Raw genomic sequence first — 55,042 nt, 5'->3', positions numbered from 1 at the left:
GAGGATCGATCATGCATTTCGCTGGTCTGCGGCGCGCCCTGATGGACGATTCCCGCTGCCCGGGAAAGTCGTCATGAGCGGTTTCGCGCCAACCGTGGGCGTGGCATCGACACACCCCGCCAACATGCCGAAGGAACACGCCGACCTTCCCGTCTGGAACGCGGAGAACTGGTTCTACGAAGACTGGCCGGTCGGCCAGAAGATCCGTTCGCTGCGCCGGACCATTGCCGAGGGCGACAGCCATCTCTTCAATACGCTGGTGCTCGACATCCATCCATACGTGCAGGACCAGATGTTCGCCGAAACGGAAGGCATCTTCGGCAAGCGGCTGGTCGCCGGCGCCTTCGTGTTCTCGGCCGGGCTCGGGCTCGTCGCCACCAATTGCATCAACGCCTTTTCGTATGGCTACGACAAATTGCGCTTCATCAAGCCGGTGTTCATCGGCGACACGATTTATTCGATCCGCTCCAACCTCGACAAGAAGCCGAAATACAAGGAAATGGGGCTGATCCGCGCCAGCTATGAAGTCTTCAAGGGCGAAGGCGAGCTCGTGCTTTATTGCGAGCACCTGCAGACGGTGAAGTACCGCAATCCGGCCGATTTCGCCGGCAAGACGGAGAGATAGGCAATGGCTGCCATTGCCGAACTGCCGCTGACCGGGCTCATCGTCGTCGATATGAGCCAGTTCCTGTCCGGGCCTTACTGTTCACTCAGACTGCTCGACCTCGGCGCCCGCGTCATCAAGATAGAACGGCCGGATGGCGGCGACCTGTCGCGCCGGCTTTATCTCAGCGACACCGAGATCGGTGGCGATTCCACCATTTTTCATGCCATCAACCGCGCCAAGGAAAGCCTTGCCATCGACTTGAAGGACGAGGCCGATCTTGCGGCGCTGCGCGGCCTGCTGGCCAAGGCCGACGTGCTGATCCAGAATTTCAGGCCCGGCGTCATCGAACGCCTGGGCTTCGATTACGAGGCGGTGCGCAAGATTAATCCGCGCCTGGTCTATGCCTCGATCAGCGGCTATGGCGAGGAAGGCCCCTGGGTCAAGCGGCCCGGGCAGGATCTGCTGGCGCAGGCCCGCTCCGGCGTGATGTGGCTGAACGGCGACGAGGACCAGGGGCCGGTGCCCTTCGGGCTGGCCATCGCCGACATGCTGGCCGGCTCCGCCGCCGCGCAAGGCATCCTTGCCGCACTGGTGCGGCGCGGCGTGACCGGCAAGGGCAGCCATGTCGAGACCAGCCTGCTCGAAGCACTGGTCGACTTCCAGTTCGAGGTGCTGACGACGCATCTCAATGACGGACGCCGGCTGCCGCGGCGGTCATCTTTCCGCAGCGCCCATGCCTATCTGTCGGCGCCCTACGGCGTCTATCCGGCCAAGGACGGTTATCTGGCGATCGCCATGACGCCGATATCGAAGCTGGCCGATCTTCTGGGCCTCGAAGAGCTTGCGCCCTACCGCGACCAGCCGTCGACCTGGTTCACCGCCCGCGACGAGATCAAGGCGATCATCGCGCAAAAGATCGGAACCAAGACGGTCGACGAATGGCTTGCCATCCTCGAGCCCGCCGACATTTGGTGCGCCAAGGTTTTGACCTGGCCGGAAATGATGGCCAGCGAAGGCTTCAAGGTTCTCGACATGCTGCAGACGGTGACGCGCGAGGATGACGTTTCGATCCTCACCACGCGCTCGCCGCTCAGGGTCGACGGCATCCGCGCCAAGGTCGAGCGGGCCGCGCCACGCATCGGCGAGCACAGCGCAAAGATCCGCGAGGAGTTCGGGCTGTGAGCGACGTGACGCTCAAAGGCATGACCTGGAGCCATCCGCGCGGCTATGATCCGATGGTCGCCTGTTCGGCGCTGTGGACGGAACGCACCGGCGTCGCCATCGAATGGGACAAGCGCTCGCTGCAGGATTTCGAATCCTTCCCGGTCGAAGAACTGGCCCGTGCCTATGATCTGATCGTCATCGACCATCCGCATGTCGGCCAGATCACCGCCGAGAATTGTTTGACGCCGCTCGATGTGGCCGGCCGGGACGCCGAACGTGCAGCACTTGCGACGGGCAGCGTCGGCCGGTCCTATCCGAGCTACAACTGGCAAGGCAGGCAGTGGGCGTTTCCGATCGACGCGGCCAGCCAGGTGGAGGCCTGGCGGCCGGACATGCTTTCGGCTGCACCGGCGAACTGGGCCGATGCGCTCGATCTGGCCCGGCAAGGCCACGTGCTGTTGCCGCTCAGGCCGCCGCATGCGCTGATGGTGTTCTACACGCTTGCCGGCAATCTCGGCCGGCCCGCCGGCGAAGGCCCCGGCGACCATGTGGATCCGGCAACGGGCAAGCAGGTTTTCGAGATGATGCGCGAGATCGCGGCCCTCGTCGATCCGGCATGCCTTGGCATGGATCCGATCGCGGTTCTGGAGCAAATGGCCGGATCGGGATCACGGATCGCCTGTGCACCGCTGATCTATGGCTATGTCTCCTATGCCATCGCCGGGTTTCGACCCAACCGCCTGGCTTTCGCGGATATCCCGGCCGCGGGCAATGCCGGCCCCAAAGGCTCGGCGCTCGGCGGGACCGGCATTGCGGTGTCAGCTTTTTCGAAGGCCAGGCAGGCGGCCATCGACTTCGCCTACTGGATCGCCAGCGGTGACGTGCAGCGCGGCCCTTACGCCTCGGCCGGCGGCCAGCCCGGCCATGCGGCAGCCTGGGAGGATGCCGCCGTCAACGCTGCCACCGGCAATTTCTACAAGGACACCCGAGCCACGCTCGAAGGTGCCTGGGTCAGGCCGCGGCACGACGGCTACATGTCCTTCCAGCAGGCGGCGTCAGATCGCATCAATCTCGGCCTGAGCGAAAGGCACAATGCCGCTCGCGTCGTTGCCGATCTCAATCGCCTGTTTCGGGAAAGCCTTTCGACGCAGGTGTCCGGCGTTGCCGGCGGAGGAGCCTGAAAACAACCGAACGGAGGAGAACATGAACAGCCTGATCCGCGGCCTTATGGCCGCAACCGCACTTGCATCGGTCACGACCATAGCCTGCGCACAGGACGTGTCCTGATCGGCCTCGGCTTCCGGCCCTCGACCGTGCAGGCGGCACTTGGCCTGGTCATCGTGCTCCTGGTTTCGCTCTACGGCCGCGAGCGGCACGTGTCGGCGACGATCTGAAGCTGCTTACAAACTCCACAGCCGCTTGGCGTTGCCGGAGAGCAGCTTTTGCCGTTCATCGATGCTGGTGCCGGCAAGCAGCGCGTGCGTTGCCGCAATCCAGGTCGCAAGCCCGCCGCCAAGCGTGCAGACCGGCCAGTCGCTGCCCCAGACGACGCGTTCCCAGCCGAAGCATGCGATGGTGTGCTCGACATAGGAACGCAGCGTATCGACCGTCCAGGATCCGGCATCCGCATAGGCGACCACACCGGAAATTTTGCCGACGACGTTCGGGCGCCGCGCGATCTCCGCCATGTGCTCGCGCCAGGGGTGCTCGGCACCGCCCTTGATGTCGGGCACGCCGCAATGGTCGAGCACGAACTGCACATCCGGCGCGAGATCGGCGAGTGCGATCGCCTTGGGGATCTGGTGCGGCAGAACGACCAGGTCGAAGGTCAGGCCGGTGCCGGCTAGCCGCTTGATGTTTTCGCGGAACAGCGCGCCTTCCGACAGTTCATCCGGCACGACGTGCAGCACGCGGCGAAAGCCTTTGACGAAAGGATCTGCGCGCTGCGTTTCCAGATAAGCGGCAAAGCCGGGCTCTTCCGGACGGCAGGAGGCAATCGCTCCCCTCAACAAACTGCCCTTTTGCTGCGAGAGCGCTTTGACATGGCCGGTTTCGGCCTCGATGTCGGCTGGATCGACATCGACTTCCATGTGCAGCGCCGCCCCGATGCCGGCGCGACGGGCCTGGACTGCATATTCGTCGTAGGGGAAATCGCGGTTGAGCGCCGGCACGCCGGCCAGCCATGGATAGCGCAGGGCGGACTGGTCGATCAGGTGCAGATGGGTGTCGAAGATCATGGCGGCGCGCTCCTCCTTGGCGACTTCGAGATCATCTCACGGAGAAATTCTTCATTCAAATAAGAATTCATCGCGATTGCTTGACAGTCGATCCCGCCAGTTGCGACAGCTTTTCGGTCGCTGCCAGCAGCAGCTCTATCGTCCTGGTGACGTCGGGCGCCTTGGGTGCGTTGACCAGGGTTATGTAGGGGATCGACAGTGCGGCGATTGCCCTGCCGTCCGAGCCGAGAACGGGTGTCGACAGGTTGAACACGCCGGCCGTCTGCATCGACGCCATCATCTCGTAGCCGCGTTCCCGGATCTGATCGAGGCGAGCGAAAAACTCTGGCGATTGCGGTGGCTTGTCGGTGCTGCGCAGATGTTCGGAAATCATCATCTGCCGCTCTTCCGGCGGGCGGAACGCCAGCAGCACATGGCCGGACCCGGTGTCGAACAGGCTGATATGCGAGCCGACGCGGATGGAGATGCCCCAGTAATCCGGCGCTTCCTGCTGGGCAATGACCACGGCGGAGCCGCGATCGAAGACGACGAGCTGGTTTGCCTGCTGTGTGGTTTCGGCCAGTTCGCGCATCAGCGGCGTCGCATAGGAAACCAGCCGGCGCACCGGCGCGTGCAGCTGCGCCAGGCCAAACAGCTTGAGCGTCAGCGAATAACGGTCGCCATCCGGCCGCGTGACGTAGCCGCGACGCACCAGCCGATCCAGCATGCGGTAGAACTCATTCGGGCTGCGGTCGAGTTTCTTGGCGATTTCCGCCTGCGTCAGGCCGCCGTCGACGCCGGCCAGCAGCTCGAGGATGTCGAGCCCCTTGTCCAGCGCCGGGGCTCGATACCGGTCGTCTTCCTCGTCCTCTGCCATTGCGCCTCTCCAGTGAATTTCACTTTTCATATACGCAACAGCCTTGCTTCCGAAAGAACTTTCGGCTTGACGATCCTATAAATGTTTTGTTTGTATATGAATGAAGCTGCCGATCGACCTCGCTACGCGATCGATGCAGGCTCTTTGGGAGGATACCAATGACGAAACTGTTTTGCGGCCTGTCGGCCGGCGTAACGCTACTCGCGTTTGGTGCTAGTGCTGCCCTTGCTGCCGAACTGCCCGGCAAATTCGACGGCGTCACCATCGACGCCAAGCTGATCGGCGGCCAGCAATATGAAGGGCTCTACGCGCGGATCGGCGAATGGGAAAAACTGACCGGCGCCAAGGTCAACGTGATCTCGAAGAAGAACCACTTCGAGCTCGACAAGGAGATCAAGTCGGACATCGCCTCCGGCAGCATCAACTGGTGCGTCGGCTCGAACCACTCGTCCTTCGCGCCGCAATATCCTGATATCTACACCGACCTGAACAAGCTGCTGCCGAAGGAGGAGATCGACGCCTTCGTGCCGTCGACGATCAAGGCCTCGACGCTCGACGGCAAGCTGGTAATGCTGCCGCGCGCGCAGTTCGATGTCTCGGCGCTCTATTACCAGAAGAGCCTCTATCAGGATGAAGCCAAGAAGGCCGCCTACAAGGCCAAGTACGGCAAGGAACTGACACCGCCCGACACCTGGGACGAGGTCGCCCAGCAGGCGGAATTCTTCGCCAGCCCGCCCGATTTCTATGGCACCCAGTTCGCCGGCAAGGAAGAGGCGATCAACGGCCGTTTTTACGAGATGCTCATCGCCGACGGTGGCGAGTACCTCGACAAGGACGGCAAGCCCGCATTCAATTCGGAGGCCGGCGTGCACGCGCTCGACTGGTTCGTCAATCTTTACAAGGCCAAGGCAGTGCCGGCCGGCACCACCAACTATCTGTGGGACGATCTCGGCCAGGGCTTTGCCTCGGGCACCGTCGCCATCAACCTCGATTGGCCTGGCTGGGCAGGCTTCTTCAACGATCCAAAGTCGTCGAAGGTCGCCGGCAATGTCGGCGTGAAGGTGGCGCCGAAGGGATCGGCCGGCATTCGCACCGGCTGGTCGGGGCACCACGGGTTTTCGGTCACCGAAAACTGCGCCAGCAAGGAAGCGGCCGCGTCGCTGGTCTGGTTCCTGACCAATGAGGACAGCCAGAAGCTCGAGGCAGCAGGCGGACCTCTGCCGACCCGCACGGCGGTGTGGGACTGGGACATCCAGCAGGCAGCAAACGATCCTTACAAGAAGGAAGTGCTGGCGGCTTTCCAGGAAGAGGCAAAGCACGCTTTCGCCGTGCCGCAGACACCTGAATGGATCGAAATCTCCAACGCCGTCTATCCCGAATTGCAGGCCGCCATCCTTGGCGACAAGACATCCAAGCAGGCGCTGGACGACGCTGCCGCCAAGGCCACCCAGATCCTCGAGGACGCCGGCAAGCTTTGACCATTCTCCCAAGGGGGCGCCGCGCTCATTGAAGAGCGGCGCCCCCGAACTTTTTTCGAACCATGCGCAACCCGCTTTGTCTTGATCCCAGCTCGCCGATGGCGGGCTTCGGTGTCCGGGCACCAACCAGAACCGGATCGCCATGAAAGGCTGGAGACCCTCGCCACCATTGCTGCTCCTGCTGCCGGCGGTGATCGTGCTGGCGGCCGTGGTGGTGGTGCCGTTGCTGCTGTCGCTCTACTCCAGCTTCACGCCGTTCCGGCTGACCAGGCCTGAGACGTTCTGGGTCTTCATCGGCGCCCGCAACTACGTCACCATCCTGACCAGCCGCGATTTCTGGATCGCCTTTGCCCGTACTGTGGTGCTGCTGACGGTGGCGCTCAACCTGGAAATGCTGATCGGGCTCGGGCTGGCCCTGCTGGTGGAAAAAGCCTCGCGCGGCCAGCGGGTCCTGCGCACCATCATGATGTTTCCGATGATGTTTTCGCCGATCCTCGTCGGCTTCCAGTTCAAATTCATGTTCAACGACAATATCGGCCTGGTGAACAACGCCCTGCAGGCGCTCGGCCTGACCGATCGCGCCATCCCGTGGCTGATCGACGGCAATCTCGCCTTCATCGCCATCCTGACCGCCGAGATCTGGTCGTCGACTTCGGTGTTCGCGATCCTCATCCTAGCCGGGCTGCTGGCGATGCCGCGCGAACCGGTCGAGGCGGCCCGCGTCGACGGCTGCACGCCATGGCAGACATTCCGCTATGTCACCTGGCCGTTCATCATGCCGTTTGCCTTCATCGCCATGACCATCCGCTCGCTCGACGTCGCGCGCGCCTACGACATCGTCAAGATCATGACCGACGGCGGCCCTGCCGGCCGCACCGAGCTGGTCTGGACGCTGGTCGCCCGCACCGCCTATGGCGATGCCAGAATGGGCATGGCCAATGCCATGGCCTATTTCTCGATCCTGCTGTCGATCCTGTTCACCGTCTATTTCTACCGCAAGCTCGCCGCGGCGCGCACGCAGATCGCGGCGGAGTGGTGAGGATGGACCAGAACAGCCTGCATCGCGCCGGCAACAAAGCGCTCCGGATCGTCCATGGCATCGGGCTGTTCCTGGCCATGCTGGTCATCTGCCTGCCCGGCATCTGGATCGTGCTGTCGTCGCTGCGGCCGACTGTCGAGATCATGGCCAAGCCGCCGGTGTGGATTCCGCAGCAACTCTCGCTCGATGCCTACGTCGCCATGTTCAGCGGCGTCGGCAAGGGCGGCATTCCGGTGCTCGACTATTTCCGCAATTCGCTGATCATCTCGGTGACCTCGACGCTGATCGCCATCGCCATCGGCATGGCGGGCGGCTATGCCTTTGCGCGCTATCGCTTCCAAGCCAAGTCGGCGATGTTTCTCGGCCTGATGCTGACGCGCACGGTGCCCGGCATCGCACTGTCCCTGCCGCTGTTCTTCGTCTTTGCGCGGCTCGGCATCATCGACACGCATTTCGGGCTGATCCTGGTCTATGTCGCGCTCAATGTGCCCTTCACCATCTGGCTGATCGACGGCTTTTTCCGCCAGGTACCGAAAGACCTTGCCGAGGCGGCGCAGATCGACGGCTGCACGCGCTGGCAGGCCTTCTGGCAGGTCGAGTTTCCGCTCGCCGGGCCCGGCATCGCCTCGGCCGGAATCTTTGCCTTCCTCACCTCGTGGAACGAGTTCGCGCTGGCCTCGCAGCTGACACGCTCGATTAACTCCAAGACCCTGCCGGTTGGCCTGCTCGACTATACGGCCGAATTCACCATCGACTGGCGCGGCATGTGCGCGCTCGCCGTGGTCATGGTCATACCGGCGCTCACGCTTACCTTCATCGTCCAGAAACACCTCGTCGGCGGCCTCACTTCCGGCGCGGTGAAAGGCTGACATGGCAACCGTATCGCTCAAGAATCTCACCAAAAGCTACGGCCCGGTGGCGGTGGTGCACGGCATCGATCTCGAGGTCGCCGACCGCGAGTTCATCGCGCTGGTCGGGCCGTCCGGTTGCGGCAAGTCGACAACCCTGCGCATGATCGCCGGCCTCGAGGCGATCAGCGACGGCGTCATCGAGATCGGCGGCCGCATGGTCAACGACCTGCCGCCGCGCTCGCGCAACATCTCGATGGTGTTCCAGTCCTACGCGCTCTATCCGCATATGACGGTGCGCGAAAACCTCGGCTTCTCGCTCAAGATCGCCGGCGCCGCGAAAGAAGAAATGGACCGTCGCGTCGCCGAAGCGTCCGGCATTCTCGGCCTCGACCAGTTGCTCGACCGCCGGCCGTCGCAGCTGTCCGGCGGACAGCGCCAGCGCGTGGCCATGGGCCGCGCCATCGTGCGCGATCCCGATGTCTTCCTGTTCGACGAGCCACTTTCCAATCTCGACGCCAAGCTTCGGACGCAGATGCGCACCGAGATCAAGAAGCTGCACGCCAAGGTCAAGTCGACGGTGATCTACGTCACCCATGACCAGGTCGAAGCGATGACATTGGCGGACCGCATCGTCATCATGCGTGACGGTTTTATCGAGCAGGTCGGCACACCCGACGAGGTCTTCCGCCGGCCGCAGACACGCTTCGTCGCGGGCTTCATCGGCTCGCCACCGATGAACCTGCATGAGGCGGTTGTCGACGACGGACAGCTGCTGTTCGCCAGCGGCGAGAAGCTGCCTCTGCCCAGCCAGTTCAAAGCCAATGTCGAAACCGGCGACAAGGTCGTGTTCGGCCTCAGGCCCGACGACATCTATCCGACCGGACACGGCATCAGCTCCGGCGAAGATGTCGACGTCCACCAGGTCGAGTTGCCGGTGACCGTCACCGAGCCGCTCGGCAATGAGACGCTGGTGTTCGCCGAATTCAACGGCAGCGACTGGGTATCACGGATGCTCAATCCAAAGCCGCTCAAAGCCGGCGACCGGGTCAAGATGAGCCTGGACCTGTCGCAGGCCCATCTGTTTTCTGCTGAAACGGGCAAGACATTGCGAGGTTAAAATCATGGCAAAGATCGAGAAAGTCGAACTGCGCATGGTCGACTTGGTGCCTAAGGTCAAGCGCACCGATGCCATCCAGAGTTTTGTCAGCCAGGAAACACCGATCGTCACCATCACCGATGCCGACGGCGCGGTCGGCTCCGGCTACAGCTACACGATCGGCACCGGCGGCTCGTCGGTGATGCGACTGCTGGCCGACCGCCTTGCGCCGCGGCTGATCGGCCGCGACGCCGACATGATCGAGGCGATCTGGCGCGAGTTGGAGTTCGCCACCCATGCCACGACGATCGGCGCGATCACGGCAATCGCGCTGGCGGCCATCGACACTGCTCTTTGGGACCTGCGGGCGAAGAAACAGAGACTGCCGCTGTGGAAGCTGGCCGGCGGCGCCAAGGACCGCTGCCCGCTCTACACGACCGAAGGCGGCTGGCTGCATATCGAGACCGAGGCGCTGGTCGCGGATGCGCTGGCCGCCAAGGCCAAGGGTTTTCGCGGCTCGAAAGTCAAGATCGGCAAGCCGCACGGTTCCGAGGATCTTGCTCGGCTGACGGCGGTGCGCCGGGCGGTCGGAGACTCCTACGAGATCATGACCGACTGCAACCAGGGCTTTTCGGTCGACGAGGCAATCCGCCGGGCCGAGCGCCTGCGTGAGCTCGACCTCGCCTGGATCGAGGAGCCGCTGCCGGCCGACGACATTGACGGCCATGTGCGGCTGTCGAGTGCCACATCGACGCCGATCGCCATCGGCGAGTCGCTCTATTCGATCCGGCATTTCCGCGAATATATGCAAAAGGGCGCTTGCTCGATCGTGCAGGTCGATGTCGGCCGCATCGGCGGCATTACGCCGTGGCTGAAGGTCGCGCACGCGGCCGAGGCGTTCGACATACCGGTCTGCCCGCATTTCCTGATGGAACTGCATGTCAGCCTGACATGCGCCGTTCAGAACGGCAGATATGTCGAGTATATTCCCCAGCTCGACGAGCTGACCGGCAAGAAAATGCGTATCGAGGACGGGCACGCGTTGGCGCCGGACGAGCCAGGCATCGGCATCGACTGGGACTGGGATGCGATCAAGGCGAAGAGCATCGCGGAATTCACCACGACGATAGCGAAATAGGAGGCGGACATGCAGCGAATCGGAATGGTGCTCGGCCTCAAGCCGGAGAAAGTCGCCGAATATGTGCGGCTTCACGCTGCTGTGTGGCCGGACGTCCTCAAGATGATTTCCGCCTGCAACATCAAGAATTATTCGATCTATCTGAGGGAGCCGGAGCACCTTTTGTTCAGCACCTTCGAGTACCATGGCACCGATTTCGCCGCCGACATGGCCAAGATGGCCGCCGATCCCACGACGCAGGAATGGTGGGCGCTGTGCATGCCGTGCCAGGAGCCGCTGCCGACCCGCAAGGAGGGCGAGTGGTGGGCGTCGATGGACGAAGTTTTCCATTATGACTGATGACATTTTCGATCCTGCCTCGCTTTCCCAGGCCTGGGCACAACCGTCAAAGCCCAGGCCGATCGTGATTTTCGGCGCCGGCTCGATCGTCGGCGATGCGCATTTCCCGGCCTATGGGAAAGCCGGTTTCCCGGTTGCCGGGCTGTTCGACCCCGAGCTGGCCAAGGCCGAAAAACTGGCGCAGAAATGGGGCGTCACCGCTTACCGGTCGGTCGAAGAAGCTGCGTCAATAAAGGACGCCGTCTTCGATCTGGCGACACCGCCGGCCTATCATGCCGGCGTGCTCAGGGCGCTGCCCGATGGTGCGGTGGCGCTGATCCAGAAGCCTATGGGGAGCAATCTCAGCGAGGCGACTGACATCCTCGAAATCTGCCGCTCCAAAGACCTCAAGGCCGCGGTGAATTTCCAGCTGCGGTTCGCGCCGATGATGCTGGCGCTCAAGGATGCGATCGCCAAGGGCTGGTTGGGCGACGTGGTCGATTTCGACGCATGGCTGGCGCTTGCGACACCCTGGCAGCTCTGGGAATTCCTGTTGCAGGCGCCGCGCGTCGAGATCGCCATGCATTCGATCCATTATCTCGACCTGATCCGGCAATTGCTCGGCGACCCCAAGGGGGTTCACGCCAAGACGCTCGGCCATCCCGGCCATAAGGTTGCGCAAACGCGCACCAGCGCGATCCTCGACTATGGCGACACCGTGCGCTGTGCACTGTCGATCAACCACGATCACAAATTCGGTCGAAAACACCAGGCCTGCGAATTCCGCATCTGCGGCACCGAAGGCGCCGCCTACCTCAAATTGGGCGTCAACCTCGACTATCCGCGCGGCGAGCCGGACATCCTCGAAATCTACCCCAAAGGCGGCAAGGACTGGATTGCGGTTCCACTCGTCGGCGCATGGTTTCCGGACGCCTTTGCCGGCCGCATGGCCAATGTCCAGCGCTACGCGTCGGGCGAGGACGCCGAGCTTGTCAGTTCCGTCGAGGACGGCTGGAACACCATGGCGCTGGTCGAAGCCGCCTACCAATCGAGCGCGGCGCCGGCAACACCGATCGCGGCGAGGCCCTGACTTGGAGCAGACTGTCTATTTCGAGGACTACCAGATCGGCTCGTCGCGCATGACCAGCGGGCGCACCATCACCGAGACCGATTTCGTCGTCCATGCCGGCCATACCGGTGATTTCTTTCCCCATCACATGGACGCCGAGTTCATGAAGACGACGCCGTTCGGCCAGCGCATCGCGCACGGCACGCTGGTCTTTTCGGTCGGCGTCGGGCTGACAGCAAGCGTCGTCAACCCGGTCGCCTTCTCCTATGGCTACGACCGGCTGCGCTTCATCAAGCCGGTGTTCATCGGCGATACGATCAGGACCCGCACCACCATCTCGGCCAAGGAAGACGACCCGAAGCGACCCGATTCAGGCCGGGTCGTGGAACGCTGCGAGGTGATCAACCAGCATGGCAACGTGGTGCTGGTCGCCGACCACATCTACATCGTCGAGCGCCGCAACAAGCCGAGCAGGGCCTCGACGGACGGCGCTGAAACCTGAAACAAAAAAAACCGCCTTGCGGCGGGTCCTCGGTGCGAATCAGCACCATACGTAAATTAGTAGCATAGCTGCCGGCACAAAGCAAGAACAAAATGTGGCGCTGTCGGCAAAAAATGCGAATTCACTTCACCCGTTCCCGTCTTTATCCGCTTGCCGAGGTCGCGCTCAAGGCTGCCTGCCCCGGAACGTTAAGGTGGAACTGTCGGCAGGCAGCGGATGGTGCCGGCATCGGGAATTGGTCACACCCGGTTGACCGGATATACCGCCTTGCCGCCGCGCAGGACCGCTGCGACGTCGGCAAACACCTTGTTGCGAACCTCCGCGTAAGACTGCGTCGAGTAGTGCGCCGCGTGTGGACTGACCAGGACGGTGTCCAGCGCCAGCAGCGGATTGTCGGGCGAAGGCGGCTCCTGCTCGAACGTGTCGATGCCCGCGCCTGCCAGATGGCGACGCCGGATCAGATCCGCCAACGCGACCTCGTCGACGAGGCCGCCGCGGGACACGTTAATGAATATCGCTCCTTCCTTCATCCGCGACAGGGCATCCGCCGACATGATGTTTCTGGTCTCCGGTGTCGCTGGAACGTGCAGCGAGACGATGTCGGCCCTGGCTAGCAGCTCGTCGAAGCCGACCGGTTCGGCACCGCCGGCCGTGATGCGCTCTGCCGGCATATGCGGGTCGTAGGCGATGATATGATAGCCGAAGACCCGCGCCCGCTCGGCAGTCAGGCGCCCGATCTGGCCGAAGCCGATCAGCCCGAGAATCTGCCTGTCCGGCCGCGTGATGCCGGCACCGTCGGTCATCGCCGCCCAGCGGCCGGCGCGCACCGCGCTGTCGAACTGCTTCAGCCTGCGCGCCAAGGCCAGGATCAGGGCCATGGCGTGGGTGCTGACTTCCACCAGATTGGCGTCCGGCACGTAGGTTACCTGAACACCGGCACGGCTAGCGGCCTCGACGTCGATCGAGTCGAGCCCTACGCCGAACCGCCCGATGACCTTGAGGTTCTTCAGTTCCGCCAAAACGCGAGCCGTGATCGGCTCCCGCAATACCATCAATGCGTCGGCGTCGCGGCAGTGTTCGATCAGGGCATCTTCTGTGAGCAGCGTCTTTTCGACAAACTCGGCGCTCAAGCCGTCGAGGTAGCGCAGCTGCTCCTCCTCGACTGACAGCACACCGTCGGTCTTGATGATCTTCATGGCAAACTCTTGCTACGAGGCGCTGCGCGCCGAGGCGACGCCGGCGGCAAGGCCGGCGCCGAGAAACATCGTGTCGCTGGCCAGCATGTAGAAGCTGATGCCGTGCCGCGACCATTTGCCGACATCATCCGCCGAAGGGCGAAAGATGCCGACGGCCTTGCCGGCCGCGCGCGCTACGGCCGCAATCCTGGTAATCGCGGCATTGAGCTTGTCCTGGCCGGCCGGCCCCATGGCGTCGATCGAGACCGACAGGTCGCCGGGGCCAATGAAGACCACGTCGACGCCGTCGACCTGGACGATGTCGTCGATGTTGGCGAGGCCCTCGGCCGTCTCGACCTGGATGGCGACCGTCAGGACCTCGTTGGCCGATTTGAGGTAGTCCGGAATCCTGTAGCCATAACCGGCGGCGCGGCCCGGGCCGACACCACGTGCGCCGACCGGCGGGTAACGGCAGGCCATGACCACCATGCGGGCTTGCTCGGCCGTCGAGACGCGGGGTACCAGGACGCCCGACGCGCCGGCGTCGAGCGCGGCCGCCATCCATTCCGGCGTGTGGCCGGGAACGCGCACCATCGCGGGAACCTTGTGGACATCGGCGGCGCGAACCAGATCCTCGAGCCGTTCGCGGCCGATCTGCGAATGCTCCCAGTCGATGCACAGGAAATCGACCCCGCTGGCGGCCGCCACTTCGACCGCCACCGGGTGCGGGATGGCGCAGAACGTGCCGATGAGGCGATCGAGAGAGACACATTTCTTGCGAAAGTCGTACATGAAATCTCCAGAGGTTTTTCGGCGTCGGCAAAACCTGTTTGCGCTATGTGGCCCGCGGCAAAGGATGCACGGCTTCCGTCGACATCGGGAAATGCCGGCTGCCGCCTGAAAACGGCGGGAAAGTCTTGTAGTCGGCGCGCATCTCCAGCCGCGCCGGCGACTGCAGGGCGTGCGTCAATGCCGCGGGGCTGTCGAACATGACCCGGTTGCGCTGCATATGGTCGATGCGCGGCCAGGGCAGCGAACCGCACCAATCCAGTCGCGACAGAACCTCGATGTGGCGAATGCCGGGGAAGCCCCGCATCAATTGCGGATGATGCGTCACATAGTGGAAGAGCCAGACATTCATGTCTTCGGCCGGCCCGGGATAGTGGACAAGATAGCTGCAGGGGAGCCCCGACGTCTGGACGCCAGCGTCGTCGACGGGAAACGGACGCACGCACATAGCCTGTTGCGTCGGCCTCGAACCGGCGACGCTCGACAGCATACCCGGTGCGGCAAGCGCCTGCAGATGGCCGGACGGCGCCAGCGCCGCCTCCATGTCCGCCAATTCGTCGAAATAGAGCTGGAAGCCAAAGACCGGCGGTGGGCCATCCTTGTTGAACATGTCCGTCGCCACTTCGGGCAGATAGATGTTTGCAAGCGCAAGGCCCGGCGTCGATGCAATCACCCGCCGCACGGCATCAACGTCTTCACCGGCGATGGCCAAATTTGCCTCGCGGTCATCATGGAAGAAAGCAAGATAGGCAAAGCGCATTTGGACACCTGCTGGATCGAGTTCGACTAGATCAAATTCGGAAGAAAGAGAGCGATCTGCGGAAAGAGGACAATCAGCAGGATCAGCAAAAGCGTCAGCGCGATGTAGGGTGCCGCTGACATGGCAACCGTCTTGAGCGATGTGCCTTTCGGCGCAACACCGATCATGATGAACAGCAGCAGACCAAACGGCGGCGTGGTGAAGCCGACCTCGTAGGCGAGCAGCAGGATCAGCCCGAACCATACCGGCTCGTAGCCGAATTGCTGGGCGATCGGCAGGAAGATCGGCAGCGTGATCAGCATCATCGAGACCTGATCCATGAACATGCCGAGCAGCAGGATGACGAGCACCATCATGAGCAGCATGGGATACGGTCCAAGATCGTAGCCGACGATGAACTGGATAAAGCCGTTGGAGGCGCCGGAGAAGGCGAATATCTGCGAGAACGTCGTCGAAGCCGAGATGATCAGGAAGGTCATGCCGGTGACCTTCATCGCATCGTCCAGCGACTTCCAGACAACCGACCAGCTGAACCGTCGGTAGACAAACAACAAGGCGAAAACGGCGGCACAGCCGAGTCCCGCCGATTCCGTCGGCGTCGCTATCCCAAGGATGATCGTGCCGACCACCATGAACACGATGACGCTCATCGGAATGATGTTGACGGCGACCGCCCTCACCTTCTCGGCCGCAGGAACGGCGGGCACCGGATAGTGCGGAGCGGCGTCCGGATCGATCTTCGTCTGTGCGAAGATCAGCGCCGCGTACATGACAACGAGGAGCAGCCCGGGCAAAGCCCCCGCTATGAGCAGCGCGCCTACGTCGATCTGGGCCAGCGAGCCGAGCAAGACGGCCAGCGAGGATGGCGGGATGATGACGGCAAGGCTTCCGGCGCCAAGCACCGGGCCGTAGGCCATATGCGGCTTGTAGCCCCGCTTCAGCATCTCCGGCACCATCAGCGAACCCATCATGCCGGTATTGGCGAGGCTCGAGCCCGACAGCGCGGAAAAGATGGTGCCGGCGGCGAGAACGACATAAGCGAGGCGTCCGCGCAGATTGCCGATGCACAGGTCGAGCGCGTAGATGACCTTCTCGCCGAGGCCGGAGCGGAAGAACAGGCTGCCCATGACAAGAAACATCGGCAGCGGAGCGAGCGCATAGGTCGAGACGGCGTCGGAGAAGTTGGCGACCATCTGCGTCACGCCGATCGAACCGCCGAAGAACAGGTACAGCCCGATCACATTGGTGACGAAGAAAGCGAAGGCGACCGGCAGCCCAAGCCCCATCAACACGAGGATGGTGCCAACAAGCACGGCGAATGGAAACAGCCAGGCCACCGGTCAGAGCCCTTCCATTTCCAGCGGATCGAGCGTGTACAGCGTGTCACGGCCGAGGAGATATCTGAGCCATTCCAGCGCAGAGAGGTAGAAGGCGAGCATGATGGGCAGAAAGACCAGCCATTTCGGCATGTCGAAACTGCGCGTTTCATATTCGCCGCCCGCCACGGCGCTTGTCAGGGAAAACAAGGCGACGCTGCCAAGGTAGAGGCTGACGCCGATGCAGGCGAGATAGACCAGTTTTTCAAGCACCGCCCGAGCCCGCATCGGCAGCGCCTGGCGCAGGAACTCGACGAAGACATGGCCCTTGCTGTGGACCAGCCAGGGCATCGGCAGGAATGCCGCGTAAAGCAGGCCGTATTCCGTCGCCGATACTGCCCAGGCAAGCGGCCTCAGGCCCAGATTGCGGACGCATACATCAGCAACCACCGCGACGATGATGAGGCCAAGCACCACTTTTGCCGTCGCCGCCAACGCAAGGCTCAGCTTCGCAATCGCTGCAAACAATCTGTCCATGTCCGACGACCCTCATGTCCACCGTTGCCCCGCTTTTGCCCAGCTTTGATGGAGCGCTTACAAGGCAGCCTCCGCTCGGCTACTGGAAGAATTTCTTCAACTGATCGATGTTGGTGGGATCGCGTTTGGCCATTCTCGCCCAGCTCGCCTGCGTGGCAGCCGCCAGGAATTTGTCGCGGCCGGCACCGGTCAAGCTGATCACCTTCTGCCCGCCGTCGATCATCGCCTGTGCCTGCTTTTCCGACTCGGCAAGATTGGCGTCATAGCTCGCGCGCTCGTATTCGACGGCCGTGTCGGCAAGCAGCTTCTGCGCCTCGGGCGACAGCGTGTCCCATTTGGCCTTGTTGATCGAGATCAGCACGTCGGTTTTGAAGAATTGCGGGTCGACACGGTATTTGGTGAACTTGTCCCAGCCGAACGACGCATAGCCAAACACGGTATAGGCGTTGGCATTGACGACGCCGCGCTCGAGCGAGGTGTAGACGTCCCCTGGCGCTTGCACGATCACCGTTGCGCCCAGGGATTCAAGGAAATCGCGATAGAGCGGCGACGAGCGGATCTTCAGGCTGCTCCAGTCAAGGCTGCCTTCGCTGTTGAGCTTGGGTTCGTCGATGGTGAAGACGTTGAAGCCCGAGCCCGCGTCGACATGCGCCAGCAGATGGGCATTGGCCTTCTTCTCGAAAATTCCGCTGATGAAGTCCCAGCCGCCATTCTCGCGAACCTCCCACGGCGTCTTTGTCGATGCGGAGAACACCTCGCCTTCGGGCACGAGCTCGAGGAACTGCCCTGCCGGCGTGTCGATCACGTCGATCAGGCCGCTCCTGAGCGCCGCGCCCTGCTGGATCGGCGGAATGACCTCCGGCCCGCCACGCACGTTGATCTGGACCACACCCTTGCCCTTTTCGTTCACCTTCTGAACGAACTTCAGGAAGCTCTGGGCATAGCCGTTCTGCGTCGGCGTAAAATGCACGGCGTTGAGGACGACCTCCTCGGCCGGGGCGATACCCGCCACACCCGACAGGAGTGCAGCCAGAACAAGGGATTTCCAAATGCGCATTGCCGTACTCCCTTTGATAGTTCGCCCATGATCGGGCCGATCTGAAAATTACAATCGCTGCGCCGCCACGCGAACGGCGGTTAACTGGCATCATCTCCTACTGTCAGGAACCGTCCATGTGCGTAGAAGACCGGCGATCGGTCAGCGCGGTCCAGCGCGACGCCTGAGACGATGCCGATGACGATCATGTGCGACGCCCGCACAATGATTTCGGCCACCCGGCATTCGAACATTGCCCGCGCGCCGACAAGCAAGGGCGCGCCGGTTTCGCCACGCACCCATGATCCGGACGAGAACCGCGCGGCACCCTTGGCTTTGGTCATGCCGCCAAAGGCACGTACAACGTTCTCCTGATCGCCGGCGGGAAGATTGACCGAAAAGGGCAAGCCTTCGCGAATGGCCGAGGCAAAGGTGCTGCCGCGGTTGACGCAGGCCAGCAGCGACGGCGGCTCGGCACTGAACGAGCAGAGAGCCGTCGCCGTGATGCCGCAAAAGCCGATCTCGTCATGTTCCGACGCGAGGATGGCGACCGAGCCCGCCACGGCCCGCATTGCCTGCTTGAAGGCGCGCGGATTGATGGCGTCGTGTCCATCCGCCCACGGCGTCGGAATGGCGGCCGCCGGCATCAATTTACTCGAAGTCCGGCCTGGCGCATCAGCGGCAGCACGCGGTCGCAGAAGAAGGGCAATTCGTAGGTATAGTTGACGAATGTGAGGGCGGCGCCGGAATAACCCTGGTCCATGATCGCAGTGAGGTCGTCGACGATCTTTTCCGGCGTGCCGATGAGCGGGAAAGTTCCAGCACCGCCGGCGAACCTTTGCCGATATTCGGTGAAGGCCTTCGCATCATGCGAGTTCGCGAATTCCTTCTTCTTGCGCATATGCTCGTTGACGGCGCCCTCGTCCGCGCATTCCAGCGCGTAATGCCGGTAATAATCCTCGGCTTCCTGCTGGGTTTCCCGGCAGACGACGTGACAAACCGTATAGACGCCGACTTCGCGTCCGACTTCGGCCGCTCGGTTGGTGATGTCGACCACATGCACACGGCCGTCGGCAATTTCGGAAAAAGTCGAAAACAGGTAGTCGCAGTGGCGCGCCGCATAGTTGCGCCCCGGCGCGCCGAAGGCGGCGTTCATGGTCACCGGTCGCGGCGCCTGCAGGCTTGGCGGGCGGCTGACGACCCCCTTCAGATCGTAGAACTCGCCGCTGAAGTCGAACGGCTCCCTCGATTGATAGGCACGCACGATGATGTTGATCCATTCCTCGGCCTGATCGTAGGTCCGCTCGCCGACCGTCTGCCCGAACATGGCGAACTCGTCCGGGTTCCAGCCGCAGACGATGTTCAAGCCGGCACGCCCGTTGGAGATGTGGTCGACCGTCGCCAGCGCTTTTGCAGCCTGCAGCGGATGAACCAGCGGCACATGCACCGTCATGAACAGGCCGATGTTTTCGGTGGCGACAGCAAGACCCGCCGCCCAGGTGAACGTCTCGAACGACCATTCCCGCACATGCGTCAAACCGCCGAAGCCGCGCCAGCGGGCGATCGGCAGCAGAAACTCGAGGCCGGCGCGATCGGCGATGCAGGCGGAGTTGAGGTTGTCTTCCCAGCGGGCACGCCAGCGCTCGGGGACGGTGGTCATTGCCAGGCCGCCATCGGCGTTCATGGAAAAGACGCCGAGCTTGAACCTGTTCGGCCCTTTCAGCGGGTGCTGCTTCCTGATCATGATTTCCCCCGCCGTGACATGTTCTTGCCCTCGCCGTCGGAGTTTTGAAACGGTGGGCTCAGCTTCATGAAACGCTCCTCGGCGTTCTGAATGAAGTGCGTCATGCAGTCGTAAGCGGCGACGGCGTCGCGTTTGACGAATGCCTCGTAGATGGCGCGCATGCCGGCCACGATCACGGCCTGCGTCGGCTGGTGCGACAGCGTCCTTAAACGGACGACGAGTACATGGTCGGCGAAGCGGGCAATCGTTTGTGAAAGACGCTCGTTCGCGACCGCGCCAAGCCAACAATTCCTGAATGCCGAATTGGCCTGGAAAAAGCGGTCGGCATCGCCATCTGCGGCCGCAGCCTCTGCCTCCCGGAGCGCGGCTGCCAGGGTCTTGAGGCCAGCGGCGTCAAGTGTCCGTGCGGCGTGCGCGGCGGCCCGCGGCTCGAGCAACCGGCGGACCTCGAAGATGTCGGCGACATCCGTTGCGGTAAGCGTGGGCAGCGTGAAGCCGCGTGTGGTGCCGACGAGATAGCCCTCATGCACCAACTGCATCAAGGCGTCGCGGACAGGCATTCTGGAAATGCCGAGCCGGGCGGCAATATCGACATCGACCAGCTTCTGGCCAGGCGCCAATTCGCCATGCTGTATCGTCAGCCGGACTTGTTGATAGACCTGGGCACGCAGATTGCCATCGCCAACCCGTTTGAGCTCTATCGTTTCCGTCATCCACGCCTTCCCATGCGAAGATTTCGTATATCGTTTGAGGCTGTGATCTCGCAGTCGTGCCGTTGAAATGCAGCCATATATCGGCAGAAATCGACCTGTCAGCCATGTTCCCGGCTCAAGTGGAGCACAGGCTGGATCACCTGGCAAGATATTTCAAGTCTATAATGTATACTGTTTGAGCTCGCTGTCCGGAGGGCAGAGGATCGCGCCGTCTGTGCTGCCGCGCCGCGCGACGGCGGGGACAGCTAACGATCCGCGCGGTTCGGTAAAAAACGTACAGACGTTTTTCCGTGACACATCGAAGTTGGCGGATTTAACTAAAATTACTTGCGATCTGCGCGCGCCGGCACGCCCACCCCCGATCCCCTCGCCGGTGCGCATTACTGGATCGCCCGCCGTATCGAAAGGTGCGGCGGGCTTTTCGTTTCGTTTGGCGGGGAGGCGCTTATGCGAGACTTGCCCAGGAATATCGACGCCGACGTCGTGATCGAAATCAGCAAGTTGCTCGACGACCGGGCGAAGTCCGTGCCGGTGCCGGTGCACAAGCTGGCGGCGATGATCCGGCTGGGCGTCGAAACCCTTCTGACCGATCACTCCATCGAGGAGCTGATCGTGGAAATGGCCGCGACGCGGGGGCTTCCGATGCTGTTCGATTTGCCGGTGATCAATGTCGACAACGTCGTGCCGATTGCCTTGGCGCGCCGTCCCCGCTGACATTTCGCTCGAGCCCCATCGGTAGTCGCGTCGCCGCCCGACTTCACTTGTCCTGATGCGCCGGCCGAGTGTCGCCTTTCTTTTCGGGGTCATGGGTATGGTGGCTGTCGCGTTCGCCGCCGCCGCCGGAGACCTTGCTGTGGCTGCGCAGGTCTGAATCGGCCGGCGGCTTTTCGACGCTCAGCGGCTTCTTGGCGTTTTCGTGCGCGGCGCCGGGACCGCCCTGGCGGATGCTGGCAGGAGTTTTCTTCGACGTGGACATGGCCTAGCGATCCTGGACGTTGCCTTGATGAGTGGTGTTGACCTTCGTATTGCCTTGCTGACCCTGCTTGTCGGGATCGGGGACGGTGGATTGCGGTGCCTGGTCGGCTGCTACCGATTTTTTGTCACCGGCGCCCTTTGGGCTCAGATTCTTCGGCGGCACAGGGGGAGGTTTCGTGCTCATGTCGTTTCTCCTTCCGCCACCCAAACAAGCGGCTCGGGAGAAAGGTTCCCGAGGGTCCGATACGAACGGCGATTGCCGCAACGAGCCGGGTCCACAGGCCGTGGCTTGGGGCCGGCGGGGTGCCCGCACAATCCAGGATTATTTCTTGATGATGTTTCCGTTGTTCAGATCGAAGGCCTGGGCACCGAACGCCTGCCTGAAGAAGTCCTCCTGCAGATCGCCCCATTCGCCGAGATAGGCGCCGCAATTGCTGCAATAGATCGGTGTGGAATCCTTCGGGTTGTCGGGAATCTCCATCAGGATCGTCCCGCACGCCTTGCAATCGAGCTTGTCATCCAAACGGCGGCCCATTGACACATGATCGCGCGTTTTCAGCCGCGCGCCAATTGTCGTTTTCGTACGAAGCCCGAATGGCGCGTTTTCCAACCAGCAAGGGGATCGAAAGCTAGCGTTCCGCCGGATTTCCGAAGGCCGGATCTCGCCGCCTCGAATACACCCCCACCCGCGGCAGCTCGTCTGGAAAGTCGACCCAGGGTAACCTCATGTCCCAGTATGCGTGGGCCTGTGGCGGAAACCGTTCGGGGTGATCGAGAAAGCCGATCGCCAGATAGAGTTCGTCGGGCAGGCCCTGGTCGACATAGCCGATCGATGTTCCGCAATCCGCGCAGAAGGACCGGAGCACACCGGGGGTTTTCGAAAAGGTCTTCGGTATGCCGGTGAGCAAGGTGAATTCAGAAGGCCGATAACCGACCCACACCGTTAGCGGGCTTCCTATCGCCTTGCGACAGTCGTCGTCGTGATCGGAGCAAACCCAGAACGGCTCGCCGCGCATTTGCGCCGTTATGGCGCCGCAAAAACAGGAACCCGTTTCAGTTCGTGGCATTGGCTAACTTCATGGCTGGACTCGCCTTCACTGCTGGCCCGGCATTTCGGTATTTTCCTTGGGGTTCTTCTTGATGCCGGCGGCAGGCGAGGTATCGGCCGGAGCATTGCCACCCTGGTTCTGTTCAGCGGCTCTTTTGAGCGGCGAAGTCTGCCAGCCCATATCGCCGTACAAAAAGCCTATGAGGAAGCCGACGATGATGATGGCCGAAATCACAATTGCAATTAACGCGTTACGTCGCTCCATTTCGCACGGCTCCTTTCTTTGAGCCGAACAAACGATGGCGGAAATGGTTCCGGTTAGACGGACTGCGTGACGGGACGGAGCCGGCCGGGAACATTCAGCCTCACGGCGGGTTCGTATGAGTGCTCTTCTACAGGGAGTGGCTTGCATGAAACCCGCGGTAACCGATCGCATTGAAACCAAGAAATACGACCACCCGACAGGCGGCTGGGGATCGCTCAAATCGCTGGTCCGCAAGGCGCGTGGCGAAGGCCTGCTATTGTCCGGGATATGGAGCACGCTGCTCAAGCAGAACAAGGCCGACGGCTATATGTGCGTGTCTTGCTCATGGGCAAAGCCAGCTCAGCCGAGGCCTTTCGAATTCTGTGAAAACGGCGCCAAGGCGACGATGTGGGACCAGACCAAGCTGCGCTGCGAACCCGCTTTCTTCGCCGAGCATTCGGTGGCGGAATTGCTCGATTGGCCGGACCACGATCTGGAGAAACAGGGCAGGCTTACGGAGCCCATGCGCTACAATGCCGCCGTCGACCGTTACGAACCGGTTTCCTGGGACGATGCATTCCGCGACATAGCTGCCGAATTGCGACGGCTCGATCCCAAATCGGTGGTATTTTACACGTCCGGCCGCGCCTCGCTCGAGGCCTCGTTCATGTATCAGCTTTTTGCGCGGATCTACGGGTCTTCGAACCTGCCCGATTCGTCCAACATGTGTCATGAATCGACCTCGGTCGGCTTGCCGGAATCGATCGGCTCGCCGGTCGGGACCGTGCAGCTCGAAGACTTTGCGAAATGCGACATGATGTTCTTCTTCGGGCACAACACCGGGGTGACGGCGCCGCGCCTGTTGCATCCGCTGCAAGAGGCACGTCAACGCAACGTGCCCGTCTTCACTTTCAATCCCTTGCCCGAGCGGGGACTGAAGCGCTTCAAGAATCCGCAAAACCCCATCGACATGCTATCGCCCGGACCGGGCACCAAAATGTCCAGCGACTTCTTCCAGGTCCGTTCGGGCGGCGACATCGCCACGATAACGGGTATCGCCAAAGCGTTGCTGGCGCTCGACGATGCCGCCCGCGAAAGCGGCAGGACGCGTGCCCTCGATACGGCTTTCATCGCCGAGCACACGCATGGCTTCGCCGAGTTCGAAGCCTTCCTGCGCAACACCCAGTGGAGCGATATCGTCGCCCGATCGGGCATTGCGCAGGCCGATCTGGAGCATGTCGCCGAGGTCTACAGCCATGCCAACGCGGTGATCGGCAATTACGGCATGGGCCTGACCCAGCATCGGCACGGCACCGAGAACGTCCAGATGCTGTGCAACCTTTTGATGATGCGCGGCAATATCGGAAAACCCGGCGCCGGTATTTCGCCGCTGCGCGGCCATTCCAATGTCCAGGGACAGCGCACCGTCGGCATATCGGAAAAACCCGAGCTCGTCCCGCTCGACAAGTTCGCCGAATTCTACGCCTTTGAACCGAAGCGTGAGAAAGGTCTCGATACGGTCGAGACCTGCGAAGGCGTCATGGACGGATCGGTCAAGGGCTTCGTCGGGCTCGGCGGCAATTTCGTGCGGGCCGTGCCGGAAACCGGCCTGGTCGAGAAAGCCTGGCGTGGGCTCGACCTGCATGTCGAGATCGCGACCAAGCTCAACCGCAGCCACCTCATCGCCGGCCGGACAACCTATCTGCTGCCTTGCCTGTCACGGCTGGAAAGAGATCATCAGGCGAGTGGCGATCAAAGGGTGTCGATAGAGGATTCCACTGCCTGTATCCATGGTTCGTTCGGATCGCGACCTCCGGCTTCGCCGCATCTGCTTTCCGAGCCCAGGATCGTCGCCGAACTTGCCAAGGCGACGGTGCCGGGCAGGAGTTCGATCCCTTGGGATGAATGGGTTGGCGACTACTCCCGCATCCGTGACGAGATCGAGCGCTGCTACCCCCAGCATTTCCGCGACTTCAACAAGCGCTTCCTGACGCCCGGCGGCTTCCATCGCGACATCAAGGCGAGCAAGCGGGTGTGGGAGACGCCGAACAAGAAGGCCAATTTCAAGCTGCCAACTGGCCTTGAAACCGATCCTGACATCGATGTCGTCGGCCGCGATGTGCTGACACTGATCACGGTCCGCTCCAACGATCAGTTCAACACGACCGTCTACGGCTACAACGACCGGCTGCGCGGCATCAGCGGCACACGCATGGTGCTGTTGATGAACGAGAAGGATATCCAGCGCCTCGGCTTGAGCGCGGGACAGGAGGTCGATCTCGAAGCCAATGCGCAGGATGGCGTGGAGCGCCGCGTGCGCGGGCTGCGCATCACGCCTTTCTCAGTGCCGGAGGGAAATTGCGCCGGTTATTATCCCGAGCTCAACCCGCTGATTCCTCTCTGGCACAGAGCCGAGAAGGCTCATGTCCCGGCCGCCAAATCGGTACCGGTGCGGATTGTTGCCTAGGCGTTCGTTGTTCGCGGCAGGCACGCACTATGCGGATGTGGCTTGGTTCAAATCATGACCTCAGCCGGCTCGCGCGAGTTCATCCACGGCATTCAGGATCGCACTCTGGCTCGCCGGCTTCTGCACGATCCTGCAAGCGCGGAACCCGGCCGGAATCTCGCGTTCGCCATACCCGGAGAGGAAAGCGAACGGCACGCCTCGCCCCCGCAATGCCTCCGCGACCGGATAACTGGTTTCATCGTTCAACTGGATATCCAATAGCGCCGCGTCGATCCCGCCTTCGCCAACGAGCCGGAGGGCCGCCGTCACCGACGAAACCGGCCCAACCACCTGATGGCCGGCCTTGCGCAGGTAAGCCGCCGCGTCGTCGGCGATCAGCCATTCATCCTCGACGATCAGCACACGCACCTTTCCGGTCACGACGAGCCCTCGCGGGTCAGAGGGAATGCAATTTCCACCTCCAAACCATTTGAGCGGAAACTTGTTTCAACTTTTCCGCCCAGCCTGTAACCGATTTCTCCACGCAGAAGGGTAAGGCCGAAGCCGCTGTCGGTTGGCTCCTTGATGCGGGGGCCGCCCTTCTCGCGCCAGACGAGCTTGAAGGTGCCATCCGCCACCGACCATTTGACAACTATCCGCCCGGCAGGTTTCGACAGTGCGCCATATTTGGCGGCATTCGTCGCCAGCTCATGAATTGCCATGCCGAAGGAGAGCCCTTGCACAGGCTTGAGGCTTACCCGCTTGCCATCGAGCTCGAACCGTTCGGCCCCAAAGGGATCGAGTTCATGGCGCAGCAGTTCCTCGACGGAGGCTTCCGTCCAGCTTTCTCGCGAGAGCAGACTGTAGGCTCGTGACATCGCCTGCAGCCGGCCGATCAAGGCTTCGGCGAACTCGTCTTTCGAGGCCGAGTTTTCACGCGTCCGGTTGGTGATGCTGGCGACGACCGCCAGCATGTTCTTGACACGATGGTTCAGCTCCGAGATGAGCACCTGCTGACGCTCTTCAGCCTGCGCCAGCGTCGTCACGTCGATCAGGGTCACGACCACGCCCTGGATGCTGCCGCCTTTGTCCCGGTAAGGGTTGATGCGAACCAAGTAGAAGCGGCCCTTGTCGTCGCGCGCAAGGTGATGGTTCAGGGTCTCTCCCGTCTCGAACACCGCCTGGATGTGCCGCTTCAACTCGGGGTAGTCGAGCTGGCTCGAAAGATCGGTCAGCGGTCGGCCGACATCGGACGGACGCAAGTTGAAGAACGACGACGCGGCGGGAGTGAAGGTCCGCACCACAAGATTGCGGTCGAGGAAGATGGTGGCGATTTCCGTGCTTTCGAACAGGTTTCTGAGATCGCTGTTGGCGCGGTCGAGTTCCTCTATCTTGCCAGTCAGCTCTGCGTTGATGGTGTTGAGCTCTTCGTTGAGCGACTGCATCTCCTCCTTCGAGGCCTCAAGCTCCTCATTGGTCGACTGCGCCTCTTCATTGACGGAGACGAGTTCCTCGTTCGAAGACTTTACTTCCTCCAGCGCGGTCTCGTATTCCTCGATGGTCGACTGCAGCCGATCGCGCGTGTCGCGCAACTCCCGTTCGAGATCGGTCGCATCTTCGGCGCCGCGGCTTTCGCGTGCCGGATCGGAGCGGATCTGGGCCTGTCCCACCGGATTGAACAGGACGAGGTAGAGGGGCTCGCCATTGCCGCGTTCCGTGTACGGCTCGACCATCAGTGTAATGAACTGAAGCTGTCCGTCGTCTTCTTCGACCGCTATGTTCTCCCGAACGACCGTGCGGCGCGTCGTGGCTGCCTCCCGCAACGCGGCGCGCAGCTCAAGTCTCAGCCCGCGGCGGGCCAGTGTCAGCAACTGCCGGCTCGGGGCGCCTTGCGGTGCTTCCAGATATTTGCCCGTCCTCGCCGAATAGTAGACGATGTCGCCATCGCCATTGACCAGAACGTGAGGCGGGGCGAACCGCTCCAGCACCTGAGCCTCGATCGCCTGGCGTAGTGAATGGCTGGCGGCATCCTTCGTCGAGCCGCCGCGTCCGACCGGAAGGGCACCCGTGGGGCCATTGCCGATCAGAACCAGCGGCCGCGGCGTGGAATGTTCCCGCGCCTGGAAAATCCGATGCTTCTTGTCGACCGTGGCAAAAAGGTCGCCGTACTGACCGACGCTTTCCGAGGTGCCGAGGAACAGATAGCCGCCCGGCCTCAGCGCGTAATGGAAGATTGGAATCACCCGGTTCTGGATCTGCGGGCCGAAATAGATCAGCAGGTTGCGGCAGGAAATCATATCCATGCGCGAGAAGGGAGGATCGCGGATAATGCTGTGCGGCGAAAAGATGCACAGTTCGCGCACCTCGTTGCCAAGCACGTAGCTCGCGCCGTCGCTGTTGAAAAAGCGTTGCCTACGCTGTGGCGAAAGCCCGTGCAGCAGCGCTTCGGGATAACGCGCCGCACGCGCCACCGCGAGCGCCGGCTCGTCGATGTCGGTCGCGAATATCTGGACGCGCGGCGGCGCGGAAAGCTTCTCCATACGTTCGCGCATCAGCATGCCGATCGAGAACACTTCCTCGCCGGTGGCGCAGCCGGGTACCCAGACACGCACCGCATCGGAGGCGTTCTTGCCTTCGAAAATCTGCGGTAGGATCTTGTCCTCCAGCAATTTGAACGCTTCGGCGTCGCGGAAAAAGCTGGTGACGTTGACGAGCAGGTCGCGAAACAGCTTCGCCACCTCGTCGGGATCCCTCTTCAGCCGCTCTATGTAGGTGGTGACCGACTGCAGTTGCGTGATCTGCATGCGCCGCTTTACGCGACGCAGGAACGTCTTGGTCTTGTAGCCGGAAAAGTCGTGACCGGAATGGCTGCGCAAAATGGCGTAGATTTCATCGCGGGCCCGATCCATCCCGGCCTTGTGTTCGTCGTCCGCCTCGGTCAGTCCGTGCAGCACATCGAAGCCGCGAGCAAACGCCTGAAGCTTTGCACCGATCTGCTCGGCGGGCGCCGCTATGTCGATCAGGCCGCTCGAAATCGCGCTCTGCGGCATGTCCGGATTGCGTGGGGCGGAACCGTTGGACGCCTGGGCAATGGTCAGCCCGCCATGCTCCTTGATTGCCCTGGCGCCGAGCGTGCCGTCCGAATCACCACCCGACAAGATAATGCCGACGGCATACTCGCCCTGGTCCTCGGCCAATGCGCTGAAGAAGATGTCGATCGGCTTGCGCTCGCGGTTGAGCGTGTTCGGCCTGCGCAGCGAAAGCGCGCCCTTGCGGATGGTGAGGACGACGTTTTGCGGCATCACATAGACCTGGTCGGGTTGGACCGCTGCGCCCTCCTCGGCCACGACGACCGGCATTTCGGTATAACGTCGGATGACCTCGTGCAGCAGGCTTTCCCGCTCCGGGCTGAGATGGGTGACGACGACGAACGCCATGCCGGTGCCGCCGGTCAGTCCTTTGAACAGGCCCTCCATCGCGGGAATGCCGCCGGCCGATGCGCCGACACCGACAATGGGAAATCTTCCATTCTGGGATGCCACGCCACGCCCCTGACAACCGCCGCGAACACAAAGCCGCCAAATCGGGCCTTAGACTAAGACCGCGCCGAGCCTCCGGCCAGCGAATAGTCTACCAACGGAACAAAGCACCGTCGGTGGGCATTAACATTTGACTTTGGAGGCGGTTCCAATGGAAAAACGACCACCTGAAATAAAGCCGGCCAAGCGCATCCTGTTGCCCTCGCCGGACCTGACCAAGTTCCCGGTGTCTGAGAACATTCCGCCTCGCCTGCTCGCGCTCGCGGAACGGTTGCAAGAGGTTCTGGCTCGTCACTTTGAACAAGTCTGCGCCGACAGCCGTAAAACCCGCAGGAAGAAGGATCAATGAGGTGCGCGACCTGCAAGGCTTGCATATCCTGATCGTCGAGGACGAATGGATGCTGGCGGGCGATCTTGCACGTTATTTCAGCAAGATGGGCGCCGTCGTACTTGGCCCCGTGGCGACGGTCGAACAGGCGTCGAAACACACGGAGGAGGCGGAAGCTGCGATCCTGGACGTCAATCTCAACGGAAGACGGGTATTCCCGATAGCGGACGAACTGATGCGCCGTGGCGTGCCGTTCGTGTTTTTCAGCGGCGATGAAGACATCGTTATTCCTGAGCGCCTTCGATATGCCAGCAGTCTCAGAAAGTCCTCGGACGGCCAGGCTGTTTTCGACGCTCTTTTTCCGGCCGAGACGTCGGCATCGAAAGGAGGCCGAGCGTCCGAGCCCTCAGACGACGTATTTTCGCTTCTGCCTAAGCTCCGGCTCGCGGCACGTCTGCTGCTGGGAGACATGGATGCTTCCGACCGGCTGGTCGAGCGAACGCTCGAGCAGGCCATCGGCGAAATCGACAACAGACGATCTGGTTCCTCGACAGAGGATTGGCTCAACGGCATCATGCGAAACATCGTCAAGGCACGTGGAGCAAACCTGCTGCACTAACCACGGCCGCCGCCGGCAACTGGACGATGTTAGCTTTTCCGGCTGCGCTCGACGAATTTGTTGAAGCGGCTGGTCTTTCCGCCGCTGGTCTCATCCTGGTAGAGGAAGGCCAGTTCGTTCTCATCGAAGATCCTGAAGAACTCGTCCCATTCAACGGGCTCAAACGTCTCTTCAGGCTCGCCGAAGTCGATGCGCAATATGCCGCCCTCGCCCTTGGTGCGCACCACCGCCGGCCGCCCGTCGCGGTCCTCGGCCCAGCGGCGGATTTCGTCGTGATCGGTGGTCGTCTTCGATTCAGACATCGCAATCTCCCTTCGATTCCACCGCGAGATCCCCCGCGTTGCACAACCAGCAGATGCATCGCTGCCCGGCATGTGCGCGCGGTTGGTCGAACATGGCTCCTAACACCAAGCAGCCTTCGATGTTCCCACGCCTGGTTGAAACCTACCCCGGCGAGCCTCCTGAACTTTGTTGAAGCAAGGGAACAAACCTTTCGCCCGGAAGTTTGGGGCGGCAAAGCCATTCGTATAAGGAGCTGTCGTGAAACGTATACTGGTCACGGGAGGCTGCGGTTTCATCGGCCGCCACGTCGCCCAGGAACTCGTTGAACATGGCTATGGGGTTTCAATTCTCGATGCGCTGCTGGATCAGGTGCATGGCGGCGAGGCAATCAGCCTGCCGCCAGGTGCCAAGCTGATCAAAGGCGACGTTCGCGATCGCGACGCCATCGCCGAAGCCGTCGAAGATGTCGACTCGATCATTCACCTGGCGGCTGAAGTGGGCGTCGGCCAGTCCATGTACGAGATCGCCCGTTATGTCGGCGCCAACGACCTCGGCACTGCCACGTTGCTGGAGGCGCTGATCAAACGCCCGATCGAACGGATCGTCGTTGCGTCATCGATGAGTGTCTATGGCGAGGGTCTCTATGCCACGCCGGACGGCCGGCGCATCGACAATGCAAAACGGCAGCCGGACGACATCCGCAGCGGCCAATGGAATCCCCTGTCGCCGGAAGGTGAAGTCCTGTCGCCGTTGCCCACCGACGAGCAAAAACCGGTCGACCTCGCCTCGATCTACGCGCTGACAAAATATGCCCAGGAACGTGCCGTGCTGATCTTCGGCGAAGCCTATGGCGTCGACGCGGTGGCGCTGCGCCTGTTCAATGTCTTCGGCGCAGGACAAGCGCTCTCGAACCCATATACCGGCGTGTTGGCGAACTTCGCCTCCCGCATCGCCAATGGCCAGCGGCCGCTGATTTTCGAAGACGGCGAACAGCAGCGCGATTTCGTTCATGTACGCGATGTTGCCCTCGCCTTCCGGCTGGCGCTGGAACAGCCCAAGGCGTGCGGCCACGTCATCAACATCGGCAGCGGGCGCGCCTACGCGGTCAGCGAGGTCGCCCGGCTGCTTGCCGAGGCGATGGGCGTGCCCGGCCGCCAGCCGGAAATCCTCGGCAAGGCACGCTCCGGTGATATCCGCAACTGCTTTGCCGATATCTCGAAGGCGCGCGAACTGCTCGGCTTCCAGCCGCAGTACCGGCTGGAGCATTCGCTCGGCGATTTCGTCGCATGGGTGCGTAACACGGTCGCCATCGATCGCAGCGCCGAGATGAAGCGGGAACTCGAAGTGCGAGGGCTGGTGTCATGAGACCGGATTCACGCAATTTTCGCGAAGCGCCCATCGCCATTATCGGCGGCAGCGGCTTTATCGGCTCGAACCTCGCCGACAGCCTGTTGTCGGACGGCGAGCCGGTGCTGGTCATCGACAATCTGAGCCGTCCCGGCGTCGAGCAGAACCTCGAATGGCTGACGCAAAAGCACGGCAACCGCCTCGCCGTCGAAATCGCCGATATCCGTGACGCAAAGGCGCTCACGCCGCTGGTCGCAGGTTCGAAGGCAGTTTTCCACCTTGCCGCGCAGACCGCCGTCACCACCAGCCTGGTTCGGCCGGACGAGGATTTCGACATCAACCTGCGCGGCACGTTCAACGTCCTGGAAGCCGCTCGCCGCAGCGGCAAGCGCATCCCCGTCGTTTTCGCCAGCACCAACAAGGTCTATGGCCGCCTCGCCGATCTCGCCATGCGCGAAGAGGACGGCAAATACGCGCCCTGCGATGCGGGCATCCGTGCGCACGGCGTCGACGAGACGCGCGGCCTCGATTTTTGCACGCCCTATGGCTGCTCCAAGGGCGCTGCCGACCAGTATGTCCTCGATTACGCCAAGTCATACGATCTGCCGACGGCGGTGCTGCGCATGAGCTGCATTTATGGACCGCGCCAGTTCGGGACGGAGGATCAGGGCTGGGTCGCCCATTTCCTGCTTAGCGCGTTCTCCGACCGGCCGATCACCATCTATGGCGATGGCAAGCAGGTGCGCGACATCCTCCATGTTGCCGACGCGGTAGCGGCTTATCGCGCTGTGCTGGACCGGATCGAGGCGGTCAAGGGGCAAGCATTCAATCTCGGCGGCGGACCGGAAAACGCCGTCAGCCTGCGCGTGCTGCTGAAGGAGATTCGCGACATAACGAAACGGGACGTTCCGATCCGTTACGACCGCGAACGCACCGGTGACCAACCATTCTTCGTCGCCGACACGCGCGCGATCGAGGCGGCGCTGGGGTGGAAAGCGCATGTCTCGTGGCAAAACGGCATCCGCGACCTCGCCGACTGGCTGCAGCGTCATCGCCTCGACCCGCATCCCGAACCGGCGAGGTACGTGGCATGAAGGTCGCCCTGGTCAATCCGTCCTGGACCTACCAGGACAGCATCTATTTCGGCTGCCGCCAGCCGCATCTGCCGCTCGAACTCGGCTATTCGAAAGCGCTGCTCGAAGCTGCCGGCCACGAGGTGCTGATGCTGGACGGGCAGATCCAGAAGCTCGACAACGCCGCGCTCGCCGATCGCGCCGCCGCATTCGAGCCTGACATAACCGTCGTCAGCACCGCGCCGACCTACCTGTTCTGGCGCTGCGCACCGCCCGAGTTGCGCGTGCCGGCCGATTTCCTCAATCATCTTGCCGGGCGCGGCGGTCGCACCGTCGCCGTCGGGCCGCATGGCTCGGCGACGCCGACGCCGACTTTGCGCAAGCTTGGCGTCAACATTGTCGTGCGCGGCGAATGCGAGGAAGTGGTCGCGGAACTTGCCCGGCGCGACGACTGGACCGCGGTGCCGTCCACCGCCCATTTCGAGGATGGAGAACTGGTCTCGAACGGCGGCGTGCATGCGAGCTCGTTCATCGATCACCCGCCGCTCGAATGGCCATCGGACTGGATTGCCGCGCATTCGCACCACCATCACCGCTTCGACGACAACCAGGTCGGTTTTGGCGCGGAGGTCGAGGCGTCGCGCGGCTGCCCGTATAATTGCAGTTTCTGCGCCAAGATCGATTTCCGCGATGCCTATCGCCGCCGGAACCACGAAGCAGTGATCGCCGAGATCGACCGGCTGATCGCACAGGGTGTCGGCTACATCTACTTCATCGACGAGATCTTCCTGCCGCAAAAGGCATTGCTGGAGGCGCTGGTCGATCGCGATGTGAAGTTCGGCGTGCAGACCCGTATCGACCTCTGGAAGCCGGAATTGCTGAAGCTGCTCGGTGCCGCCGGCTGCGTCTCGATCGAGGCGGGCCTCGAAAGCCTGACTGTGGAAGGCCGCGCCATGCTGGCGAAACGCTGCCGGCTGGGCACCGAGGAGCTGGCCGCGCTGCTGGTCGACGCAAGGCGCCACGTGCCGTTCGTGCAGGCCAATCTGATCGGCGTGGTCGAGGACGATCCCGCGCTCGTCGATTATTGGCGAAAGCACCTGATCGACAACGGCGTTTGGGCCAACGAACCGGTGCCGCTCTATCCTTATCCGAGTTCGCCGAGCTACCGCGAACTTTGGGGCGAGCCCGACGACCTCGCCTGGGAGCGCGCGCATGAACATTACCTCGCATCCTTCCGAACGTTCAGCGACATCCAGGAGAAGCGGCCGCGTCCGCTGGCCGAATTGGAGGCCACATGTTGCGGACACTGAGCCCGCCGCGTCGCATACTGATGACCGTCGATGCCGTCGGTGGCGTCTGGCGCTATACGCTCGATCTGGCCGGGCAACTGGTCGCCGGCGGCGACAGCGTCGTGCTTGCCGGGCTTGGTCCGGAACCGTCCAGGCAGCAGGCCGAGGAGGCCCAGTCTTTCGCGGCGCTGACATGGCTCAACACGCCGCCGGACTGGATGACCCGCAGCGAGCACGTTCTCGACACATTGCAGCAGGAGCTGCGCCCACTCATACGTGACTACGCTGTCGACGTCGTCCATCTCAATGCGCCGACGCAGGCGGCGGCGCTCGACGTGCCCTGCCCCATCGTTGCGGTATCGCATTCCTGCGTCGTGACATGGTTCCACGCCGTCAAGGGACAGGCGGCGGACGGCGAGTGGGCCTGGCAAAAGGACCGTAACCGGCGCGGTTTCGACAAAGCAGGCATGGTCGTTGCACCGAGCCGCAGCCATGCCGACATGCTCGAAACCTGCTACGGGCCGATCGCGCGGCTGAGCGTCGTCGGCAACGGCGCACGGCCGGGCGCGAAGGGCGAAAGGCGGGAATCGGTGGTTTTCGCCGCCGCGCGCTGGTGGGATGAAGGAAAGAACGCGGCGGTGCTTGACCAGGCCGCCTCCCTAACGCAATGGCCGGTCTTCGTCGCCGGTTCGCGGCAAGGGCCGGACGGCCAGCATGTTGGCTTCAGCCACGCCGTTCCCGTCGGGCCGTTACCACACGAGGAAGTGCGCTCGCTGATGGCGCGGGCCGGCATTTTCGTATCGCCGTCGCTCTACGAACCGTTCGGCCTGGCCACGCTGGAAGCCGCAATGTCGGCGACGCCTTTGGTGCTTGCCGATATCTCGACCTACCGCGAATTGTGGGACGGGGCGGCCATGTTCTACGACGCGCGCGATCCGGGCGATCTCGCCAGATGCATCAATGGTCTTTGCAGCGACACGCAGCGCCGGCGAGAACTCGGTGAGGCAGCCGCCCGCCGAAGCCGCAGATTTTCATTGGCAAGACAGGCGACCGCCATGCGCGGCGTCTACGACAAGGCGGCCCTGGCCACCATGGCGGATAGTTGATTATGCGGTTTTTATTCTACACCCATTCGATCGTTTCCGACTGGAACCACGGCAACGCACATTTCCTGCGCGGCATCATGCGCGAGCTGGTCGCGCGTGGGCACCAGGCGATTGCGCTGGAGCCCGCCGACGGCTGGAGCCGGTCGAACCTGCTGGCCGAGAAAGGGTCCTTCGCGATCGAGCGATTCCGGAAAGATTTTCCGGAGTTGATGACGGTCACCTATGACGCCGCCTTCGACCACGAAGCCTGGATCTCCGATGCCGATGTGGTGATCGTGCACGAGTGGACCGCGCCGGACCTTGTCGCGCGGCTGGGCAGGGCGAAAGCAATTGGCGGCCGTTTCACGCTGCTGTTTCACGACACGCACCATCGCGCCATCTCGGCCACGCAAGCGATTTCCGCCTTGCAGCTTGAACATTACGATGGCGTGCTCGCCTTCGGCGAAGCGCTGCGGGAAAGCTATCTTCGCGCCGGATGGGGCAAGCGGGTCTTCACCTGGCACGAGGCAGCCGATGACCACCTGTTCCAGCCGCATCCTGAAATCGAGCGTAGCGCCGACCTGATCTGGATCGGCAATTGGGGCGACGACGAGCGCAGCACCGAAATCAGGGAGTTCCTGGTCGACCCGGTGCATGAACTTGGCCTGAGCGGCACTGTCCACGGCGTCCGCTATCCACGCGAGGCGCTCGCCGACCTCGCCACCGCCGGCCTGCGCTACGAAGGCTGGATCGCCAATGCCGACGTGCCGAAGGCATTCGCGGCGAACCGCATCACGGTTCACATCCCGCGGCGTCCATATCGCGAAAGCCTGCCCGGCATCCCGACCATCCGCATGTTCGAGGCGCTCGCCTGCGGCATCCCACTCGTTTCGGCGCCGTGGTCCGATGTCGAACGTCTGTTCAGGCCGGGCACCGATTTCCTGTTTGCAAACACCGGCTTCGAGATGCGGCATCATCTTCGCGCCGTGCTGCGTGACGCGGATCTCGCCGCTTCTCTGGCGACATCGGGCCTCGAGACTATTCGCTCACGGCACACGTGCCGGCATCGGGCGGATGAATTGTTCGGCGTGCTCGCCGAATGCGGGCACCGCCAAGCCGCCGATACGATCCTTGCAAAGGAGGCCGCCGAATGAAGATCGCATTTTACGGGTCGAGCCTGCTGTCGTCCTATTGGAATGGCGCGGCGACTTATTACCGCGGACTGCTCAAGGCTCTGGCCAGGCTCGGCTACGACATCATCTTCTATGAGCCGGACGTCTACGATCGCCAGAAGAACCGCGACATCGAGGCGCCGGACTGGTGTGCCGTCGTCGTCTACGAGGCCACCCCGAATGCGCTCATGCAGGTGGCGGCGCGGGCGGCCGACGCGGACATCGTCGTCAAGGCGAGTGGCGTCGGTTTCGCCGACGACGCGCTGCTGCGGGCGGTGCTCGATCACGCCCGTGCCGATGCGCTGACCGTGTTCTGGGATGTCGATGCGCCGGCGACACTTGGCCAGTTACGCGACGAGCCCGACCACCCGCTGCATCGCGCGCTGCAGGAAATCGACCTGGTGCTGACCTATGGCGGCGGCGATCCCGTGGTCTGGGCCTATCGGGCCATGGGGGCCGCCGAATGTGTGCCGATCTACAATGCGCTCGATCCGGAAACGCATCATCCTGTCGGCAAGGATATGCGCTTTGCCTGCGATCTCGCCTTTCTCGGTAACCGGCTGCCGGACCGCGAGGCGCGCGTCGAGGCCTTCTTCCTCGACCCGGCCAGCCGCCTGGCCGATCAGCGCTTCCTGCTCGGCGGATCGGGCTGGGGCGACAAGCAGATGCCCGCCAATGTCCGATGGCTCGGCCATGTCGGCACGCGTGACCACAATGCACTGAACGTCACGGCCAAGGCGGTGCTGAACATCAGCCGCGACAGCATGGCGGCCAACGGCTTTTCGCCTGCGACGCGCGTTTTCGAGGCCGCGGGCGCCGGCGCATGCCTCATCACCGACGCCTGGCTCGGTGTCGACCTGTTCCTGAAACCCGGTGAGGAAATCCTGGTCGCGCGCGATGGCGACGATGTCGCCGAGATCATGCAAAGCCTTAGCGCCGAACGGGCCAAGGCGATCGGGGCATCTGCGCTTCGGCGGGTGCTTGGCGAACATACTTATACGACACGGGCCGTTTTGGCCGACGCCATTTTCAGGCGCCATTTCGAGCGTCCGACCGTGGAGGCGGCGGAATGACAAAGCCACTCGACATCGTCTTTCTTGGCCTGTCACTCTCGTCGTCCTGGGGAAACGGCCACGCCACCACCTTTCGGGGGCTGCTTAAAGGTCTCCGCGAACTCGGCCACCGCGTCACCTTTCTCGAACGCGACGTGCCGTGGTACGCAAGTCACCGGGATCTGCGCGATCCCGATTTCTGCGCCTTGCGCTACTATGAAACGACCGATGATCTTCGCCGCAATTTCGCGCGCTGCCTGCGCGAGGCCGATATCGTAGTCGTCGGGTCCTTCGTTCCTGAAGGCCCTGAAATCATCGACGTCGTGGCGTCGCTGTGCACGGGTCAGTTCTGCTTCTACGATATCGACACGCCGGTTACGCTGGCGAAACTTTCAACCGATGATTGCGAGTACATTGCCAGGCGGCAGGTCCCGTATTTCGACGTCTACTTCTCGTTCACCGGCGGACCGACGCTTGCCCGTCTGACGGCGGAATTCGGCGCGAGGCGGGCCGAGCCGCTCTACTGTTCCGTCGACCCGGAACGGCACCACGGAACCGGTGATCCAATCCGCTGGGATCTCGGCTATCTCGGCACTTACAGCCCCGACCGCCAGGCGACGCTGGAGGCGCTGTTGTTCGAACCGGCGCGTCGCATGCCGGAGCGCCGCTTCGTCGTGGCCGGCTCGCAATATCCGCGTGAAATTGCCTGGCCGGACAATGTCGATCGCATCGAACACCTGCCACCGGCAGATCACGCGGCCTTTTACAGCCGCCAACGTTACACGTTGAACGTCACGCGCAGTTCCATGATCGCGGCCGGATGGTCGCCCAGCGTGCGACTCTTCGAGGCAGCCGCCTGCGGCACGGCGATCATCAGCGATAGCTGGGCCGGACTGGACAGCCTGTTTCCAGAGCGGACGATCCACACGGCGCGCAGGACCGAGGACGTGATCGGCATCCTGTCTGGGGAATCCGACGGCGCCCGGCTTGCCATGGCCAGGCAAGCGCGCGTGCTCATCCTGGCAGCCCACACCAGCACCGCGAGAGCCCGCGAATTCGTTTCGCTGCTGGCGCGGGCCAAATCGCCACGTTCTGCTCTCGATCTGGATGTCGAGAGTGCAGCATGACCCGCAGACGGGAGAAAATAGAGATGCAGCTATCAAGAAAGGCGCAACGGACCAGGACCGTGCTTGTCGCCGGCGGCGCTGGCTTCCTCGGTTCGCATCTTTGCGAGACATTGCTCCAGGCCGGCTGGCGCGTGATCTGCGTCGACAATTTCCTGACCGGCCGTATGGAGAACATAGCATCGATCGCCGATCGTCCGGATTTTCGGCTGATCAAGCAGGACATTTGCCGGCCGTTGGAGCTTGGCGAACGGGTGGACCGCATCTTCAACATGGCGTGCGCGGCCTCGCCGCCACGCTATCAGGCCGACCCGGTCCACACGACGCGGACTTGCGTCATCGGGACGCTCAATCTGCTGGAGCTCGCCGCCCGCAATGGTGCCCGCTTCCTGCAGGCGTCCACCAGCGAAGTGTATGGCGATCCAGAACAGCATCCGCAAAGGGAGGACTATGTCGGCCATGTGAACTGCATCGGCCCCCGCGCCTGCTATGACGAAGGCAAGCGCACCGCCGAAACATTGTGCTTCGATTATTTGAGAATGGGAAAAGCCGATATCCGCGTCGCGCGCATCTTCAACACCTATGGTCCCAGGATGGACCCTGCGGACGGACGGATTGTTTCCAATTTGATCGTGCAGGCACTCGAGAGACGGCCGCTGACGATATTCGGCGACGGGCTGCAGACCAGGTCGTTCTGCTACGTTTCCGATCTGGTCGACGGCTTGATCCGGTTGATGGAGGTCAATCCCAGCCCGCGCCAGCCGGTCAATCTCGGCAATCCGGGGGAGTTCACCATCCTGCAATTGGCGGGCCTGGTGAGGCGCATGACCAGAACCGGATCGGCCTTGAAATTCCTGCCGCTGCCGCAAGACGATCCTCGTCGTCGGCAACCCGACATTTCCCGTGCAAAGAAGCTTCTCGGCTGGTCGCCAAAAGTGCCGCTCAGGCAAGGTTTGATGCATACAGTCAGCTATTTTACCGAGCTTGAGACGACGCAGACGGTCGACAGAACACGGCGAATTGCCACCAGCGTGCATTCTGCATCAGGCCGGCTGCAAAATCTGCCGGCCTGACGGCAGTATTTGCCACGTTCCCCTCGGAGATCACGGTCGTTTCGCGCCGATCGTCGGTCACTTTTTCTCGTCGCGGGAACAACCCGTCCAGCTTCCGGTTCGGCCAGGGTACCGGCACGGAGACGATTTGTGCATCCGAAGCGATCCGCCAAAGACATTGAGCAAATGGCCGCAAGAGAGACGGCTGCCTTCCTGCGGCGCGCCTCCATCACCTATCTGGAATGTTGCGTGAGCCTGATGCTGACGCATCTTCAGCGGGAAGAGGTAGCCGCCATCCTCGAAAAGGAAGCGGATATGCTTCGCCGGCTGGACTGATCCTGCTCGAAGGGCCGCAGGTGCCCTTGGGTATCCAGGAACCGAAGCAACATCGCCGTATAACGTCTTGCCGCGGCCGCCAGCCGGATCTGTTCCCGATCATCGCCAGATCGTAAAGCCATGCTCCACAAGCCAAGCTGGAAGGCGAGATAGCAGGGCTCGTAGTAGTGGACCAGATTGGCATCGACGGGACGGGAAGCTCTCGCTTCCACAGCCTTGCAAAGCGCCGCAGTCGCCGCGTCCGAGAGGCTATATTCGACGCGGGCGCCGGCAATGTCCCAGGCGATGTCCTGACAGCCGACCAGATCGTGCGACCGGCAATGGTCGAGGGCGTCCGTCTTGATCAGCGTTCCGCCGCGCGAAAGGATGAACTCCCACGGATGAAGGCGCCCGTCGATCTCGACCCGCTGCATATTCTTGGGTGGAGCCTGTGTCGAAAACCAGTTCTGCAGTTCCGCCGCGCGGCTTTCGCCCAGCGCCTCACTTGTATTCCGCACGGCCATGTCGGCAAGCGCCTCCAGCGAGGCGCCCGGCTCAGAGGCGGGCAGATTGGCTGCGCGCCAGGCCAGATAGCGCGCGAGATGAGCGACCACTCTTTCTTTCGAAAGCCTTGCCCGGCCCAGCGTTGTACCGTCGATCCAGCGTTCGACGAGAAAGCCATGGCACAGCCCGGCGACTTCCGGACCAAAGCCTGCATCGTGCAGCGTCCTGGCGGTCTCGGCCTTGTGCATTCCGATTTCGCCGAGGCCAACGAACTTGACCGACCATTTTTCCCGGCCCGCAGAAGCGAGGAACTTTCGCCGCTCGAAGCCGCGGTGAACGGGTGGCCAATGATCCTCCGTCCTGTCTCGAAAGCGACGCCACTCTCCGCCGGATATTTCGGTCAGGCTGACCGCTGTGCTGCCGATCGTCCGGGCTACCCAGTCCCGCAGCGTCGGGACAGCGGATCCAGCTGGGAAAGTGCGTTCGAAATCCACGGTTTGTTTTTGGCAAACCGTCCATGCCTCGCGACTGTCCGCCGAAGCCTCGGGACCCGGGCCACCCAAATGGCTTGGGAACAGATGGATGCGCCCGGCATCGATGCCTAGCCCTTGCAGCCATGCGACCACGGCGTGGAACGAACTGCCGGACAGGCCCGGGCCTTCGTCGACGATGGCAAAGCGGGCCGACGGTTTCGTCATCCAGCCACCGATCAACTCCGGATCGGCGGCAAGCCGCCTGCGAAACGGGTGGCCGGTCGGACGGACGCTGACGGGTGCTGGTGCGCCGATGGCTGCAGCCACCATCGCTGCAAGCCCCAGGCCGATGCTGCGGATGCCGATTACGCATGTGTTCGCATCGAGACCCGACTGCCGCGCGGCGACGAAATAGCTCTCCGGATAAAGCGCGTAATGGGCGTAGCCCTCAGCCGAGCCGGTCAGGATGTCGCCATCGCATTCGAGTTCGGCCAACATTCGCGGCACGTCTGCCTCGACCGGGCCATCGATCGTGAACCCGGCCTCCCACGATCTACCCACGTGCCGGGCCAAGCCGACCAGGAGATTTGCGCCCGCGATCCGCTGTGGGGAATTCCGGTCCGTGCCGTTGGCCTCGAATTCAGCATCGGCAAGGCCCTGGACCAGTTCCGAGGCCCTGATGAACAGGCCGACCAGGGCTGCGTGGCGCTCGATCCCACTTGGCATGTCCGCAATGTGCTCGGCCGCTTTGCACGCTGAGCCGCGAACAAGTTGCGCGCTCTGCATTTGCTTGTGGTCGCCATAGACGATCATTGTCCCGTCCTGGTTGGCCTCACCCCTCGCTGCACAACTCGGCGGGCGCTACTTTGATCCACTATCGGTTGCACGATTTTTGCAGCCGGCAAGGAACAATCCGGGAGGAAGGCGGTTTGGCACGAAGAACTTACCTTCAACAGCATAGGCAGCGGTTTCGTGGGATCGAAGAAAGTTCGAATCGGTATAGTCGGCGTCGGCAACTGCGCTTCCTCCCTTGTTCAGGGCATTACCTATTACCGCGACGCAAGGAGCAATGAGCCCATACCCGGGCTGATGCACGCCGATCTTGGCGGCTACCATGTCAAGGACATTGAAGTGGTCTGCGCATTCGACGTCGCCAAGGGCAAGGTCGGACGCGATGTGGCAGACGCGATCTACAGCGCGCCGAACAATACTTTCCGCTTTGCCAATGTGGCGCCTACCGGCGCTCGCGTCGAACGCGGACCGACGCTGGACGGCATCGGCAAATATCTGCGCGACGAGATCGAGGAGGCCGACGAGCCGGTCGCCAATGTCGGCAAGATCCTCGCCGACAGCGGCGCCGAAATCCTGGTGTCCTATCTGCCAGTCGGCTCGGAGGAGGCAACGCGCTTTTATGCCGAGTGCGCGCTCGATGCGGGCTGCGCCTTCGTCAACTGCATACCAGTCTTCATCGCCTCGCGGCCGGAGTGGCGCCGCCGCTTCGAGCAACACGGCCTGCCGCTGATCGGCGACGACATCAAGAGCCAGGTCGGTGCGACGATCGTACATCGTCTGCTTGCCAACCTGTTTCGTGAGCGCGGCGTGCGTATCGATCGCACCTACCAGCTCAATTTCGGCGGCAACACCGATTTCCTCAACATGCTGGAGCGCGAGCGGCTGGAATCGAAGAAGATCTCAAAGACGCAATCCGTCACCAGCCAGATCGACGTTCCCTTGGCGCCCGGCAACATTCATGTCGGGCCGAGCGACCATGTGCCTTGGCTGACCGATCGCAAGTGGGCCTATATCCGGGTCGAAGGCACGACCTTCGGCGGTGTGCCGCTGAATGCCGAGCTCAAGCTGGAAGTGTGGGATTCGCCCAACTCGGCCGGGGTCGTGATCGATGCGGTGCGTTGCGCCAAGCTGGCGCTCGACCGCGGCATCGCAGGCGCGCTGACCGGTCCCTGCAGCTATTTCATGAAATCGCCGCCCGAGCAGTTCACCGACGCGGAAGCCCGCCAGCGCACGCTCTCTTTCATCGCCGGTAAGGACGAGCCGATGCTCGATGCCGCGGAATGACGACGACGTTCTTTCTGGTCCGCCACGCCGCGCATGACAATGTCGGCTGTTATCTTGCCGGACGGATGGCGGGCGTTTGCCTCGGCGAAGCCGGCAGGGCACAGGCCTCGCATCTGGCTGACCGTATGGCACGCGAGGCGATAGCGGCAATCTTTTGTAGCCCGCGCGAACGCACGCAGGAGACGGCCAATCCGATTGCACTCGCCTGCAATGCCGGTGAAATCGTGATCCGCGAGGAACTCGATGAGATCGACTTCGGCACCTGGTCGGGAAAGACCTTCGAGGAACTGAACCAGGATGCCGACTGGCGGGTGTGGAACGACCAGCGCCAGCAGGCGAGAACACCGAGCGGCGAGACCATGCTGGACGTGCAGCAACGTGTCGTCTCGCTGATCGAGCAGGTCCGCGGAACATACCAGAACCAGTGCGTTGCACTGGTCAGCCATGCCGACGTCATCAAGGCCGCCGTGTGCAAAGTGCTCGGCCTGTCGCTGGGGAACTGCTTTCGTTTCGATATCGACCCAGCATCGATCACCACAGTTGTTTGGGGAGACTGGGGGTCGAAGCTGGTCAGACTCAACGAAGCTGCCTGACGAGGAATTGCCGGATGCGCATGGTCATTTTCGGTCTTACCGTGACATCGTCTTGGGGCAACGGGCACGCCACGCTGTGGCGCGGATTGATCCGGGCGATGGCCGGGCTGGGCTGGTCCATCACCTTCTTCGAACGCAACACTCCCTATTATGCCGGGACGCGCGACCTCGACCAGTTGGATGGCGGCAGCATTGTCCTTTATCCGGACTGGCAGGACATCCAGAGCGTTGCCGAGCAGGCGATGAATGAGGCCGATGTCGTCATCGTCACCTCCTATTGCCCCGATGCGGTGAGCGCATCGCGCCTTGCCCACCAGGCCTGTCGGGGGCTGAAGGTCTTCTACGACCTGGACACGCCGGTGACGCTGGCGCGAATCGAACAAGGTGAGCCTCCGGCCTATTTCGGGCCGGAAGGGCTTCGGGATTTCGACCTCGTGCTGAGCTACACGGGAGGAACCGCGATCGATGCGCTGAAGACGATGCTGGGCGCGCGCCGCGTCATGCCACTCTACGGCCATGTCGATCCAGAGCGACACCGGCCGGCCCCGCCCAAGCCGGAGTTTGCCGGCGACCTTTCCTATCTCGGGACGTATGCGGCAGACCGCCAGACCGGGGTCGAAAGGCTGCTGGTCAGTCCGGCTGCGCGCCTGCCGGATCGCCGTTTCATCATTGGCGGCGCACAATATCCGCAAGAATTCCCGTGGAGCGACAATATTTTCTTCGTCCGTCACCTGCCGCCCGCCGAACACCCCGCCTTCTTTTCATCATCACGGCTGACCCTGAACGTGACCCGCGAGGCGATGGCCGAAAGGGGCTGGTGTCCTTCCGGCCGGCTATTCGAAGCCGCCGCGTGCGGTGCTGCGATGGTGAGCGACACGTGGCCGGGACTGGAGGCCTTCTTCCGGCCCGGCGAAGAGATCGTCGTGGCCAACAGCACCGACGACGTGGTCGCCGCGCTCGACCTGCCCGACGCCGAGCTTGACGCGATCCGCCGCCGGGCGCGCGAGCGGGTGCTGGACGAACACACCTCGGCGCGGCGGGCGAAGGAATTCGACCGCATCCTGTCCGATGCACTGCACGGCTCCACGCATGGCGAGCCGTTGAAGGAGGCAGTTTGATGTTGGGCATCGTGCCCGCAGCCGGACGGGGAAGCCGCATCCAGCCGCTCGGCTTTTCGAAGGAGCTTCTGCCGGTCGGCAGCCGCATCGACGGCAATACCGAGCGGCCTTGCGCGGTCAGCGAATACCTGGTGCGCCGCATGGTGCGCGCGGGGGCCGACAAGATCTGCTTCGTCATCGGCTCGGGTAAGTCGGATATCCTCGAATATTATTCTGCCGGCTATGCCGATGCGGCGGCGATGTTTGTGGTGCAGCCCTCTCCAGTCGGCCTTTGCGACGCCATCTTCCGCGCCGCACCGCTCGTCGGAGCCGACGAGACCGTTCTGGTCGGGCTTCCCGATACAATCTGGTTTCCCGAAGACGGCTTCCTGGCTCTCCCGGACGACGGCCTGTCCTTCCTGCTGTTTCCGGTGGACCAGCCGGAATTCTTCGATGCCGTCGTTGTCGACCAGGACGACCGGGTGAAGCAAATCCAGGTCAAGCAGCAGAATGCCGCGTCGAACTGGATCTGGGGTGCGTTTAAGATGCCCGGCCACACCCTTCACCGGCTTGCCGCGCTGTGGCGGGAGCGGGACCGGTGCGACGAATATATCGGCACGCTGGTCAATGCCTATCTGGCCGCCGGGGGTGAAGCGCATGGCATCAAGGCTGGCACCGCCTATGTCGACGTCGGTACCTTCAACGGCTATCGTACGGCACTTCGGCTGCTCGAAAGCGCCGCCGGTACCAAGGACGACCAAGCCGCCATGACGCTGCCCGGCCACCAGCACGTCCCTATCCTCGCAGGCGAAGGAGGCTAGCCATGCTGCATTCCGATGCCGAAATCCGCCGCCGCATCGATGCGCTCGGCCCATGGTTCCACAATATGGAGCTGGCCGGCGTGGAAACGGCTCCCGATCATTTCCTCGGCAATTACCCGCTGATCAAATGGCGCAAATTCGCCGACGCCATTCCCGCCGATCTTTCCGGCAAGGCGGTGCTCGACATAGGCTGCAATGCAGGTTTCTACTCTATCGAGATGAAACGCCGCGGCGCCGGTCGCGTGCTCGGCATCGACTTCGACGAGGCATACCTTGCGCAGGCGCGCTTTGCCGCTGAGGTTGCGGACTGCGACATCGAATTCCAGCAGCTCTCGGTCTACGACGTTGGCGCGCTGCGTGAGCGGTTCGACATCGTGCTGTTCATGGGAGTGCTCTACCATTTGCGCCATCCCTTGCTCGCTCTCGATCTGATCCGGGAGCACGTTGCCGACGACCTGATGATTTTCCAGTCGATGCAGCGCGGCAGCACCGACGTGCCGGCACTCGAGCAGAATTATCATTTCTGGACGCACGACCTGTTCGACCGGCCGGAGTTCCCAAAGCTGCATTTCATCGAGCATCGTTATGCCGACGACCCGACCAACTGGTGGATTCCCAATCGCGCCTGCACCGAAGCCATGCTGCGCAGCGCCGGCTTCGAGATCGTGCTGCAACCCGAGCAGGAGGTCTATTTCTGCCGCACCGCCGACGTACCGGCCGGCGGCGGCGCCATCTACCCGTCGAAAGGACAGATAAATGATTGAAGCCGCGATGATCTGGAACGAGCCCAACAACAAATCCCACTGGGATCCCGAGCTCGACCCTGACTGGAGCCGCTTCGCCAACATGACAATCCTGGCCGCCGACGCGATCGCGTCGGAGAATCCGGCCTTGACCAAGGTCCTTGGCGGCATCTCGCCGATCGACGCCGCCTTCATGACACGGATGAAGGAATTCGGTGTGCTCGATCATGTCGACGCGGTCGCCGTGCACGGCTTTCCGCTCGACTGGAACCTCTGGCAGATCCACGAATGGCCGCAGAAGATCGGCGAGATTTCGGCTGTCACAGATCTTCCGGTATGGGTCAGCGAGGTCGGCGTGTCGACCTTCGGTGCCGAGGAGGTACAGGCCTGGGGCCTGCGCCGGACCGCGGAACTGCTGATCGGCAACGCACCGCGCATCCAATGGTATAGCCTCTACGACCTGCCGCGCGAATGGGAAGCGACGACGCGCCATCGCGAGGCGGAAGGCTCTTCCTACTACCGCCATTTCTACATGGGCCTGCTGCGCCAGGACGGCACGCCAAAGCCCGCGCTCGAGGAATTCCTGCACCACGCGCCGGCAATGGGACTGGTGCAGTGGTTCCATTTCGAAGATCACCGGCTGGACGACGCCGTCGCCTGGATGAAACGGCTCGGCGTCACCAATCTGCGCACCGGGCTTTCCTGGGCCGACAGTTTCAGGCCCAACGCACTTGACTGGTTCGACCGGCAAATGGAGGCTTTGGCCGACTTCGACGTGACGGTCACCTTCTGCTTCACGCCGGAACACCGCGGAATGATGCCGCACCACGCCAGCCCGCCGCTGGTGCCGGCGGAATTCGCCGAGTTCTGCGCGGCAATGACGCGCCGCTATGCCGGCAGCATCGCTGCCCCTTCCGCCGGCAGGCAGCGCGCCTCCGCAGCGTGAGGAGCTTCGGCTCGCCAGCCATGACGCTCACCGTCCTCAACGTCGCCTATCCCCTCGCCCCGGTCGGGCCGGATGCGGTCGGCGGCGCCGAGCAGGTGCTGTCGATGCTCGATCAGGCGCTCGTACAGGCCGGACACCGTTCGATCGTGATCGGCTGCCAGGGCTCGCGCGCTGCGGGTGTCCTCATCGAGACGCCGACCGAACCGGGCGTGCTCGATGAAGCGGCGAAGCGCCGGGCACAGCGTGCTCATCGCGCCGCAATTGCAACCGCGCGCGCCCGTTGGCCAATCGACGTGGTTCATTTGCACGGCATCGATTTCGACGCCTATCTGCCGGGCGATGGGCCGACATTGGTGACCTTGCATTTGCCGCTCGATTGGTATCCGGCCGACGCTCTCAGCCCGGCGCGGGGGGATCTGTGGCTGCATGCGGTATCGGCGGCTCAGCAACGAACCGCGCCACCGGGCGCCAGGCTGATCGAGCCGATCCCCAACGGAGTGGACATCGACGCGTTGAGCGAACGGCGGGCCAAACGCGACTTTGCGCTGGTGCTCAGCCGAATCTGCCCGGAAAAGGGCATCCATCTGGCGCTGGACGCAGCCGAGAAGGCCAACGTACCGCTGGTCATCGGCGGCAAGGTCTATCCCTACGAAACCCACACAGCGTATTTTCGCGACGAGGTCGAGCCGCGGCTGGACAGTCGGCGCCGCTTCCTCGGTCCGCTCGGCTTTGTCGCCAAGCGGCGCCTGCTCAACACAGCCCGCTGCCTGGTCATCCCGAGCCTTGCCGCGGAAACCAGTTCTCTCGTTGCCATGGAGGCACTCGCCTGCGGCACCCCCGTGGTCGCCTTCCCGAATGGCGCACTGCCGGATGTGGTCGAGCATGGCAAGACGGGATATCTCGTCAGAGATGTCGACGAAATGGCGGAAGCCATTCTTGCCGCGTCCGGCCTGGATCCCGAGACCTGCCGGGCCGAGGCGCGACGGCGCTTTTCACTCGACCGCATGGTTTCCTCCTACATGGGCGCCTATCGGGCGCTGGCACGGCTCGGCACAGACAGCGGACAGCTGACGGCGGCGAAGTGAGCGGGACATGCTCCGCAGCGAGATCATCGACGATCCGGCCGGCCTCGAGGCCCTCAGGCCGCACTGGTGGGAGCTCTGGTCGCGCAGTCCCTCGGCGACGCCGTTCCAGTCTCCAGCATGGCTGGTGCCGTGGTGGCGGACATTCGCTCCCGGTGAGCTTGCGACGGTCGCCGTCTGGAGTGGCGATGATCTGGTCGGCCTGGCGCCACTCTATCTGGAATGCCAGGAAGCCGACGCGCGGTTGCTTCCGCTCGGGATTTCGTTGAGCGACTATCTGGACGTTCTTTGTCTTCCCGAGATCACCGAACCGGTCGGCGCCGTCATCGCCGGCTCGGTTCTTTCCATCGGCTGGTCACAGTGGATCTTGCCGGATCTGCCGGCCGGCGGTGCCGGCCTCGCCATCAGGCATGCCGCGCTCGAAACGTGTCAGGCTGTCGGCGACGCTGCTTGCCCGGTGCTTTCCCTCACGGGCGATGAGACGCTTCTCACCTGTGTTCCGGCGCGGCGACGGCGCCAATTGCGCCGCGCCCATAGAGCCGCTTCGAGACGTGGCCGGGTCGCCATCGAACCCGTTTTGTCCGATCCGCAGACATTCCTCGATCACCTGATCCGCCTTCACCGCGCGCGCTGGGCCGGACACGGCGACGGCGTCCTGTCCGACAGCCGCGTGGAAGAATTCCATCGTCAGGCGCTGCCGCAGCTGGCTGCTCAGGCACTTGCCCGATGCTGGCTTGTCGCCATCGGTGGCGCGATCGTGGGCGCCTATTACGGGTTTCATCATCGGGGCCGCGCTTACGCTTACCTCGGTGGCTTCGATCCGGCCTATGCGGACGAAAGTCCCGGCGCGCTGCTCATCGGCCAGGCGATAAGCCAGGCGATCTGCGAAGGCGCGGAAGAGTTCGATTTTCTGCGCGGACAAGAGGCCTACAAATACAGCTGGGGCGCCGTCGACCGGTGGACGATGCGCAAGATCTGGACGCGGAGCAAAGGGGGGTGAGCGCGACCCGATCGAGATCTCGGCGGGCGACATCAGCAACGCAGGTGCTGGAGGAGTGCATGGCAGATGGTGCCGGCGTCGAAGCCGTCATCGCCAGGCTGGCTCTCCGTTTTGAGACAGGAATCGACGCCGTAGAACTGGCGAAGATTGCGCAAAATATGCACTCGGCCGACCCGCGAAAGACGGCGAAACTACAGCGGATTGCCGACCTGCTTCAGCGCAGGCCCGAGATCTTCGTCACGCTCCGCAAAACGGGTGCTGCGGTTCGGCACGAACGCGGTGAGGGAGAGACCGACGATGCGGTCGTCGAGCGGCTGGCGGCCGGGTTTGACGCGGCGGCGGCGATCTCCCCGGCGGCGAGCGTCCAGCTGTCGTCGCTGGGCAACGAGGAAAAGCTCTCGGCCGCTACGGCTGAGATCGTTGCATGGCTGGAGAGGCGAGGCTTTACCGGCACTGACCGCGACATACTGGACATCGGCTGTGGCATCGGTCGGTTCGAATGCGCACTCTCCGCTCTATCGCACCGGATCGTCGGCATCGACATATCCGCGGCGATGATCTCGATCGCCCGCCGGCGATGCGCCGGGCTCGGCAATGTAGAATTCCGCCCTACCCGCGGTTTCGATCTTGCCGATTTTCGCGATGCGAGCTTCGACCGCGTGCTGGCCGTCGACAGCTTTCCCTATCTGGTGCTGGCCGGCCTCGCGGAACGACATTTCTTGGAAATCGCGCGCGTGCTGAAGAGGCCGGGCATGGCCGTGCTTTTGAATTATTCATATCGCGGATCGCCGGCGCTGGATCGCGCCGACGTTCATAACTTCGCCAATGCAAATGGCATGCAAGTCCTCGTCGACGGCGAAAAGCCGTTCCGGCACTGGGACGGCGATGCCTTCCTGCTTACGATTTCCGGCGGAACATTGCGGCCCAACGCTGGTTCGGATGCCGAACGGGAAAAGCCGCTCGACAGTATGAAGGAGGACAAGATGGCGTCCGGCAGCAAGAAGCACATCGGTCGCGGCAGTCATGGCAAAGGCGCTGGCGCTGGCGCAATGACCGATCTTCCCAAGGACAAGATCGGAGAGAACGCTGTTCTGTCCAACAGAGACAAGAAGCAGCACAGCAAGGAGCGTGGGCTCGACGGCAATCGGGTCAAGTCCGAGCAGTACCAGGATCATTCAGGGGATCGACGGCCTGAAGACTGATCGTTGCGGCGGCATGTGGCTTGCAGCCGGTGAGCAATTGAAAACGCAGCGAGAGCCAACCGCTGACGAAGCTGTGCAAGGACCGAAGCCGGTCGCATGGATAGCTTGCAAATTCTTGCAAACTCGCACTGTTGCCACCAGAGTGAGGTGAAGGGACTAACATTTGCCAAGAGAACGCGATGTCTCGCTCAAGGGAAGATTCCGTCAGCACGCGTGCCGATCTGAGGATAGACCGGGAAATCGCTTCCTTGCTTGCGGCCATCGAACAGGAAAGGGTTCCTGACCGGCTGACCAAACTTGCGATTGAATTGCAGAACGCGCTTGTGGAAAGACGATTGCGCGAAACCAGCAATTAGCGTGACATGTATTAGCGGCGCCTCTCGGCTTCGAAGTCCAATTGTCCTTCGGATAGATAGCTGCGCCTTTCCATCAGCGTTTGCGAGGAACTTTCGCCAAGGTATTCCAGCACGCCGGCGCGTGCGCGGTTGAGCCGGCTTTTCACGGTTCCCACCGCGCAACCGCATATTTCGGCAGTCTCCTCATAGCTGACGCCCAGCACGCCTATCAGCATCAGAACCTCGCGCTGGTGCTCGGGAAGGCTCTGGATGGCCTGGTGGACTTCCTTGCCCTGTACGGACCATTCCTGCGTCGCTTCCGAGATCGGCCGCAGCGAAGCGCAGTCGAGCAGGCCGGGCGCTTCCCTCACTGCGGCTCTGACACGCGTGTAGTAGGTGTTGCGCATGATGGTGAAGAGCCATGACTTCATGCGCGTTCCAGCCTCGAACTTGTCGATGTTGGCCAGTCCCTTGGTCAGCGTCTCCTGGACCAGGTCGTCTGCATCATCGGGGGTGCGGCAGAAAGTACGCGCGAAAGCCCTTAAGGCGGGTATGAGGTGGACGATGGAAACTTCTTCGGTTTCGCGGGTCGCGAAGGCGTAGGCTGTGGGTGGCAATGGTCCAGCTCCCGTCCAGAATGAGTTCGTGAGCGCAGACCAGTTAAATGCATTGGGCGAAAGATCGTTCCGGCTGGCGAAAATCACCCGGCTCCAGAAACCGGAGAGGCTTGGCTGGGCACTCCAGCCGGCGGCGATATTTTTGACGGAACAACCACCGGTATCGCGGAGTTCGAAGCGAGGTCGTCCGAAAATCCGGGGGACCGCCATTGGCGCGTCGAAACGCGATTCGCAGCGAGCCTTGGCCGCCACCTCAAGGACAGTCCGCCACCTCAAAACAGGAGGAATCCATGACAGGAAACAAGCACGCCAAAGGCAAAACGCCGGCCGATAGCGACCTTGCCAACGATCCCGGCATCGGCAGTTCCAAGGGCACGATCAAGGAGGGCGACCGGCTCGATCAGGGCGACAACACGTTCGAAGGCGATGTCGAGAACGACACCACGCCTCAAGGCGGTATCAATCCCCGGCAAAAGATGCGGACCAACAAGTGACGCCAGCATCGGCCGGCGCACGATCGAACAAATCCGCTGCAACCCGTGCACCAATCCCGCGTTAACGGGCATCGGCCTCGTGTCCGCATCGAGCGTTGATGCGACAGGCACTTTCGCGGAGACACAGATGACAAAAAGCTCGTTTGGCCGCCCCGTTCCAATTCTTGTCGGCCTTGGTTTCCCTCGCCATGTCGAAAATATGTGGCAGGCCTATGACGTCTTAAACGAATGGCCGAGCCGCGGCCCGGCGCACATGGCGGCGTTCAACGCCTGTCGCGCCGGGCTGGCTGACGAGGTCGATGCCGAGACGGTGCGCGCGGCGTTCGAAGCATTCGCCCAAAAAGCGGGCATTCTGGCGCACGATGTCGCCGCCGAAATACCAGCAGGCACCAATCCCACTGAGGTTCGCGATGTCGGCTAAAATGCCCAGCAGGCCATGTGACCCGCTGAGGCTAATTTATATCAAGGGTGGTTAAATCGGGAGGACCGCCATGCTGGAGATAAAGTTCGATGCTCCGGTTTGCATCTACTTCGGCAAGCCGGGCCGATCGCGAATGGTCAGCTCCGTTTTCGAGGCTTCTTACTGCCTCAAAAGCGAGAAATGGCCTGCCCGCAATGCCCCGTTGTCGCTGATGGCGGCAGATGCATTGGATGGCGCCCAGATCGGCCAGATTACGGCAGCGGAAGCCCGCGAAGCATTTATCGACGCGGCTTTGGAAGCGAAGATTCTTGTCGAAGGCGAGCCGCATGACACGCATGCCCCGACAGCCTTCATGCCGGACGGCGGGTGAGCTGGCAGGCTGCTTCCCCGCAGTGCCGTTTATCGCGAATGGCTGGCTTCCTCGGCCTTTTTCTTCCGCTGCTGCCTGAGGACCTCGTCGGTTCCGACCAGCTTCTTCGATCCGCCGGGGATCGCGGTGGAAACAACAGCCGGCGGGTCGCTTGCCGGGAAAGAATCCTCCAGACCCGCCTGCAGCTGGTCTTCTAGCGTCTGCGGCTCCTCCGAGCGGCCAGGGGTCCTTCGGGTGTCTACATTCTCCAGCGGCTGTGTCATGTCCGGTGAAGACCTGACTTCTCGAATCCAGCCATAGAGCTGTTCGATGGCAAATTCCTTCATTGTGTCGAAATCGGCCTTTTCGTCACGCGATGCCTCGATTTGGTCGACCATGGTCTTTTCGAACCGTTCGAGGCTCTCGCTTCCACACGCCCGGCAGAGACGCACCAGTGCCTCGCGCAATATGAGCGGCGCAAAGTGCGCTGTCGCCTCGAGCCTGAGCTGCTGCAAACGCTCCGGGGTGGCGGCTTGGACCTTCGACATGCTCGACCTCTTCGCCTTGTGGAGCATGTCAACGAAAATTGTCGGCGGATGTTCCATGACGCACCGCCGGTGCATCGCTCGATCCTCAGCGGTGTGCGCCACCACCGAGTGCCATGCGGATACCGAGACCGACGACGAAGCAGCCTGCCACGCGCTGCTGCCAGAGCTTTACCTTCGGTCGCCTCATGATCCAGGCCCCGAGCGTGCCGGATGCGAGCGCATATGTGCCCAGCACCAGCACACCGGTCATCTTCTGGGTGCCTCCGAGCAGCAGCAATTGCAGTGTAACCGATCCGCGAGCCGGATCGACGAACTGTGGAAGGAAAGCCACCATGAAGGTTATCGGCCAGGGATTTACCAGATTGGCGATCATCCCTTCGCGCGCAGCCGCGAGCGGCCCGACGGCCGCAGGCTTCTCGACTTCGACCCCGTCCGACGGCAACAATACCAAACGTGATCCAAGCCAAACGAGATAGGCCGCGCCCATCCAGCGAAGCATGGCAAAGGCAAGGGGCGACGCCTGGAGCAGCGACGATATGCCGAGGGCAAGGAGCGGCAACTGGACCATGCCGGCGCCGAGGGTCATGCCCAGAACGGTTAACAGGGCAACCTCCCGGCCCTGCCCGATGCCACGCGCCATCACCAGCAGACTGTCAGGCCCCGGCGGCATCTGCATCAAGATGACCGTCCCGAGAAAGGCCGCCCAAGAGGCGTGATCCATGCCGCTACTTCGCCCAGGTTTGGTAAGATGCCTTCGCGCTATCCTTCAACCGACCGGCATCTCGCATCATCTTGAGCGCTTCATCCCTGGTCAGGCCGCATTTGCGGGCAAAGAAATTGATCTCATAGACCTGCTCGGCCGACAGGCCATGTTTGATATGCACTCTTCGCTTGTGTTTGCGTTCGTTCATACAGGCTTGATCCCGTGAGACTTAGCCTCCCCAACTCACATCGGGCCGGCCGGTTCCCCACAGCTTCGTCACGGCGCAGGCTTTTCAGGCGCCGTCTGGCCGGCCGACCCTGTCCTTGAGTTCGTTCAGGAATGCGAGCAGCGCGTCCTCCGGATCGTCGGCCTCTTCGGTCAGCATATCGATGCCCCAGCGGCCGAGAACAGCCTCCTGGACGATGCTCGGCTGCGACATGAAGATGAAGGATTTCGGACGGCTCTTCTCGTAGCCCGACCGCTGCCAGGTCTGCCAAAGCCTATGCAGCAGCAGACGGATGTTCATGTCGGACATGCTGTAGCCGATGAACAGGATGGTGCGCCCCAGCGCGTCGGCCCGAAATTTCACATCGAGCGGCGAATCGAACGACAGCCGTTCAAAATAATCGGTCTCCGCCAGAACCAGCGATTTGTCGTCGTCGAAATCGCCGTGGAATTTGATGATCTGGGTGACCTCGCCTGTTGTCTTGGGCAAGTCCTTTGCATTGGCCACTTTCACAAAGGGCCGGCCATGGATCTCGAAGGCAACCTCCAGGTTGCGATCATAATTGGTGGTGTAGATGATCGGAAAATCGAGCGACACGATAAGCTTGTGGATCGCCGAGCCCCGCACTTTTTCCCGCGATACGCTCCATTCGCGATCCATCCAGCTGCGCAAAGGGCCGAGGCTCCCCTGCTTCAGCCGGTAATATTCGGCAAGGGCCTGATAGTTGGCCTCCGGTGCGCCGATCATGTCCTCGTCGAGGCCGAGCTCGTTTTGCATGTGCTCGATGAGCTTTTGCCAGGACGGTAAGCCGACGCTCATCGATACTCCGGCGCCAACGAACAAGACCGCTCGCCGCTCTTTCACCGATTGAGCCAGTTGCTCGACTGCAGACAGCATCCGACACAACTGCGAACAGCGCCCTCCGTTCCGGCCGAGCCCGGACCACCGCGGGAATAACTCCAATTTGCGGTTGAATGAGAACGCCCGGATCAACTATCCCGAGCGCCGGCCGCCGAGTTTGGCCGACGGAATCCGACATTTATTTCATTCCATTTGGCACTTCTGCGCCTCTCGCGCGTTGGGAGTGTTCAACAAAGACGGCGCAGCTAATGGATCGCCATCGGATTGTCTCAGTAGCATTATGTCTGTTCCTGCTTACAATCGGCGCCGTCCAGCAAAAGGCTTGGGCTCAAGCACCTTGCCCGGCCGACCATGACAAATTGCTGGCCGCCCTCAAGGCCAACGTCAAAGCCAGCGGCGGCCCCGGCAATGGCGGCTTCGATACCAATGAATGGGCGGCAATCGTGGCTCGCGACGGAACTGTCTGCGCCGTCGCCTTCAGCGGGCCTACCGCCGACGCCCAGTGGCCCGGCAGCCGACTGATCGCCGCCGAAAAA

At 62.5% G+C, this 55,042-nt stretch carries 62 protein-coding genes and 1 pseudogene (1 of these 63 running past the window's edge); 38 read left to right on the top strand and 25 right to left on the bottom strand.

Features of this window, described 5'->3' with window-relative positions:
* Positions 1–73: 73 nt before the first annotated feature.
* From NKH63_RS11265 to NKH63_RS11255, 3 genes are read left to right on the top strand one after another with little or no spacing between them, the layout of a single operon-like run.
* Entirely contained in the window at positions 74–625 is a 552-nt protein-coding gene (locus tag NKH63_RS11265; RefSeq protein WP_352590334.1) for a MaoC family dehydratase, read from the top strand.
* A gap of 3 nt (positions 626–628) precedes the next feature.
* Positions 629–1,789, top strand: coding sequence for a CaiB/BaiF CoA transferase family protein (locus NKH63_RS11260; RefSeq protein ID WP_352909397.1), 1,161 nt, complete (start codon positions 629–631; stop codon positions 1,787–1,789).
* A 20-nt stretch (positions 1,790–1,809) separates the two neighbouring features.
* On the top strand, positions 1,810–2,952 hold the full coding sequence (locus NKH63_RS11255) for an extracellular solute-binding protein (RefSeq protein ID WP_352917920.1): 1,143 nt from the start codon (positions 1,810–1,812) through the stop codon (positions 2,950–2,952).
* 219 nt (positions 2,953–3,171) lie between these two features.
* Here the strand turns inward: NKH63_RS11255 and NKH63_RS11250 are convergent, their stop codons facing one another.
* Both NKH63_RS11250 and NKH63_RS11245 read right to left on the bottom strand, forming a co-directional pair.
* Positions 3,172–4,008, bottom strand: a complete 837-nt coding sequence (locus NKH63_RS11250; RefSeq protein ID WP_352895238.1) for an amidohydrolase family protein — start codon at positions 4,006–4,008, stop codon at positions 3,172–3,174.
* 67 nt (positions 4,009–4,075) lie between these two features.
* On the bottom strand, positions 4,076–4,864 hold the full coding sequence (locus NKH63_RS11245) for an IclR family transcriptional regulator (protein ID WP_352917866.1): 789 nt from the start codon (positions 4,862–4,864) through the stop codon (positions 4,076–4,078).
* A gap of 158 nt (positions 4,865–5,022) precedes the next feature.
* Here NKH63_RS11245 and NKH63_RS11240 point away from each other — a divergent pair, with 158 nt between their 5' ends.
* The 8 genes from NKH63_RS11240 to NKH63_RS11205 all read left to right on the top strand — a co-directional run bounded on the left by NKH63_RS11240 (position 5,023) and on the right by NKH63_RS11205 (position 12,355).
* Positions 5,023–6,342 (top strand): type 2 periplasmic-binding domain-containing protein, encoded by a 1,320-nt coding sequence (locus NKH63_RS11240; RefSeq protein ID WP_352547448.1) that lies wholly within the window; start codon positions 5,023–5,025, stop codon positions 6,340–6,342.
* 142 nt (positions 6,343–6,484) lie between these two features.
* A complete protein-coding gene (locus tag NKH63_RS11235; RefSeq protein WP_352482776.1) occupies positions 6,485–7,381 on the top strand; it encodes a carbohydrate ABC transporter permease in 897 nt (298 codons plus the stop codon).
* A 2-nt stretch (positions 7,382–7,383) separates the two neighbouring features.
* Positions 7,384–8,250, top strand: a complete 867-nt coding sequence (locus NKH63_RS11230) for a carbohydrate ABC transporter permease (RefSeq protein WP_352482777.1) — start codon at positions 7,384–7,386, stop codon at positions 8,248–8,250.
* Position 8,251: 1 nt separating this feature from the next.
* Entirely contained in the window at positions 8,252–9,349 is a 1,098-nt protein-coding gene (locus NKH63_RS11225) for an ABC transporter ATP-binding protein (protein WP_023716655.1), read from the top strand.
* Between the two features lie 4 nt (positions 9,350–9,353).
* Entirely contained in the window at positions 9,354–10,466 is a 1,113-nt protein-coding gene (locus tag NKH63_RS11220) for a mandelate racemase/muconate lactonizing enzyme family protein (RefSeq protein ID WP_352547447.1), read from the top strand.
* 9 nt (positions 10,467–10,475) lie between these two features.
* Positions 10,476–10,805, top strand: coding sequence for an L-rhamnose mutarotase (locus NKH63_RS11215; protein ID WP_352482780.1), 330 nt, complete (start codon positions 10,476–10,478; stop codon positions 10,803–10,805).
* Complete coding sequence (locus tag NKH63_RS11210; RefSeq protein ID WP_352547446.1) at positions 10,798–11,874, top strand: Gfo/Idh/MocA family protein; 1,077 nt, start codon at positions 10,798–10,800, stop codon at positions 11,872–11,874. Before NKH63_RS11215 ends, NKH63_RS11210 begins: the two co-directional genes overlap by 8 nt.
* 49 nt (positions 11,875–11,923) lie before the next feature.
* A complete protein-coding gene (locus NKH63_RS11205) occupies positions 11,924–12,355 on the top strand; it encodes a MaoC/PaaZ C-terminal domain-containing protein (protein ID WP_352482890.1) in 432 nt (143 codons plus the stop codon).
* Positions 12,356–12,594: 239 nt separating this feature from the next.
* On the opposite strand, the gene NKH63_RS11200 is transcribed toward NKH63_RS11205, so the two are convergent.
* The 9 genes from NKH63_RS11200 to NKH63_RS11160 all read right to left on the bottom strand — a co-directional run bounded on the left by NKH63_RS11200 (position 12,595) and on the right by NKH63_RS11160 (position 20,332).
* Positions 12,595–13,551, bottom strand: coding sequence for a C-terminal binding protein (locus NKH63_RS11200; protein ID WP_352547444.1), 957 nt, complete (start codon positions 13,549–13,551; stop codon positions 12,595–12,597).
* 12 nt (positions 13,552–13,563) lie between these two features.
* Positions 13,564–14,322, bottom strand: a complete 759-nt coding sequence (locus NKH63_RS11195) for an HpcH/HpaI aldolase family protein (protein WP_023716650.1) — start codon at positions 14,320–14,322, stop codon at positions 13,564–13,566.
* Between the two features lie 43 nt (positions 14,323–14,365).
* The gene (locus NKH63_RS11190) at positions 14,366–15,079 is read right to left on the bottom strand and encodes a hypothetical protein (RefSeq protein WP_352917865.1); all 714 of its coding nucleotides are present in this window, start codon (positions 15,077–15,079) and stop codon (positions 14,366–14,368) included.
* Between the two features lie 26 nt (positions 15,080–15,105).
* Positions 15,106–16,416, bottom strand: coding sequence for a TRAP transporter large permease (locus tag NKH63_RS11185; protein ID WP_254818782.1), 1,311 nt, complete (start codon positions 16,414–16,416; stop codon positions 15,106–15,108).
* Positions 16,417–16,419: 3 nt separating this feature from the next.
* The gene (locus NKH63_RS11180; protein ID WP_352917864.1) at positions 16,420–16,932 is read right to left on the bottom strand and encodes a TRAP transporter small permease; all 513 of its coding nucleotides are present in this window, start codon (positions 16,930–16,932) and stop codon (positions 16,420–16,422) included.
* A 79-nt stretch (positions 16,933–17,011) separates the two neighbouring features.
* Positions 17,012–17,989 (bottom strand): TRAP transporter substrate-binding protein DctP, encoded by a 978-nt coding sequence (dctP, locus tag NKH63_RS11175; RefSeq protein ID WP_352917863.1) that lies wholly within the window; start codon positions 17,987–17,989, stop codon positions 17,012–17,014.
* A gap of 80 nt (positions 17,990–18,069) precedes the next feature.
* Positions 18,070–18,615: a flavin reductase family protein gene (locus tag NKH63_RS11170; RefSeq protein ID WP_352917862.1), complete on the bottom strand. Its 546-nt coding sequence runs from the start codon at positions 18,613–18,615 to the stop codon at positions 18,070–18,072.
* Positions 18,615–19,709, bottom strand: coding sequence for an LLM class flavin-dependent oxidoreductase (locus NKH63_RS11165; RefSeq protein ID WP_352494029.1), 1,095 nt, complete (start codon positions 19,707–19,709; stop codon positions 18,615–18,617). The genes NKH63_RS11170 and NKH63_RS11165 overlap by 1 nt, the downstream gene beginning before the upstream one ends.
* Positions 19,709–20,332, bottom strand: a complete 624-nt coding sequence (locus NKH63_RS11160; protein ID WP_352917919.1) for a GntR family transcriptional regulator — start codon at positions 20,330–20,332, stop codon at positions 19,709–19,711. Before NKH63_RS11160 ends, NKH63_RS11165 begins: the two co-directional genes overlap by 1 nt.
* Here NKH63_RS11160 and NKH63_RS11155 point away from each other — a divergent pair.
* Together NKH63_RS11155 and NKH63_RS11150 are read left to right on the top strand one after the other, a co-directional pair.
* Entirely contained in the window at positions 20,237–20,491 is a 255-nt protein-coding gene (locus tag NKH63_RS11155) for a hypothetical protein (RefSeq protein WP_352639243.1), read from the top strand. The genes NKH63_RS11160 and NKH63_RS11155 overlap by 96 nt on opposite strands.
* A 417-nt stretch (positions 20,492–20,908) precedes the next feature.
* Positions 20,909–21,139 carry a hypothetical protein gene (locus tag NKH63_RS11150; RefSeq protein ID WP_352547441.1) on the top strand — a complete coding sequence of 77 codons (231 nt, stop codon included), beginning with the start codon at positions 20,909–20,911 and terminating at the stop codon, positions 21,137–21,139.
* Between the two features lie 43 nt (positions 21,140–21,182).
* Here the strand turns inward: NKH63_RS11150 and NKH63_RS11145 are convergent, their stop codons facing one another.
* The 5 genes from NKH63_RS11145 to NKH63_RS11125 all read right to left on the bottom strand — a co-directional run bounded on the left by NKH63_RS11145 (position 21,183) and on the right by NKH63_RS11125 (position 22,713).
* Positions 21,183–21,401 carry a hypothetical protein gene (locus NKH63_RS11145; RefSeq protein WP_352482793.1) on the bottom strand — a complete coding sequence of 73 codons (219 nt, stop codon included), beginning with the start codon at positions 21,399–21,401 and terminating at the stop codon, positions 21,183–21,185.
* Between the two features lie 3 nt (positions 21,402–21,404).
* A complete protein-coding gene (locus NKH63_RS11140) occupies positions 21,405–21,584 on the bottom strand; it encodes a hypothetical protein (RefSeq protein ID WP_031193315.1) in 180 nt (59 codons plus the stop codon).
* Between the two features lie 138 nt (positions 21,585–21,722).
* Positions 21,723–21,881, bottom strand: a complete 159-nt coding sequence (locus tag NKH63_RS11135) for a hypothetical protein (protein WP_023716639.1) — start codon at positions 21,879–21,881, stop codon at positions 21,723–21,725.
* A 148-nt stretch (positions 21,882–22,029) separates the two neighbouring features.
* A complete protein-coding gene (locus tag NKH63_RS11130; protein ID WP_352917861.1) occupies positions 22,030–22,467 on the bottom strand; it encodes a GFA family protein in 438 nt (145 codons plus the stop codon).
* A 27-nt stretch (positions 22,468–22,494) separates the two neighbouring features.
* Positions 22,495–22,713 carry a hypothetical protein gene (locus NKH63_RS11125; protein WP_352547439.1) on the bottom strand — a complete coding sequence of 73 codons (219 nt, stop codon included), beginning with the start codon at positions 22,711–22,713 and terminating at the stop codon, positions 22,495–22,497.
* A gap of 145 nt (positions 22,714–22,858) precedes the next feature.
* Between NKH63_RS11125 and NKH63_RS11120 the strand changes: the two genes are divergently transcribed.
* Complete coding sequence (locus NKH63_RS11120) at positions 22,859–25,159, top strand: FdhF/YdeP family oxidoreductase (protein WP_352493918.1); 2,301 nt, start codon at positions 22,859–22,861, stop codon at positions 25,157–25,159.
* A 60-nt stretch (positions 25,160–25,219) separates the two neighbouring features.
* Here the strand turns inward: NKH63_RS11120 and NKH63_RS11115 are convergent, their stop codons facing one another.
* Both NKH63_RS11115 and NKH63_RS11110 read right to left on the bottom strand, forming a co-directional pair.
* Positions 25,220–25,579, bottom strand: a complete 360-nt coding sequence (locus NKH63_RS11115; protein WP_352493917.1) for a response regulator — start codon at positions 25,577–25,579, stop codon at positions 25,220–25,222.
* Positions 25,576–28,680 carry a CheR family methyltransferase gene (locus NKH63_RS11110; RefSeq protein ID WP_352917860.1) on the bottom strand — a complete coding sequence of 1,035 codons (3,105 nt, stop codon included), beginning with the start codon at positions 28,678–28,680 and terminating at the stop codon, positions 25,576–25,578. The genes NKH63_RS11115 and NKH63_RS11110 overlap by 4 nt, the downstream gene beginning before the upstream one ends.
* A gap of 148 nt (positions 28,681–28,828) precedes the next feature.
* On the opposite strand from NKH63_RS11110, the gene NKH63_RS11105 reads away from it, so the two are divergent.
* Both NKH63_RS11105 and NKH63_RS11100 read left to right on the top strand, forming a co-directional pair.
* Complete coding sequence (locus tag NKH63_RS11105) at positions 28,829–29,026, top strand: hypothetical protein (protein ID WP_352917859.1); 198 nt, start codon at positions 28,829–28,831, stop codon at positions 29,024–29,026.
* Between the two features lie 49 nt (positions 29,027–29,075).
* Entirely contained in the window at positions 29,076–29,624 is a 549-nt protein-coding gene (locus tag NKH63_RS11100) for a response regulator (protein ID WP_352547433.1), read from the top strand.
* Positions 29,625–29,653: 29 nt separating this feature from the next.
* Here NKH63_RS11100 and NKH63_RS11095 read toward each other — a convergent pair whose 3' ends face one another.
* Positions 29,654–29,926, bottom strand: coding sequence for a hypothetical protein (locus NKH63_RS11095; RefSeq protein WP_023716631.1), 273 nt, complete (start codon positions 29,924–29,926; stop codon positions 29,654–29,656).
* 238 nt (positions 29,927–30,164) lie between these two features.
* Between NKH63_RS11095 and NKH63_RS11090 the strand changes: the two genes are divergently transcribed.
* The 8 genes from NKH63_RS11090 to NKH63_RS11055 are packed head-to-tail and all read left to right on the top strand — an operon-like array spanning position 30,165 to position 39,121.
* Positions 30,165–31,271: an NAD-dependent epimerase/dehydratase family protein gene (locus tag NKH63_RS11090; RefSeq protein ID WP_352909409.1), complete on the top strand. Its 1,107-nt coding sequence runs from the start codon at positions 30,165–30,167 to the stop codon at positions 31,269–31,271.
* Positions 31,268–32,347: an NAD-dependent epimerase/dehydratase family protein gene (locus tag NKH63_RS11085; RefSeq protein ID WP_352917858.1), complete on the top strand. Its 1,080-nt coding sequence runs from the start codon at positions 31,268–31,270 to the stop codon at positions 32,345–32,347. Before NKH63_RS11090 ends, NKH63_RS11085 begins: the two co-directional genes overlap by 4 nt.
* Positions 32,344–33,636: a TIGR04295 family B12-binding domain-containing radical SAM protein gene (locus NKH63_RS11080; RefSeq protein ID WP_352482803.1), complete on the top strand. Its 1,293-nt coding sequence runs from the start codon at positions 32,344–32,346 to the stop codon at positions 33,634–33,636. Before NKH63_RS11085 ends, NKH63_RS11080 begins: the two co-directional genes overlap by 4 nt.
* Positions 33,621–34,721 (top strand): glycosyltransferase family 4 protein, encoded by a 1,101-nt coding sequence (locus tag NKH63_RS11075; RefSeq protein ID WP_352917857.1) that lies wholly within the window; start codon positions 33,621–33,623, stop codon positions 34,719–34,721. The genes NKH63_RS11080 and NKH63_RS11075 overlap by 16 nt, the downstream gene beginning before the upstream one ends.
* A gap of 2 nt (positions 34,722–34,723) precedes the next feature.
* On the top strand, positions 34,724–35,854 hold the full coding sequence (locus NKH63_RS11070; protein ID WP_352482805.1) for a CgeB family protein: 1,131 nt from the start codon (positions 34,724–34,726) through the stop codon (positions 35,852–35,854).
* Entirely contained in the window at positions 35,851–36,945 is a 1,095-nt protein-coding gene (locus NKH63_RS11065; RefSeq protein ID WP_352590369.1) for a CgeB family protein, read from the top strand. Before NKH63_RS11070 ends, NKH63_RS11065 begins: the two co-directional genes overlap by 4 nt.
* Positions 36,942–38,051, top strand: coding sequence for a CgeB family protein (locus NKH63_RS11060; protein ID WP_352547428.1), 1,110 nt, complete (start codon positions 36,942–36,944; stop codon positions 38,049–38,051). The genes NKH63_RS11065 and NKH63_RS11060 overlap by 4 nt, the downstream gene beginning before the upstream one ends.
* Before the next feature lie 23 nt (positions 38,052–38,074).
* Positions 38,075–39,121, top strand: a complete 1,047-nt coding sequence (locus NKH63_RS11055) for a UDP-glucuronic acid decarboxylase family protein (RefSeq protein ID WP_352547427.1) — start codon at positions 38,075–38,077, stop codon at positions 39,119–39,121.
* A gap of 251 nt (positions 39,122–39,372) precedes the next feature.
* Here the strand turns inward: NKH63_RS11055 and NKH63_RS11050 are convergent, their stop codons facing one another.
* Positions 39,373–41,205 (bottom strand): hypothetical protein, encoded by a 1,833-nt coding sequence (locus NKH63_RS11050; RefSeq protein WP_352547426.1) that lies wholly within the window; start codon positions 41,203–41,205, stop codon positions 39,373–39,375.
* A gap of 159 nt (positions 41,206–41,364) precedes the next feature.
* On the opposite strand from NKH63_RS11050, the gene NKH63_RS11045 reads away from it, so the two are divergent.
* From NKH63_RS11045 to NKH63_RS11000, 10 genes and pseudogenes are all read left to right on the top strand, one after another.
* A complete protein-coding gene (locus tag NKH63_RS11045; RefSeq protein WP_352482811.1) occupies positions 41,365–42,468 on the top strand; it encodes an inositol-3-phosphate synthase in 1,104 nt (367 codons plus the stop codon).
* Positions 42,465–43,061: a histidine phosphatase family protein gene (locus tag NKH63_RS11040; RefSeq protein WP_352482812.1), complete on the top strand. Its 597-nt coding sequence runs from the start codon at positions 42,465–42,467 to the stop codon at positions 43,059–43,061. The genes NKH63_RS11045 and NKH63_RS11040 overlap by 4 nt, the downstream gene beginning before the upstream one ends.
* 14 nt (positions 43,062–43,075) lie before the next feature.
* Complete coding sequence (locus NKH63_RS11035; protein ID WP_352917856.1) at positions 43,076–44,179, top strand: CgeB family protein; 1,104 nt, start codon at positions 43,076–43,078, stop codon at positions 44,177–44,179.
* The gene (locus NKH63_RS11030; protein WP_352917855.1) at positions 44,179–44,979 is read left to right on the top strand and encodes a nucleotidyltransferase family protein; all 801 of its coding nucleotides are present in this window, start codon (positions 44,179–44,181) and stop codon (positions 44,977–44,979) included. Before NKH63_RS11035 ends, NKH63_RS11030 begins: the two co-directional genes overlap by 1 nt.
* Positions 44,980–44,981: 2 nt before the next feature.
* The gene (locus NKH63_RS11025) at positions 44,982–45,743 is read left to right on the top strand and encodes a TIGR04290 family methyltransferase (protein ID WP_023716617.1); all 762 of its coding nucleotides are present in this window, start codon (positions 44,982–44,984) and stop codon (positions 45,741–45,743) included.
* Entirely contained in the window at positions 45,736–46,668 is a 933-nt protein-coding gene (locus tag NKH63_RS11020) for a glycoside hydrolase 5 family protein (RefSeq protein ID WP_352850532.1), read from the top strand. The genes NKH63_RS11025 and NKH63_RS11020 overlap by 8 nt, the downstream gene beginning before the upstream one ends.
* 20 nt (positions 46,669–46,688) lie before the next feature.
* Positions 46,689–47,753: a glycosyltransferase family 4 protein gene (locus tag NKH63_RS11015; protein WP_352917854.1), complete on the top strand. Its 1,065-nt coding sequence runs from the start codon at positions 46,689–46,691 to the stop codon at positions 47,751–47,753.
* A 7-nt stretch (positions 47,754–47,760) separates the two neighbouring features.
* On the top strand, positions 47,761–48,750 hold the full coding sequence (locus tag NKH63_RS11010; RefSeq protein ID WP_352917853.1) for a GNAT family N-acetyltransferase: 990 nt from the start codon (positions 47,761–47,763) through the stop codon (positions 48,748–48,750).
* Between the two features lie 59 nt (positions 48,751–48,809).
* Positions 48,810–49,544: pseudogene (locus NKH63_RS11005) on the top strand (class I SAM-dependent methyltransferase); the annotation flags it as partial.
* 189 nt (positions 49,545–49,733) lie between these two features.
* Complete coding sequence (locus tag NKH63_RS11000) at positions 49,734–49,952, top strand: hypothetical protein (RefSeq protein WP_352590497.1); 219 nt, start codon at positions 49,734–49,736, stop codon at positions 49,950–49,952.
* A 367-nt stretch (positions 49,953–50,319) separates the two neighbouring features.
* Here the strand turns inward: NKH63_RS11000 and NKH63_RS10995 are convergent, their stop codons facing one another.
* On the bottom strand, positions 50,320–50,904 hold the full coding sequence (locus NKH63_RS10995) for a sigma-70 family RNA polymerase sigma factor (protein WP_036244131.1): 585 nt from the start codon (positions 50,902–50,904) through the stop codon (positions 50,320–50,322).
* A gap of 290 nt (positions 50,905–51,194) precedes the next feature.
* On the opposite strand from NKH63_RS10995, the gene NKH63_RS10990 reads away from it, so the two are divergent.
* The 3 genes from NKH63_RS10990 to NKH63_RS10980 all read left to right on the top strand — a co-directional run bounded on the left by NKH63_RS10990 (position 51,195) and on the right by NKH63_RS10980 (position 52,189).
* Complete coding sequence (locus NKH63_RS10990; protein WP_023676144.1) at positions 51,195–51,398, top strand: hypothetical protein; 204 nt, start codon at positions 51,195–51,197, stop codon at positions 51,396–51,398.
* 127 nt (positions 51,399–51,525) lie between these two features.
* On the top strand, positions 51,526–51,819 hold the full coding sequence (locus tag NKH63_RS10985; protein ID WP_352493907.1) for a DUF982 domain-containing protein: 294 nt from the start codon (positions 51,526–51,528) through the stop codon (positions 51,817–51,819).
* A gap of 70 nt (positions 51,820–51,889) precedes the next feature.
* Positions 51,890–52,189 (top strand): DUF982 domain-containing protein, encoded by a 300-nt coding sequence (locus tag NKH63_RS10980; RefSeq protein WP_352482820.1) that lies wholly within the window; start codon positions 51,890–51,892, stop codon positions 52,187–52,189.
* Between the two features lie 29 nt (positions 52,190–52,218).
* On the opposite strand, the gene NKH63_RS10975 is transcribed toward NKH63_RS10980, so the two are convergent.
* From NKH63_RS10975 to NKH63_RS10960, 4 genes are all read right to left on the bottom strand, one after another.
* Entirely contained in the window at positions 52,219–52,716 is a 498-nt protein-coding gene (locus NKH63_RS10975) for a hypothetical protein (RefSeq protein WP_352493906.1), read from the bottom strand.
* A gap of 85 nt (positions 52,717–52,801) precedes the next feature.
* Positions 52,802–53,392 carry a LysE family translocator gene (locus NKH63_RS10970; RefSeq protein ID WP_352895266.1) on the bottom strand — a complete coding sequence of 197 codons (591 nt, stop codon included), beginning with the start codon at positions 53,390–53,392 and terminating at the stop codon, positions 52,802–52,804.
* Positions 53,393–53,441: 49 nt separating this feature from the next.
* Positions 53,442–53,627 carry a hypothetical protein gene (locus NKH63_RS10965; protein ID WP_352482822.1) on the bottom strand — a complete coding sequence of 62 codons (186 nt, stop codon included), beginning with the start codon at positions 53,625–53,627 and terminating at the stop codon, positions 53,442–53,444.
* 84 nt (positions 53,628–53,711) lie between these two features.
* Positions 53,712–54,542 carry an SIR2 family NAD-dependent protein deacylase gene (locus tag NKH63_RS10960; protein ID WP_502895875.1) on the bottom strand — a complete coding sequence of 277 codons (831 nt, stop codon included), beginning with the start codon at positions 54,540–54,542 and terminating at the stop codon, positions 53,712–53,714.
* 212 nt (positions 54,543–54,754) lie between these two features.
* Here NKH63_RS10960 and NKH63_RS10955 point away from each other — a divergent pair, with 212 nt between their 5' ends.
* On the top strand, positions 54,755–55,042 hold the beginning of the coding sequence (locus tag NKH63_RS10955; RefSeq protein WP_023716604.1) for a heme-binding protein. It continues 489 nt past the right edge of the window; 288 of the gene's 777 nt are visible here — the first part of the coding sequence; its start codon is at positions 54,755–54,757; its stop codon lies off the right edge, out of view.

The sequence above is a fragment of the Mesorhizobium sp. M0960 genome, from assembly GCF_040319055.1.
Taxonomy (GTDB): Bacteria; Pseudomonadota; Alphaproteobacteria; order Rhizobiales; family Rhizobiaceae; genus Mesorhizobium.
This window is presented reverse-complemented; position numbering and strand designations above follow the sequence as displayed.

Coding starts and splice junctions, on each gene's coding strand:
- NKH63_RS11265 (WP_352590334.1), top strand. CDS start 74: ATGAGCGGTTTCGCGCCAACCGTGGGCGTGGCATCGACACACCCCGCC.
- NKH63_RS11260 (WP_352909397.1), top strand. CDS start 629: ATGGCTGCCATTGCCGAACTGCCGCTGACCGGGCTCATCGTCGTCGAT.
- NKH63_RS11255 (WP_352917920.1), top strand. CDS start 1,810: ATGACCTGGAGCCATCCGCGCGGCTATGATCCGATGGTCGCCTGTTCG.
- NKH63_RS11250 (WP_352895238.1), bottom strand. CDS start 4,008: ATGATCTTCGACACCCATCTGCACCTGATCGACCAGTCCGCCCTGCGC.
- NKH63_RS11245 (WP_352917866.1), bottom strand. CDS start 4,864: ATGGCAGAGGACGAGGAAGACGACCGGTATCGAGCCCCGGCGCTGGAC.
- NKH63_RS11240 (WP_352547448.1), top strand. CDS start 5,023: ATGACGAAACTGTTTTGCGGCCTGTCGGCCGGCGTAACGCTACTCGCG.
- NKH63_RS11235 (WP_352482776.1), top strand. CDS start 6,485: ATGAAAGGCTGGAGACCCTCGCCACCATTGCTGCTCCTGCTGCCGGCG.
- NKH63_RS11230 (WP_352482777.1), top strand. CDS start 7,384: ATGGACCAGAACAGCCTGCATCGCGCCGGCAACAAAGCGCTCCGGATC.
- NKH63_RS11225 (WP_023716655.1), top strand. CDS start 8,252: ATGGCAACCGTATCGCTCAAGAATCTCACCAAAAGCTACGGCCCGGTG.
- NKH63_RS11220 (WP_352547447.1), top strand. CDS start 9,354: ATGGCAAAGATCGAGAAAGTCGAACTGCGCATGGTCGACTTGGTGCCT.
- NKH63_RS11215 (WP_352482780.1), top strand. CDS start 10,476: ATGCAGCGAATCGGAATGGTGCTCGGCCTCAAGCCGGAGAAAGTCGCC.
- NKH63_RS11210 (WP_352547446.1), top strand. CDS start 10,798: ATGACTGATGACATTTTCGATCCTGCCTCGCTTTCCCAGGCCTGGGCA.
- NKH63_RS11205 (WP_352482890.1), top strand. CDS start 11,924: ATGACCAGCGGGCGCACCATCACCGAGACCGATTTCGTCGTCCATGCC.
- NKH63_RS11200 (WP_352547444.1), bottom strand. CDS start 13,551: ATGAAGATCATCAAGACCGACGGTGTGCTGTCAGTCGAGGAGGAGCAG.
- NKH63_RS11195 (WP_023716650.1), bottom strand. CDS start 14,322: ATGTACGACTTTCGCAAGAAATGTGTCTCTCTCGATCGCCTCATCGGC.
- NKH63_RS11190 (WP_352917865.1), bottom strand. CDS start 15,079: ATGCGCTTTGCCTATCTTGCTTTCTTCCATGATGACCGCGAGGCAAAT.
- NKH63_RS11180 (WP_352917864.1), bottom strand. CDS start 16,932: ATGGACAGATTGTTTGCAGCGATTGCGAAGCTGAGCCTTGCGTTGGCG.
- dctP (WP_352917863.1), bottom strand. CDS start 17,989: ATGCGCATTTGGAAATCCCTTGTTCTGGCTGCACTCCTGTCGGGTGTG.
- NKH63_RS11170 (WP_352917862.1), bottom strand. CDS start 18,615: ATGCCGGCGGCCGCCATTCCGACGCCGTGGGCGGATGGACACGACGCC.
- NKH63_RS11155 (WP_352639243.1), top strand. CDS start 20,237: ATGCACCAACTGCATCAAGGCGTCGCGGACAGGCATTCTGGAAATGCC.
- NKH63_RS11145 (WP_352482793.1), bottom strand. CDS start 21,401: ATGTCCACGTCGAAGAAAACTCCTGCCAGCATCCGCCAGGGCGGTCCC.
- NKH63_RS11140 (WP_031193315.1), bottom strand. CDS start 21,584: ATGAGCACGAAACCTCCCCCTGTGCCGCCGAAGAATCTGAGCCCAAAG.
- NKH63_RS11135 (WP_023716639.1), bottom strand. CDS start 21,881: ATGGAGATTCCCGACAACCCGAAGGATTCCACACCGATCTATTGCAGC.
- NKH63_RS11130 (WP_352917861.1), bottom strand. CDS start 22,467: ATGCCACGAACTGAAACGGGTTCCTGTTTTTGCGGCGCCATAACGGCG.
- NKH63_RS11125 (WP_352547439.1), bottom strand. CDS start 22,713: ATGGAGCGACGTAACGCGTTAATTGCAATTGTGATTTCGGCCATCATC.
- NKH63_RS11120 (WP_352493918.1), top strand. CDS start 22,859: ATGAAACCCGCGGTAACCGATCGCATTGAAACCAAGAAATACGACCAC.
- NKH63_RS11105 (WP_352917859.1), top strand. CDS start 28,829: ATGGAAAAACGACCACCTGAAATAAAGCCGGCCAAGCGCATCCTGTTG.
- NKH63_RS11100 (WP_352547433.1), top strand. CDS start 29,076: ATGCTGGCGGGCGATCTTGCACGTTATTTCAGCAAGATGGGCGCCGTC.
- NKH63_RS11095 (WP_023716631.1), bottom strand. CDS start 29,926: ATGTCTGAATCGAAGACGACCACCGATCACGACGAAATCCGCCGCTGG.
- NKH63_RS11085 (WP_352917858.1), top strand. CDS start 31,268: ATGAGACCGGATTCACGCAATTTTCGCGAAGCGCCCATCGCCATTATC.
- NKH63_RS11080 (WP_352482803.1), top strand. CDS start 32,344: ATGAAGGTCGCCCTGGTCAATCCGTCCTGGACCTACCAGGACAGCATC.
- NKH63_RS11075 (WP_352917857.1), top strand. CDS start 33,621: ATGTTGCGGACACTGAGCCCGCCGCGTCGCATACTGATGACCGTCGAT.
- NKH63_RS11070 (WP_352482805.1), top strand. CDS start 34,724: ATGCGGTTTTTATTCTACACCCATTCGATCGTTTCCGACTGGAACCAC.
- NKH63_RS11065 (WP_352590369.1), top strand. CDS start 35,851: ATGAAGATCGCATTTTACGGGTCGAGCCTGCTGTCGTCCTATTGGAAT.
- NKH63_RS11060 (WP_352547428.1), top strand. CDS start 36,942: ATGACAAAGCCACTCGACATCGTCTTTCTTGGCCTGTCACTCTCGTCG.
- NKH63_RS11055 (WP_352547427.1), top strand. CDS start 38,075: ATGCAGCTATCAAGAAAGGCGCAACGGACCAGGACCGTGCTTGTCGCC.
- NKH63_RS11050 (WP_352547426.1), bottom strand. CDS start 41,205: ATGATCGTCTATGGCGACCACAAGCAAATGCAGAGCGCGCAACTTGTT.
- NKH63_RS11040 (WP_352482812.1), top strand. CDS start 42,465: ATGACGACGACGTTCTTTCTGGTCCGCCACGCCGCGCATGACAATGTC.
- NKH63_RS11035 (WP_352917856.1), top strand. CDS start 43,076: ATGCGCATGGTCATTTTCGGTCTTACCGTGACATCGTCTTGGGGCAAC.
- NKH63_RS11030 (WP_352917855.1), top strand. CDS start 44,179: ATGTTGGGCATCGTGCCCGCAGCCGGACGGGGAAGCCGCATCCAGCCG.
- NKH63_RS11025 (WP_023716617.1), top strand. CDS start 44,982: ATGCTGCATTCCGATGCCGAAATCCGCCGCCGCATCGATGCGCTCGGC.
- NKH63_RS11020 (WP_352850532.1), top strand. CDS start 45,736: ATGATTGAAGCCGCGATGATCTGGAACGAGCCCAACAACAAATCCCAC.
- NKH63_RS11015 (WP_352917854.1), top strand. CDS start 46,689: ATGACGCTCACCGTCCTCAACGTCGCCTATCCCCTCGCCCCGGTCGGG.
- NKH63_RS11010 (WP_352917853.1), top strand. CDS start 47,761: ATGCTCCGCAGCGAGATCATCGACGATCCGGCCGGCCTCGAGGCCCTC.
- NKH63_RS11000 (WP_352590497.1), top strand. CDS start 49,734: ATGGCGTCCGGCAGCAAGAAGCACATCGGTCGCGGCAGTCATGGCAAA.
- NKH63_RS10990 (WP_023676144.1), top strand. CDS start 51,195: ATGACAGGAAACAAGCACGCCAAAGGCAAAACGCCGGCCGATAGCGAC.
- NKH63_RS10985 (WP_352493907.1), top strand. CDS start 51,526: ATGACAAAAAGCTCGTTTGGCCGCCCCGTTCCAATTCTTGTCGGCCTT.
- NKH63_RS10980 (WP_352482820.1), top strand. CDS start 51,890: ATGCTGGAGATAAAGTTCGATGCTCCGGTTTGCATCTACTTCGGCAAG.
- NKH63_RS10975 (WP_352493906.1), bottom strand. CDS start 52,716: ATGTCGAAGGTCCAAGCCGCCACCCCGGAGCGTTTGCAGCAGCTCAGG.
- NKH63_RS10970 (WP_352895266.1), bottom strand. CDS start 53,392: ATGCAGATGCCGCCGGGGCCTGACAGTCTGCTGGTGATGGCGCGTGGC.
- NKH63_RS10965 (WP_352482822.1), bottom strand. CDS start 53,627: ATGAACGAACGCAAACACAAGCGAAGAGTGCATATCAAACATGGCCTG.
- NKH63_RS10960 (WP_502895875.1), bottom strand. CDS start 54,542: ATGCTGTCTGCAGTCGAGCAACTGGCTCAATCGGTGAAAGAGCGGCGA.